Raw genomic sequence first — 56816 nt, 5'->3', positions numbered from 1 at the left:
GATCAGAAACAAAATCCTCGTAACGAACCCGAATTACCCTCTCCGGTTCAATTTGAGCAAGATCACTGTCGGCCTTCTCAACGCAACGTTGCCATTGAAGGGCGCAGACCTCATTCAGGGTATGCTTCTCAAGAATCTCATCCATGTTATCGAGTTTCGGCCCCCAGAATGCCAAGCGCTTCTCCCGGGAGAACACTCGATAAATGCGACTCCAGAAATAGCGCAATCCGTAGTACGGCAAATCCGTCAACGGCACAAACCGGACCTTTTCCATAAGGTAGGGAATGTCCAGCTTGGCCGTCCAACGTAATTTGGCTGAACCCGTAGCATCAATACCATCACGGTAAATATAGACGTAACGAGCCTCGGGCAGCACCTTGTTTATGAAAGGAACGCGTAAACAGCTGGCACAGGTTTTCTCCACCACGATCCGGGCATTCTGCGTACGCCGAATGTCCTCGAAGCGAGCCCTGATATAAGCCGCTGCAGCCGGTGTCGCCCTGTCTGCGGGGATCTCATCGGACGGATACCGGACATTACCGTGACGCCAGATATAATTGATTTCATCACAGGGCCAGGTGCCAATACCGTCAAAAGAAGTGAGCACATCACGCAGCATGTTGGTGCCCGATCTGGGTGCACCGATAATTACCAGATCCATATTTTGCATCATCAATTCTTGTCCACGGGTCTAACCAGCGAAGCCCAGCGGGCCAACACCACTTCCGGTGAAAATGCCTGCTCAGCAAGGCCGGCAGCATTTTCCTTCATCTTCTGTAGTTGCTTATCGTCATCAGCCAAACGGGCAATTGCCTGTGCCAGTTCATCTGCATCGCCGCCCTGCACCGCCAATCCGGCGCTATTCTCAACAATATCTGCAGCCAGGCGGCTTTCTGGCTCCACCGCCACCAACACCGGGCAACCTTGCTCCAGGTATGTCATGGTCTTGCTGGGATAGGCATACCGGTACAGCTCCGGGACCAGGCTGACAAACCCTGCGCCAGCCTTTTTCATGGCAGCTTTCGCAACAGATACAGAGAGGTGACCCACGAAAGAAACCCGGGCACCACTCTCGGCGGCCTGCTTTTCCAGAGCCGCTTTTTCCGTTCCTTCACCCATCATCAACAAGCGAATGTCTGATCGCTCGCAAAGTTGTGCCATGGCGTTCATGAGCACATCCAGGCCCTGGAAACGACCGATGTTACCGGCGAAAAGCAGCACAAAGGGCTCATTCGGCCATGGGAATGGCAGATCACCCACAGCTTCGGACTCGGAAGGCAAGCTGAAATTATTAATCACGGCAGTCTGCGGAACAGCGCCCGACTCAGAGCGCCGATCAAGGCTGTCAGCCATGTCCTGTGACAACACCACAACAGGATTGGCCTGCCGGCATGTCCAGGCATCCATTCGTGCGAGCAGATGATATACCGCTGGGTTGCGAAACTCTCCGGATATCCGGCCAATTTCAGGGTGAACATCCATGCAGTGATACACAAATCTTGCACCGGAAAGGCGCGCCGCAAGTGCCGTAAACCAGCCAGCCAGCACCGGCGGAGAGGTTGAGACCATAATGACGTCATAGCGCCGCAGAAGTACCGCACGAATGAAAATGCCCAGCCCAAGTCGCAGGGCATTAAGCATCCGTATCAACGGCCGACCCGCCTCTGAAGGCAGAGTCATACGGTAGACGGTAGCACCATCAACAACTTCCTTGGCCGGCTGCTTTTCATTATCAAGCCCGGCCTTGTAGGAAGGCTGGGATGACAGCACGTCGACATGATGCCCCTCACCCACCCAACGACGTACGATCGCGCGCAACATGGATGCATAAGGGGGCGTGTCAGGCCAGTAATAGCGATGTATCGCCAGAACTTTCAGGCCATCGGCCTCAGTTCCAGTCATACCGGCTGAACTCATCCATATTTTTCCAATGACTGGCCAGCTTGGCCGTCCCGGTGATCAGTCGTACTACGCGCTCTGAAACATTGCGTATCTTGTAGGCTTCAGGGGTTTCGCGCTCTGTTCCAGAGAAAATATCCCGTGATGCAGTAGCAATACGCACACCGTCAATCAGCACCTCTTTGTCCAGCCCGGTCAACGCAATAGCCCCCGTGTCCAGCGCTTCAGGGCGCTCAATGGAACGGCGCAGAGTTACCGCAGGGAAGTCGAGAATAGAGGATTCCTCGCTGATGGTGCCGCTATCAGAAATGGCACAAAAAGCTGTCATTTGCAGCTTGTTATAATCAAAGAACCCGAACGGCTTCAGGAAGCGAATTGCCTCACTGTCATCCGCCAGACCCAGTTTCTCCAGGCGATTACGGGTGCGGGGATGCGTGGATACCACCACCGGAAACCCGAACTCTTCGTGAAGAGCCTGCAAGGCTTCAACCACCTTCTTCAGGTTCTCACGGCTGTCCACATTTTCTTCCCGATGAACGCTGACAATAAAGAAGCGGCCTTCTTCCAGCCCCAATCGCTCGAGGATGTCTGATTGCTGGATACTTGGCAGGGAGTGCTCAAGCACCTCACGCATTGGGGAACCAGTAAGATAAATAAACCGGTGTGACAAGCCTTCACTGATCAAGTGCCGACGCGCATGTTCTGTGTAAACCAGGTTGAAATCAGCCAGGTGGTCAACCAGTTTACGGTTAATTTCTTCCGGCACATTGGCGTCAAAGCTGCGATTGCCTGCTTCCATATGGTAAGTGGGGATCTTCATACGCTTGGCCATAAGCGTGGCCGTAGCACTATTGGTATCACCCAGAACCAGCACTGCATCGGGCTTTTCCTTCAGCAGAACCTCTTCCGTCTTGATAAGGATCTCACCCAGGCTTCGCCCCAGTGAAGAGGTGTCAACATTCAGGAAATGATCAGGCTTGCGGACGCCGAGCTCCTCGAAGAAAACATCATTCAGCTCGTAATCGTAATTCTGACCGGTATGGACGATCTTGTGATCCACAACCTGATCCAGCGCCGCCATCACACGGGCAAGGCGAATAATTTCCGGGCGTGTACCCAGAATCGTCATTACTTTCATCAATCAGCTCTCCTGATCCTGAAGGACCGGCAGGAAATAGGTGTCTGGCGATTCAGGGTCGAAAATCTCATGGCTCCAGAACAAGGTCATCAGCTCACCGTCACCCACATTGGTAATGCTATGTGTGTGTAGTGTCGGCATATCGATATAAACTGGCTCATCACCTGAAACCCGGAATTCCTTTACTTCATCATCAAATAACCGGCGCAAGCGAATCACGGCTTCACCACGAATCACCAGAAAACGCTCAACTTTACCGAAGTGAAAATGGTTACCCCGGGTAATACCCGGCTTCGTGGTTGAAAGGAATGCCTGCCCGCCATTATCTGCTTTTACGGCCTCAAACAATGAGCCGCGGTTGTCCGTATGCAGCGTAAGCTCACAAGGATAGTGAGCCGGATACAAGAATGAGCGCAGGGTATTAAACAACTGCAGATCGAATGCATCGCGCAGGTCTGGCACCACGTGCCCTGTATAGCTGGCATGCATGGCTGAAAGCTTGCCCGCGACTTCCGCAGCAGAGATAACCCGCCCTTTCAGACGCATTTCACCGGTCTGCCCGCGCTCCACAGACTCGACAATGCGTGCGCAAATATCCTGAGCGTGGAGCAATTCCAGCATACCCCCAGCATTGATCGACAGAGGCTCGCCATCGACAATCTGTTGGCAGAAAGTAAAGACAGCAGAATTATAGAAGGGGCGCCCACCTTCACCGAAGACATGCGGCAATACCAGTTCCGAATAGCGAGCGCCATGTGCCTCTGCCCATTCCTGAAAAACCCGACCTGCTCCTGCCTTTCCGCGACCATAAGCGTTGTCGCGCTCTTTATGAATGGTATTGCTATAGAGCAGATGCGGTTTGCCACCGACCCTGACGAGCGAATCAACCAGTCGATTGGCCAGGTTGATATTACCCTGTTCCAGTTCGTCGTCATCTGCCCGGTTGATGCCTGCACAGTGAACCACCGCATCAGCACCAGCCAGGGCGGCATCAAGCACGGCATCATCATTGAATGCCTGCCGATCCAAAGCAACAACGGTGTCTTTCCAACCGTCCAGCACACTCAAGTGACACTGCAAATGCCAGCCCAACAAGCCGGCAGCACCGGTAATTACCGTTTTCATAAAAACTCCTTCTTTCTCATCCAGCCCATATCTCAGTAGGAGCTATGCTTTCATGGCGAACCTGATCTCAACCGTTTAACGCTTCCTGAACCTCCGGCAAGGTCAGCAGAAGGTCCTTCAGCTCTTCTTTGGTGAGCTGGTAAGTATTATGGGAGTGGTAATCTTCCGTGTTCGCCTCCTCCACATCACCCTCGGTGAAGAACTTGGCATAATTAAGGTCACGGTTGTCGTAGCTGACACGGTAATATTCACCCATGTCCTGGGAACGAAGCAGCTCTTCCGCGCTGGCCAGGGTTTCATACAGCTTTTCACCATGGCGCCAGCCGATAACCTGAATCTCAGTGCTCGCTTCGAAGATTTCCAACAGGGTTTCCGCCAGAAGCTGCACAGTACATGCAGGGGCTTTCTTGATGAAAATGTCACCCTGGCTGGCGTTTTCGAACGCAAAGGCAACCAGCTCAATAGCATCGTTCAAGGACAACATGAACCGGGTCATGGTCGGTTCGGTAAGGGTCAGCGGCTTGCCTTCCTTGATCTGCTTGATAAACAGGGGGATTACCGACCCACGGGAACACATCACGTTGCCATAGCGCACACAGGAAATGACCGTATCATCGTCACCAAGCTGGCGACTGGAAGCCTGGGCCACCTTTTCCATCATCGCCTTGGACATGCCCATGGCGTTAACAGGCATTACTGCCTTGTCGGTGCTCAGGCAGACGAGACTCTTTACGCCTGCATCGACAGCGCTATCAATCACGTTTTGGCTACCAATGATATTCGTTTTAACTGCTTCCATTGGGAAAAATTCACAGGACGGAACCTGTTTCAACGCCGCAGCGTGAAAAACCAAATCAACTCCCTTCATCGCTTTATCTACAGAAGCACGATCACGCACATCACCGATATAAAATTTTAGTTCAGGCCTCCCATAGCTAAGACGCATCTCTTCCTGTTTTGCTTCATCACGACTTAGTATACGAATTTCCTTATATCCCTCACGCAAAAGCTTTCCAACCATCGCCTTTCCGAAGGAGCCTGTCCCTCCGGTCACCAAAACCTTGCAATCCATCCACCATTCTCCTTAATTAAAATTTAATCGAATTAAAAAATCTATCAACCGCCCTATCAACCTGGAGCTCGCGCCTTAAATAACCCTTACCATTCATGCCCATTTTTTTTGATTTTTTTAAATCTCGAGAAATCATAGAAATATTATTATAAAAAACATCAAAATCTGAGCCCACAGAAAAAAAGCCAGCCTTTGCCTCCTGTGAAATGACCTCTCCATAATCCGTTGTGGATTCGACATGCGCCAAAATTGGCAATCCCACATCAAAATAGTCAAACGTTTTAGAAGGAAAGGTGGGAACACTAGTTTTTGAATCTGTCAAAACCAACCCGCAATCACAGCTACTTATTAACTTCTTGTAATCCTCCCTGGGCCTAGGCGGCACAACCAATACATTAGGAAAATCTTCAGCGTATTTTTTGAATTTTTCAAAGTTAACCCCCCAGCCGATTATCAAAAACTTAACACCTGAAGGGGCTTTCTTTGCAGCCTCAAAAATCAGCTCTACGCCTCTTCCTGCATTCAGCTGACCACCATAAACAAAAACATAATCCTCCCTCGCAAAACCTAGCTCCGACCGGATGGCCGCAACATCGCACATATAAGCATCACCACTCTTTCCCCATATTGGAAAAACAACCTTTTTTTTATTTTTAAATTCAGGCCATGCTTTATCAAAAAAAACTACATTGGCTGGACTCATTAACCCTATAACATCATGCTTAGAAAGCATTCGCGACTCTATCTTTCTAGCCAAATCATAGATCCATCCGCTTGGAATTAGGCCAATTTGATTATGGTGCAAAGGGAAAAAATCCCATAAAACATGAAAAGATTTAATTTTATATTTATCCACTAATCTATTAACAAGCCCCCGATCCGTTGACGAGGGCGAAAAAGAAACAACAACATCAAAAGATGAAACGTCACACTTTCTAACCAGTTCTTTATAGGCCTTACCGGAACCGCCAAACCATTTCATGGCTTTTCCCAGAAGACCCAGTCGATAATTTTTTTTAGCAACAACTAAAACATCCAAGCCGCGCCGCTGCTCAAAAAAGGCACTTTTATTTTTCGTTGACCAATCTACAAAACAAACAACAACATGCACACCTCTTTCAACAAGGGACTCAGCAAATTCATTAGTCAGCCAAGGAGAATCCCCTGAAATATCATACTTAGTACAAACCATTAAAACTTTTTTTACATCTTTCATCGCAACCTTCTCGCAAAACCAAAAACCAAATAAATGTAAGAGACAGAAAAAATTAAAGCACTGTCAGCCGTCAAAAAAACCTGGTTATTCGCAGGCAGATAAAAAAAATAAATTAGCGAGTAAAAACAGAACATGAAAACCCAGAAGTCATGTTTTATTCTATCTCTGCTGGCCAAGGAGTAAGCAAAGAAAAAAGCGTGGATTAAAACAATCAAGGGAACAATCCACAAACCACCCAAAGAAGCAATCCATGCCGGAAAAGACACCCATTGGCCTTTCGACGTCCACACACCAGATGAATTAATGTACTCTATCGCTGCTCCATTATTCTTGCACAGCCCTAGCAACCTGTGCGCGAACGACGAAACCATCGGAGAAACACATGGCTCTGGCTTCACCAAAAAAGGACCATCAAGGAGGACTGACAGTCCCTTAAGTCCTTGGGCGCTATATCCAAGGATAAGTGACCATGCCTTTTCGAAAGTTGCTGCATCACTAGCCAAACAATACACATAGAAACAAATATCTTCTGCACTGCGCTCCAATTTTCGAAAAGCAATAAATGCAAGAAAGGCAATACTCGCAACAGAAGCGCATAGAAGTTTCACCCCCCCCCTCAGACGACCATCGAGATAATAAAAAAGAGCAAAAAATACAAATATTTCGAATATTTCTTTATCCGCCCCTTTAACCAAAACAAAAGAGAAATACAAAAGCAAAAGAACAAAAATTTTTATTTTCCTTTGCTTTATGGCTTTAAATCTAAAGAGATAAAAAAGAGCAGACCAAAAAGGAATTGCAAAAAAAGCGACACCAAGAGACAGCAAAGGGTTTGAATCTCTTTCTAGAGAGTACCTGACCATTGCAACGTAGTTCTCTTTTGCTGGATTTGACATTAGGCTCAACCCATCAAAAAGCGAGACCCCTGTCATTTGCAATGATTTCAGATACAGAAACACTCCAGCACAAGCAACCCAGAACCAGCCCACATCTTTTTCATCATAAAGATTATCACTCCCCATTCCTTCATATATATCTTTTTTTACCAATGAAAAAGAAAGCCAACCAATCACAATTGATAAAATCACAATCGCCCAGTAAAAAAACAAGGCCACCCGGTTATCGACTTTCCAATCTACCCCCCCCCAAAAAAAACCAACCCAAGCGAATAGCAAATATCCAACAATCGCCACCTTGATTTTCATTTTAAATAATAACCATATTTTTCCATTGCATCTCGCAAAGAGCTATCGTTTGATGCGAGACGTCTATTTGAAGCTGAAAACCTTTTTTTCGCTATCACCTCAAACTCTTTATCTTCCAAAGGAAGCCTTTCATTATTCTTTATTCTAAATTTATCCAGCACTCCACCAAAATTCCTCCAAATAAGACTCAACACATTCCTTATCAAAGGAAATTTCACAACAAACAAAAAAATCCTATTCTTTAAAATCAAAATCTCAACAAACCTTTTTAGGCTTTTATCTGGCAAAATTGTCATTCCGGACGAAGTTTTTTTATTGTTAACTACAGGCATATCCCCAATAGATCCAATATCAAAACCTATGAAATCCATAAGTTTCTCACATTCGAGAGATGGATTCTTCTGGAAATCTTCATAAAGAAAAACATACAAATTTGACGCCACACCTTTTGATATAAAACCATCAACAATAAGACTATAATCATAAGTGGCGTAAAGCTCTTCCCATGAATCATTGATCTTCGGTGGCAGAGAAACCCCCCCCAGAATTTTATAGTTAGAATAGAGTTCCTTGTAAAGAGAATAGCAAGCTGTCGCTTGATTTCTAATTGACAATATTAATTCTACAGGCACACCTTCAAGTACTTTTGACAATCTATCTATTTTGTCCTTAACCGTTATCTTTCCATTTACAGAATAAGAGACCACAATGAAGCTCTCATCAGAAACAAGCAACCCATCCGGATATTCTCGAATTTTCTCTCTAAGGGCTTCGTTAATAGCTTTATAACGATATAAAAACTCCTCTAATGACCATTTATTTATTGAGGAGCAGAGCTCCGAAAAAAAATTATTATTATTTTCCCCGTATTTCCCAATATAAAGAAAATTGCCTTTGTCGGGTTCAATTCTTTCGAAAACATTGCGCTGCAGAGCAGTCGAACCGGTTTTGGGCGCCCCTAAATGAAGATACAATTTTGACATATTTAATTCACCGATAATTTAGCATCAATATTTGTATTGGTAATAACCATACTCATTTGATGCCCTGCGCTCCATGCAATTTAGTATTGCGCCTTTTATCTCTACGTTGTTCTGAGCAAACCGTGTCAGGGTGATGTCTATTTCCTTCACTGAATTCACCCCGAATCGTGTAACAATGAGACTGCTGCCGGCTAATTGCCCAACAATGGCGGCATCCGTAACGGCCAAAATCGGCGGGGTATCCACCAATACAATGTCGTACTGCCCGCTCAAGGACTTCATAAGCGACTTAAAACGGTTATGCATGAGTAGCTCGGACGGATTGGGTGGCACCTGGCCTCGAGGAATAAAGGCGAGGTTTTCCATTTTGGTCGTCTGTATGACGGTTTCCTGCTCTTTCTGGCCCGAGAGGTAGTCGGACAACCCCTCATCATTACGGTTATCAAAGAAGCGATGCATGTGCCCTTTCCGCATATCGGCATCAATCACCACTACCTTTTGGCCAGTTTGTGCCAATACCGCAGCCAAGTTCGCGGTGACAAAGGATTTTCCCACCCCTGGGCTCGGGCCAGATACCATAAGAACCTTATTACTGGCCTCCATCATGGCGAAGTGAAGACTGGTGCGCAGGCTGCGCAAGGCTTCGATTGCCAGATCGTTAGGGTCGGACAGAGCAAGTAGAGGTATAGGTTCTTTACTCTTCTTCTGGCGACGACGCTTTAATGCCTCCAGCCTGTCTACTTTCAACTGGTGCTGTGACAATGGGATAGAGGCATAAACCGAGATGCCTTGTTCTTCAAGTTGTTCAGGGCTCTCTATACCACGATTGAAAGCGGCTCTAACAAGGACATAGGCCACGGAACTCATGGCACCGAGCATAGCCGCAAGAATAGCAACCAAAGGCTTCTTGGGTTTCACTGGCTCAGTCTGCACTAGTGCCCTATCGATAATACGAACACTACCCACCGTCCCCGCTTTCATGATGCGTAATTCCTGCACCTTGTTTAGCAGCCCAACGTAGATTTCCTGGTTCACTTCCACATCGCGCATGAGTCGCAGCACTTCCTGTTGAGTTTCAGGCAGGGTCTTGATCTGTTTGTTGAGCTCTTCTTTTTCCTGCATCAGGGAGCCACGCTGCTGAATCAGGGTGCGGTACGCGGGGTGCTCCTGGGTGAAGCGGGCCGACACTTCGCTTTCTTTTATTTTCAGTTCATTGATTTTGGCCTCAATGGCCACCAGGCGCCCCAGGACAGACTCGGTTTCCAGGGACAGGTCTACAGATTCGCTTTTCAGGCGGTAGGCATTGAGCTTTTCTTCCGCACTGGTGAGCTTTTCCTTGATTTCCGGCAGTTGCTCATCAAGAAAATTCAGGCTGTTTTGCGCTTCGGCGGACATGCGCTTGATGTTCTGCAGCAAGTAATTTTCGCTGATGCTGTCAAGAACGGTGCGGATGCGGGTTTTATGAGGGCCGGTTATGGACATAGCAATAATGCCAGTAGATTTGCCCTGTTCGCTTACAGACAAGCGGCCCCTCAGTTGATTCACCGCTCCTGCTCTGGTCTGTTTTACCAGATTCAAAGGCTCGCCCCCGTATTCCCACTCACCCAGTTCCAACTGGATACGCCCATCTTCACTTTTGATTGAGTCACCAACAGGGGCGCTGCCGACTTTCTGGTCTTCCAGATAAAGGGTTGGCTGGCTATTTTCTTCCAGTAAGGTGAAGGCTTCGCCTTTGAGAGTATCCGGTACCCTGAAGTTTTTTATGGTGACAAAGGTTTCGCTATCGCGGTAACCGGCAAACAGGGGCTTGGGCACGAATTCAGGGGCCGGATCGGGGGCTCTCAGACCACCAATCAGTGGCAGGCGATCAGGCTGCACCCGGATATCCAGGTGCAACTGATCGATTACATCCCCAAGCACCATACGGGAACGAATGATCTGGATTTCGGCATCAGCGGAAGATTCTTCGGTGAACAGCTCATTCAGTTCAGAAAAGCCGGGTACCCCACCCTGCTTATCTTCCACTTGCAGCAAGGCATCGGCTTTATAGATGGGGGTTGCCAGCAGGCCATAGGCCACACCCAGGAACAGGGCAATAAGGGTGGTGCCGATAATCAGCAAACGGTGATCCACCAGCAGACCCCAGAGTTTCTGCAGATCGATTTCGTCGGCCATGCCAGAGGATTGCGGCTGGCGATTTGAGGTGCTTGCGTTTTCTGTCATGTGTTTTGTTGCCCTGTTCACCGTGGTGTCATCTCGCCTTAGCGAGGGTTGGGCGGAAATGCGAATGGCATTTCTGCCCTAAGGGTGTTTCTTTTTTCTGTGGGAGGCTTAGTCGCAGGTATTAAGGCCTGTTGAATCCGCAGGCTTTTCGCCATGCGAGCATGGGCTCCCACAGTGTTTCTTTACAGTTTTGCTGCCCAAGCCTTGGTGGCTTCTTTCATCATCGGGTAAATCCGCTCGAAGGCATCCCGGCCCCGTTTGTAGGGGTCGGGGATGTCATGGCCGCCATTCCAGTGGCTGAGCAGGAAGGTTTTGCCACTGGCTTCCGGGAAGGCCCGGCTGAGCCGTTCTTTCTGCCGGCTTTCCATGACCAGAATCAGGTCGCTGTCGCGGCAAAGCTCGCTGTCCAGTTTGCGGGCGGTATGGGGCCCGCATTCCAGACCGTTTTCTTCTGCCACCGCCCGGGCGGTGGGTTCCATCTCATTGCCGACCAGGCCCACCAGGCCGGCCGACGATACGGTTTTGCCTGGCTTCAATTCATGCAACATCGCCGCCACCGTGGGGCTGCGGCAGATGTTGCCGTCGCAGACAATGAGTACTCGTTCAAACATCAGTCGCTCAGCACCTCAGCCCGGTCTGCTGCCAGCACCCCAAAGTAAACCGTTTGTACGGTGGGCAGAATATTGCGAATCACACGGTTCCAGCGAGCCAACGGCGCCGCTGTCACGTAGACGATATCGCGGCTTTGCAGCTTGAAGCTGTCTGCCAGAATCAGGGCTGTGGCATCCTTGGCATTCAGCTGATAGAGGTCCACCAAATGATCGCTGCCTTCCGGCGCCCGGCGCACAACAAAGATTCCTGATGCATCTGCCGTATCCTGTTGGTAACCACCGGATGTGGACAATGCTTCTGCCAGACTCAGGCCGTTGCGGGTCATGGGTACCGGGCGCGCCTCTTTCACTTCGCCCATGACAAAGACCTTGTTGTCGTCGTTGCGGCCCACATGGACCACATCACCGGGGCGCAGCAGTACGTTATGGGCAGGGTTGCCTTCCTGGTAGACCGCACGCAATGACAGGCTGTATTCCTTATCACCCCGCGACAGGGACACATCGCTCCAGTCAGAGAATTCGGTGAGGCCACCTGAGGCGTTGACCGCATCCAGCAAGCGCAAGGGCACATTGGTGACCGGGTAAGCGCCGGGCTGTTTCACTTCACCGGAGACATAGACTTTCTGGCTACGAAAGGCGGCGATGGTCACATCTACTTGGGGGTCTTCGATGTATTCAGCGATACGTTCGGCGATAAGGTCACGGATTTCGGTGACACGCAGGCCGACCACTTTGATCTTGCCCACGTAGGGATAAAAGATGGTGCCATCGTTGTGCACCCAGTTACCGGATTCCGAGGGGCTGCGCATGGAGCCGGCGGGAATGGTGAGCTCCGGGTGGTCCCAGACTGTAATCTGCAGCACATCACCCAGGCCCACCTCGTAGTCGTAATCTGCCGGCTCTTCTAGCAGATTATCAGCGGGCTGAGGCGGCTCTTGCGTCTCGGCCTGGAGTATCCGGGTATTGATGGTATGGACTTTCACCACATCGGGCAGGGATTCGGCTTCTTCGTTGCCTTCATCTTCTTCCAGGAACCAGCCAGGGGTGGTGGAGATATGGGAACCGGGTACGATTGTGCAGCCGGACAGTGTCGCCAACAGAATGGCGATCAGCATCTTGCTTCGGTGTGTTGTCATTGTTGCCTGCATGCTTCTCTCTTACCCGTTTCTTTTACCAACTGATGGGCCGGGTCCACTGGAGACCGGCGGTAAAGCGCTCACGCTCTTCGAAGACCGTTTCCACCGGTTCATCGGTGGCGGACAGCAGCCAGTCCAGGCGCCCCCCCAGCATTGGCATGGGGTGCTGAATGCGCAGCTCGGCGAGGGAAATATCCTGCTCCTCGACAGACTGCAAGATGGCGGCACCGTCTTCGGCAATGACTGCACGTATTGTGCCGTCCTGATTCAGGGTGGCGCGGGACAGATTCAGCCCTACAGTGACGCCCTTACGGAAATATTGCTGTAGGCCGAGTGTGACGGCCCGGGCATCCCCTTCCCAGGTAGAGGTCATCGTACGCCCGTAATGGCGGAAGCCGGAGCGGTAAGTGCCATGCTCCAAAGCGACATTGAGACGACGATCACTGAGCCAACTACCCGCTACAGTTTCCGTGGCTTCCAGGAAAAAGCGCTGGGAGCCCTGCCCGAGGCCGGTGACCATATCCAGACCCGCCAGAGAGGAGAGCTTGGAGGGAAGCCCCCCCGCTTCGTCTTCGCCCATGAACTGCCCATAAACCCCCACTGGCACATTGCCGGGGTTCAAGGAGAGGCGGAAATCGAACCCGGCAATCTGGTTGCTGGGGTCTTCGCCTTCTTTCAAACCGGATGTCTGACCATTGTCACGGCCGATGACGGCATTCCAGAAGGCATCCAGGTCCTGTGGTCGCCCTTCCCCACCCCACTGGGCAAGCCGGGTCAGGCCGATTTGCAGGGAGTCGATAGGGTTGAACACGAAACGCCCACCCAGCAGAAGGGCGCGGGGTACAGCTCGATCATTTTCTAGTTGCCCAACGATCACCTGCAGGTCCCAAGGCCCAATCCAGCTTAGCCAGGGGCTTTCCGGTGCCAGCGGCATGTGCCGGGACATCCACAGGCCAGGTACCGGACGTGCGTTATTGGACAGGGCCAGGGAGCTCTGCCAGCCTGGGCCCCACCAGCGGTCGATGGCGCCGACGCCAAGCTGCCAGTTGCCGACGATGCCGGCCAGGTAAGTGTCGTCGAAGCGCAGGTGGGTATCGTCACGCTCGCCATCCACGTAGCCCACCGCCAGGTTGGCGGCCCAGTGCTCGCCCATGCTGTAAAGGGCGATCTGGCTGGTGGCTTCATCTTCTGCCTGGGAGGAGAAACTGGTATAGAGCGGCTCTTGGGTAGCGCCGCCGATGGTCAACTGTGCGCCGGTAGAGGCCTGGCGGGTCTGCTCCAGGGCTTGTTGCAGATAGGCAGAGTGCTGGTTTTTACAAACGCTGACCTGATCGGGGGATTGTCCCGCCAGCGCCAGCCGATAGCCTTTCATGAGGGCCGCCCAGCTGATTGGCCAGGTCAGGGTGATGCCCTTGAGGCACCCCTGGCTTTGCAAGGCTTCAATATGGTGACGCGCCGTAAGGTCGCCGGCCTGCACCCAAGGAGTAGACGCCTGAGAAGATGCGCTGAGGCCGATGCAAAAGGCTCCGAGCCACCGAATTATGGAGGGAGATAACCGCACTAGGACGTCCTATCCTTCTTGTGGTGCATAACAAGAGGCGCATTATGCGTGCTTAATCTTGTCAGCTATATGACAAGGGGCCGCATTTTACAGTTTGTTTACGGGAATGCGAACGGTTTACGACGCCAATTAACAGGAATTCAGTCGGACGACTTAACCGAGCCTGTGAATAGTAGCGTAGGGGAGTTAACGGCAGTGGGCCCCTTGTCTGACAAAGCGGAGGGCCTGTGTCTGAGCAAGCCGGCGAAGGCGTTTAGCACTGTAGGAGCTATGCTCGCATCCCGAAAGGCTTGGGGGCGGATTCGCCATGCGAGCATAGCTCCTACAGCGGCTTGAAAGAGGCCAGCGGGCGACACCATGACGGTTAATGTGACTTAGAGCGCGTCGAGGGCATCCCGGATCGGGGTTGAGCCGGCAATGACGTCGAATTCCTTGTTAGGCAACTCACGACGAGCGGTTTCCGAGAGCACTTTAGCGACATCTTCGCGGGAGATATCACCAAAACCCTTCAACTTTTCGGCAATGTCTACTTTCTCCAGGGGCGGCTCTTCGGTAAGCCGGCCGGGGCGGACGATGGTGTAGTTGAGTCCGCTGGCGCGCAGGTGGTCGTCAGCCTTGCCCTTGGCCACAAAGTAATGGCGCAGTTTTTCCGGGCCGGATGCCGGGTCGTCGGCACGCATGGAGCTGACCATGATAAAGCGCCCGACTCCCTGCTCTTTTGCCTGATCGATCAGGCTGATGGCACCGTTCTGGTCCACGTCGATGGTTTTCTCCGGGCCCGTGTTAGGACCGGAGCCGGCGGTGAAGATGACGGCATCCTGGCCTTCCAGGGCCTGACGGCAGTCCCCTTCCAGATCCGCTTCTACGACTTCGTGGGCGCCCAGTGTCTCCAGGTCGGCTTTCTGGCGCAGATCACGGACCATGGCGCGCACCTGAATGTTATCCGCCACCAGATGAGGGATCAGGCGACGACCGATTTTGCCGTTGGCGCCGGCAATCAGGACTTTCATGGGAGCTCCTTCCTTGTCATGGCTGGTGGTTCAGTGATGGTGGGTTGGCGGTGGATTTCAAGGGGGGCGCAGACCTGGTCAGATCTGGGGGAGAGGCGAGTTACGAGTTTCGAGGAGCGAAAACCGACTGCTTTTCGAAACTCGTGACTCATGACTCGCCCTTAACAGCCCGGCGACTGGGGGATTGCTTGCAAGGCGTAGCGCTTTCGGACTACGCCAACCGGCTATTAATCCCACTGCTGAGGCACTTCTTGCAGGTCGTCCAGGCTGTATCCCCGGTCGCGGGCGATGTTTTTCAGTTTGCTGTAGGTGGCGTCGCTGAGATGCGGTTGGCGGGCCATGATCCAGAGGTAATCGCGTTTTTCCCGGCCAATGATGGTGGTCTGGTAATCCTCGTCCACATACAGCACCCGGAAATCCGCCTTGAAGGGCCAGATAAACCGCATGCCCCAGATGGCCGGATCCACGTCGCTGACGAAACCGGTGGGGGTCATCCGCTTGAATTCACCGTCAAATCCGCCTTTGCGGAAGGTGAAGGTGGTGGCGATCTTGTTGGGGCCAATGCGCTTGTAGTTCTCCATCGCATTGTAGGCGCCCTTTTCCGGCAAGGTGGGGATGTTGGCGATCACGTACCAGTCGCCCATGAAACGGTCCAGATTCAGGTTATCTGCAATCTGGATGGGGTCTTGCGGGTGGGTTTGGCAGGCTTGCAGCATGATCAGACTCACAATGATAAGGATGCGGCGCATTGGGGATCTCCTTTATGCAGAGATTGCCGCAAGCCGGGACAAGGCGAGGTGAATGTGTTTTTGAGGGATCAGGTTGGTGGGGGGCCGAATGACCCAAGCCGTGAAGGGTATGTTGTAGGAGCTATGCTTGCATGGCGAACCGGGCCCAGGATGTTCGCCATGCAAGCATAGCTCCTACAAAGACAGCGGCTTTAGAGTATTGATGGGGGTGTATTTGACCCGTGCTCACCGCCCCTGGCCGCAATGTGTTTTGCCGCATCTGCAAAGCTCAGGCTTACGCTCTACCCCGCCTTCTTCCGGCTTTTGGCGGCTTTGGCGGGTTCTACTTTTACCGGGATGCCGTTGAGCTGGGCCATGGCAGTGACCGCTTCGACGCGGTTGCTGCCGATGATGTCGTTGACGCTCTGCCCGGCCACCCTGCGGGCGACCCCCAATTGCACGCCTTCGCGGTCATGCCCCCAACCATGGGGGACGCTGATCACGCCGGGCATGATGTCATCGCAGAGCCAGGCAGGCAGGGTGATGGTGCCAGCCGGGGTGCTGACCACCACGTCGTCACCGTCGGCCACGGCCAGCCGTTGGCCATCGTCCGGGTGGATCATGGCGTTGCAGCGGCCCTTCCCTTTTACCAGCCGCTGGCTGTTATGCATCCAGGAGTTGTTGCTGCGAATATGGCGGCGGCCAATCATCAGCATCTGCTCAGGCGCCACCGGCTTGGGCGCCGGCAACCCTTGCAGGGCACGGAAATACAGGGCCGGTACCAGATTGATGCGCTGATCCCGGGTAAACAGGCGCTCAGGAAGCATAGGCTCCAGTGGCCCAAGGTCCATGCCATGGGGTTGCGCCAGCAGCTTTTTCAGGGTCAGCCCCTTACGTTCACCTCTGAGCACCTTCCAGGCCACTTTGGGTAGCGAGTGCAATCCATCGCGGCGCAGGTCATCCAGCACCTTGCCGCCAGTGCCGTAGGGCCCCAGGCGCAGGCCCAGATCCACCAGCCCGCGATCACCCAGCTTGCGAACGAAACGGTCAGTGGCGGCAATTTGCAGGCGGGTTTTGCGGTCCCGGGCGCGTAGGCGATTCAGCCTGGTGGTGAGGCCGTTGAGGATTTCCCAATCGTGCAGGGTACCTTCAGGCTTGGGCACCAACGGCGGGGTGAATTTGACCACGTTGCGCACCGCCACCGCCTGGAAGATGGGGTCGAACTGGGCATGCTCCAGTTGCCCGGTGGGCGGCAGGATGATGTCCGCATGGCGAGTGGTTTCGTTGATGTAGAAGTCGATGCTGACCATGAAATCCAGATTGTTCAGGGCCTGGTCCAGCTTCTGGCCATCCGGACATGACAACACCGGGTTACCGGCATGGGAGACAAAGGCTTTTACCTGCCCCTTGCCCGGGGTAAGCATTTCGTCGGCCAGGGTAGTGACCGGGAACTCGCCACCGAATTCCGGGTAGCCATGAACCCGGCTGCGATACCGGTCGAAGCTGCCGGTGTCGCCGCTGAGAGCGCCAATGGCCACGATGTCGAAGGCGGGTTTGGTGAACATGACGCCGCCTTCCCGGTCCAGGTTGCCGGTGAGGATGTTGATCACATACACCAGCCAGGCACTGAGTGTGCTGTGGGCACTGGTGGTGACGCCAACGCGGGAATAGATGGCAGCGCGCGGCGCGGCGGCGATGTCGCGGGCCAGTTTGCGGATAGCATCGGCGGGCATGCCCACGGTCTCGGCCACTTTTTCCGGTTTCCAGTTGGCCACCAGGCGAGCCAGGTCCTTTTTGCCATCGAGGATGCCGTCCAGCTGGCCCGGGGCCACCAGCAGCTCCTCGAACAGCACCTGAGCAATGGCCAGCAGCAGGTAGACGTCGGTCCCCGGGCGCACGAAATGGTGTTCGTCAGCCACCTTGGCGGTTTCGGTGCGACGCGGGTCGATGACCACCACCTTGCCGCCCCGTTTCTGCAGGGCCTTCAGGCGCCCTTTCACATCCGGCACGGTCATGATGGAGCCGTTGGAGGCCAGCGGGTTGCCACCGATGATCAGGAAATAGTCGGTGCGATCCACATCGGGGATCGGGAACAGGGCCTGGTGGCCGAACAGTTGCCAGGTGGCCAGCATATGGGGAAGCTGGTCGGCGGACGTGGCGCTGTAGCGCTGGCGGCTGCGCAGGGCCTTGACGAAGGGCAACAGGGTCAACAGTGCGCCGTGGTTATGGGCGGTGGGATTGCCGAAGTACAGCGCCACCGAGTCCTTGCCGTGGACCTCCTGGATGTTATGCAGGCGCCGGGCAGTCTCGTCCAGGGCTTCATCCCAGCTGATCGGCACCCAGCCGTCGGCGGTGCGCTTCACCGGGTGGCGCAGGCGGTCCGGGTCGTGGTGCAGGTCCTGCAGGGCCACGGCCTTGGGGCAGATGTGGCCTTTGCTGAACGGGTCCTCCTTGTCGCCACGGATGGCCAGAATCTCGTCACCGCGGTGCTCGATCTCGATACCGCACATGGCTTCGCAGAGATTGCAGGTGTGGTAATGCGTCCGTTTCATCCGTGACCTCGTCCTGGCGCTATGGCTTGGAGTGTTCTTGATAGCAGAGGTGCAAGGAGGATGCCATGACTTGTCGGGAAAAAAGGGCTGATGCCATCGGGGAGTGGCTCAACAGGGCCTGTTTGGTTGTCGCCTTATGCACATGTCAGAACCACCTTCATCACGGACCATTAAGAACCCGCTGATTTCTTATAGCCAGGCCGCATTCCAATAGGGGTACTCCCCTACCCGTTCAACCAGGCCGGCCCGGAGCGGGTTGGCGATGATGTATCGCGCCGTGGGCAACAGGTCCTTGTCCGCACGCAGGGCATGATCATGAAAACCTCTCTGCCAGAGAGGAATACCGGCAAGCCTCGAGGCTCTGCTTTTGATCATTCTGACCGTCTGCGACAACGCATAGGTATCCCGTAGGGAGAACAGCCAGTGCACGAGATCCGGCATAACCACATAACACCAGGTATGGCTGGCCGCTATCTGATCCGAATAGTGAATTGCCCTGCAAAGATGACGGGCGATTTGATGATTCAGGAAAAAGGGAGATCTTGCTGCAGTAACACAGGTGACCAGATAGGTTTGTCCGATCTGGCTGCAACGGCCTTTACGCAGATTTTCACCCTGAAAGATTGTGGTCATACCGCCAGTTTTCATGGCGTAGCGGGAAAGCGGTATCGGTAATATCTTATTTGTCTGTAGGAATGAGGCTTTAGGCTGGGATGATCCGATAGGTTTGCGGAATGGGTCGCCGTTGTCGTGTTATTGAACGGTTGGGGGGTGGTTCGCCATGCAAGCATAGCTCCTACAAAAACCGCCTGAGCCTTAGACAAAAAAAGCCCGCCATAAGGCGGGCAGCTGTCACTTGCGTCGAGGAAAAGCTTGGCTGGGGGAGCGGGCTCCCGCCAGCCTTATTTTTATTTAGAACTTGTGTTCCATGCCAAGGCCGAAGATGGTTTCTTCTTCGTCAGCCAGGTCGAAGTCGAGCTGGGTGCCGTAGACGTAGACTTTGCTGGCTTTGGCCAGTTTGTAGTCTGCGCCCAGGCTTACCTGAGTCACTTCTTCGTCAGACTGGTCGCCGTCGGTCATGCCGTACTGGGCTTTCAGTTTTACACGGTCGATCTTCATTGCCGCGCTGACCACGATAGAAGAATCTTCACCGTCGCCTTCAGTCTCTTCAGCCAGCTGGTACAGAGCGCCCAGTTCGAAGTTACCCGGCTTCAGGCCAGCTGCCAGACGGGTAATGTCCAGGCTTTCAACACCGGTGCTGTCAGCGATCAGCTCGTCAGACATGTCGGTATCGCGGGAGATGGCGCCGTAGAACATGTCTTTCTCGGCAACCAGGGAGATGGAAGTGGTATCAGCGATATCGGTATCCGCTTCGCCATCTGCATCTACATCGTCACCTTCACCCGGGATGAACGCCACGTTCAGGGTGATCATGTCGGCCAGTTTGGGAGTGCTGTACTGGATGATGTTGGACACACGGTTTTCACCGGCCAGGACATTCTTGATATCGCCACCGATATCGTTGAACTGGTCGATTTTGCCCTGTGCTTTTTTGGTCGGGGTGTCGAACTTACCCGCTTTGATGGTACCGAAGGAGCCTTCCAGGCCACCGAAGATGTTACGCTGGGTGAAAGTCTGGCCACTCTTGTCGCCGTCATCCACGCTGATTTCGAACTCAGCCTGGTAGATGGCTTTCAGGTTGGCCACGTCCAGGTCGAAATCCCCTTTTACACCCAGACGGGATGCGTTGCTGTTCAGCTCCCAGGTGTCTTCGCTGGTGGTGCCGTCGTCAACGTCAGAGTTTTCCAGAGAAACGTTTACTTTACCGTAGACAGTCGGACCGTCAGCCAGAGCCAGGCCAGGAAATGCAACGGCAGCCCCCACAGCGATCGCAAGCAAATTCTTTTTCATTCCAACACTCCTTCAATCAGGCAATATTTGTATGCAAAGCAACAGCGTGAATGAGACCTCGTCGTTCGGAGGTATCGTTTACTGCTTGGTGGCGCAGTATGGGGAGTTAGAGTGACGGAAAAGTTGCTCTAATGTGAAGTTTTTGTTTCAGCGGGAACTTTTGGGTAGTGAACACGGCAGAGCGCTTCTATAAAGCCGCCGTAACAGTAGGAGTTCCCTTTCAGGGGACGAACCGCGCGTTGCGCGGAAATCGGTCGTAGGACGATCAGGAGCACCAATACTCGACAGTTTTATCAGCAAGCGCTTGGCAAAGGCTGTTACCTCTTTTCCTCGCCAAGGCTCGGATTCGCACCTCAAGCGGTGCTCCTACAGCGGCTCCGTAGACGACCTTTTCGCCTGCTGCCAGGCGGCTTCCAGGGCGGCGTCGTCCAGGGTATTGAGGGGTTCGGGCTGGTCCTGCTCCATTTGCCGGAAGCGGCGTTCGAATTTGGCGGTGGCCTTGCGCAGGGCCTGTTCCGGGTCCAGTTTCAGGTGGCGGGACAGGTTTACCAGGGTGAACAGCACATCGCCGAATTCATCCTCAATGTCAGCACGGTCGCCACTGGCCAGGGCCTCATCGAGTTCCGCCAGTTCATGGTCCACCTGGCGGCGTACCGGCGCCGTCTCCGGCCAGTCGAAGCCGACTTTGGCAGCTTTCTTCTGTACCTTGGCGGCCCGTTGCAGGGCTGGCAGGCCCGCGGGGACGCCATCCAGGGCGCTGTCGTGCTCCCTGCCCTTGGCAGCCCTCTCCTGCTGCTTGATGGCCTCCCAGTTGACCTTCACCGCCTGCTCGTCGGCAGCATCCGACTCACCGAACACATGGGGGTGGCGACGCACCATCTTGTCGCATAGCACCTGAACCACGTCGTTGAAGTCGAACAGCCCCTGCTCCCGGGCGATCTGGGAATGGAACACCACCTGCAACAACAGATCCCCCAGCTCCTCTTTGAGCTCCGGGTAATCCCGCTGGGCAATGGCCTCCGCCACCTCGAAGGCCTCCTCGATGGTATAGGGCGCAATGGAGTCGAAGTCCTGCTTCACATCCCAGGGGCACCCGGAGTCCGGGTCGCGGAGTTGGGCCATGATGGAGAGCAATCGGTCTATGGAGTGGTTTGGCATGCTTTCCCTTCTTCCTATCGGCCATGCTTACGAAATTGCGGCGTGGATTAGTTAACAGTGAATAGTGAACAGTTAACAGCGCGCGGGCTATCGCTGTTGTGTTTTCAAGCGACGAGGCCGCGCCCAAACAATGGGCGCGGCCTCGGTACTGCAAAAACAGGAAGCCCTGTCCCGCGAACTATTAACTATTCACTGTTAACTATTCACTATTTTTTATACCGCCGCACCTCAAGCACGCCCTTCAGCTGGTCCATCTTGGCCAGCACCTTGCCCAGGTTGCCAAGGGTGGCGATTTCCAGGGTGAGGAGCATGGTGGCGGTGTTGTCGTCCTGGTGGGACTGGGTGTGGACGGCGGTGACATTGACCTTTTCGTTGGCCAGTACCGCGATCACATCCTTAAGCAGGCCCTGGCGATCCCAGGCACGCAGAAAGACATCCACCGGGTAGGTAATGCGGTCGGCTTCGCCCCAGGTGACTTCGATAACCCGGTTGGGGTCATCGCCCTGCATGGCCAGCAGCTTCTCACAGTCGGCCCGGTGTACGGTGACGCCGCGCCCGTGGGTGATAAAGCCCATGACCGGGTCGCCGGGGACCGGCTGACAGCAGCCGGCCATGTGAGTGAGCAGGTTGCCCACGCCCTGGATGGTCACATCGCCGGTTTTCGAGGCTTTGGGCTTGGACAACACCAGGTCCAGTTCCCGCTGGCTGTCATCCGGCTGCAGGGCCTGCACCTGATTGACCACATGCCCGGGGCGCAGGTCGCCGGCGCCCAGGGCCGCCAGCACGTCTTCGCCGGTTTTCAGGTTCAGATGCGGTGCCAGGGCATCCAGGTCCACCTTGTCCAGTGCCAGGCGGGACATCTCTCTCTCGAGAATGGCCTTGCCCTGAATGATGTGTGCATCGCGATCCTGGCGCTTGAACCACTGGTGAATACGCGCCCGCGCCGAGGACGTGGCCACGTAGCCCAGCGACGGGGTCAGCCAGTCGCGGCTGGGGCCGCCCTCCTTGGCGGTGAGGATGGTGACCTGCTCGCCGGTGTTGAGGGTGTAGTTGAGCGGCACGATGTGGCCATTGATCTTGGCACCCCGGCAGCGGTGCCCCACTTCGGTGTGGATGTGATAGGCGAAGTCCACCGGGGTGGCGCCGGCTTCCAGATCCACCACGTGGCCCTCCGGGGTGAACACATAGACCCGGTCGCTGACCAGGCCATGGCGCAGCTCGTCCACCATGGTGTCCGGGCTGTCTTCGCCCAGCTCTTCGTGCCATTCGAGTACCTGGCGTAACCAGGCAATACGCTGCTCGTAGTCGCTGACGCCGCTCTTGCCCTTCTTGGCGCCTTCCTTGTAGCGCCAGTGAGCGCACACCCCCAGCTCCGCCTCTTCATGCATGGTGAAGGTACGGATCTGGACTTCCAGCATCTTGCGTTCCGGGCCCACCACGGCGGTGTGCAGGCTCTGGTACCCGTTGGCCTTGGGGCTGGCGATGTAGTCGTCGAATTCCTTGGGCACGTGCTGCCACAGGGAATGGACGATGCCCAGGGCGCCGTAGCAGTCACGCAGTTCCGGTACCAGCACCCGCACGGCGCGCACGTCGTAGACTTCGCCGAATTCCAGGTGCTTTTTCTGCATCTTCCGCCAGATGCTGTAGATATGCTTGGCCCGACCGTGGACTTCGGCGCCGTGGATGCCGTTTTTCTCCAGGTAGCCGCGCAGCTGCTCCAGCACATTATCGATGTACTGTTCCCGGGCCAGCCGTTTTTCATCCAACAGTTTGGCGATCTTCTTGTAGGCGCCGGGCTGCAGGTAGCGGAAGGACAGATCCTCCAGCTCCCACTTGAGCTGCCCGACCCCCAGCCGGTGGGCCAGCGGCGCGTAGATGTCGAAGATTTCCTGGGCCACTTTGCGCTGGCGCTCGGGCTCGGATTCCTTGACGGCACGGATGATAACGGTGCGCTCGGCCAGCTTTACCAGGGCCACGCGCACGTCGTCGACCATGGCCACCAGCATCTTGCGCATGTTGTCGAGCTGGCCGTCCTGCTGGCCGAGCACTGCCTTGCGGGTGGGGTTCAGGTTGGTACTGATGGCGGCCATGCGCAGCACGCCTTCGATCAGGCGAGCCACGTCCGGGCCGAATTCCTTTTCCACTTCCGGCAGAGACATCTGCCCTTCGCGCACGGAGCGGTAGAGGATGGCAGCAGGTAGTACGTCCGTATCAGCGCCCAGGTCCACCAGCACTTCGGCCATTTCCAGGCCGATATCCAGGCAGCCCTTGCCGTAGGGCCAGTGGCGACCGGCGGCTTCCCCGGCCATCTGGCACTGTTCCGCCCGCTCACAGGCCTGCTCCAGTGCCTCGCCGTTGCGTACCGGGGCCCGGGTATCAAGCTGCGCCAGCCAGTCACGCCAGTGACCGGTAGCGCCTTCTGTGGGACGACGTACCGTTACCATGTGCTTTCCTTCTGGTTTGGGTGGCGAAACCACCCTCATTGGCGCCTAACCAGCCTGGCGCCAACAGCTTACGTCACTTCTTTTCAAACACCGCGATGGATTCCACATGGGTGGTGTGGGGGAACATGTCCATCACGCCCGCCGCTTTCAGACGGTAACCCAGGGCGGTGAGTTCCCCGGCATCGCGAGCCAATGTGGCCGGATTACAGGACACATAGACGATCCGCTTTGCACCAAAGCGGGGCATCAGCTTCACCATTTCCAGCGCGCCGGTGCGCGGTGGGTCAATCAGGATACGATCATACTTGCGGTTGGCCCAGCTTTGCCCGGCCACATCCTGGCTCAGATCCCAGGCGTGGAATTCCAGGTTTTCCAGGCCATTGCGGCGGGCATTCTCGTAGCCACGCTCGACCATGGCCCTGCTGACTTCCACGCCCACTACCTTGCCGGCTCGCTTCGCTGCCGGAATGGTGAAGTTCCCCAGACCACAGAACAGGTCCAGCACGGTGTCGTCCGGGGAGATGTCCAGCAAGTCCAGTGCCAACGGCACCATCTTGCGATTGATCTCTGCATTCACCTGGGTGAAATCCGTGGGGTGGAAGGCCAGTTCCACGTCGGCGGAGGGGTGACGGTAGTGGAGCCGCTCCTCGTTCTCCGCCCCGGTGAGGGCCGGCCAGATACGATGCACGGTGCTTTCGTTGCCTGGCTGCAGGTAGAGGTGCCACCCCAGAGGCTGACAAAAATCCAGCAAGGCCTGCTGATCTTCATCGGGCAACGGGTCCAGATGACGGATGATCAACGCCACCTCGTCATCGCCGGCGGCCAGTTCGATCTGCGGAATGCGGCTGCGGCTCTTGAGGCCGTGCATCAGGGTGCGCAGGTCGGACAAGCGATGACCAACGGACGGAATCAACACTTCGCACTGCTGCAGCTGGGCGATGAAGCTGTTGCGCTTTTCCCGGAAGCCCACCAGGGTTTCGTCCTTGGCTTCCACGTATTTTACGCCCATACGGGCCTTGCTGCGGTAGCCGGTGACCGGGCCCGTGAGCGGCGCCAACCACTCTTTCGGTTCCAGCCCACCGAAGTGCTGCAGCTGCTCGCGCAGTACCGCTTCCTTGCGGGCGATCTGCACGTCCGGGTTCATGTGCTGCAGGCTGCAACCGCCACACAGATTACTGTGCTGGCAGGGAGGCTCAACCCGGTCCGGTGAGGCGGTGACGATTTCCACCGCCTTGCCTTCGTCGAACTTTCGACGCATGTAGGTGAACTTGAACATCACCTCTTCGCCAGGCAAGGCGTTGTCGATAAAGGTGGTCTTGCCATCACGGCGGGCAATGCCGCGGCCGTCGTGGCTGAGCGATTCAATGCTGGCGGGTTCCGGGGTTTCCGGTAACTGCTTGCGTTTTCGGGCCATTAATATCTCAGTGTTCAGGGATTGGGGCTTTGTGGGAAGTGATGCTTGCATCACGAAGAAGGCCGGTGCCGACGTCATTCATCATGCAAGCATGATTGATTCGCTGCACTCACCCTTCGGGCCGCCTTGCAGACGTTACTCCGCTGCGCTCCGTTCCCACAGGGTTTCAGATGGGGTTTCGCTGTTAACTGTTAACTGTTCACTCTTAACTGTTAATTCCCCTGCCAGGCTTCCAGGAAGCCCAGGAAGTGCGGATGGCCCTCGGCTTTCAGGTAATCCTTCAGCAGGGTCAGCTCCTGTTCGTAGCCGGTGGGGTCCAGTTCGCCGCGCATCAGCTGGAAGCACAGGTAGACCAGCCAGGTGTTGAGCACATCGGTTTCGCAGTAATCGCGAATGCCCTTGAGGTTGCCTTCCTGGAAGGCCTCGAACACCTTGCCGCCGCTCATGCCCATCTTGCCGGGGAAACCCAGCAAGGTGGCGATCTGGTCCAGCGGGGCGTTGGCCCGGGCGTTGAACAGGGCCAGCTGGTCCATCAGGTCCAGATGGCGCTGGTGGTAGCGGCTGAGGTAGTTGTTCCATTTGAAGCTGGTGTCTTCATTACCGGTTTCCCAGTAACGACGGGCCTGTACGCCATGCTTGAGCGCGCGGTAGTGCAGCACCGGCAGATCAAAGCCACCGCCGTTCCAGCTCACCAGGTTGGGGGTGAAGCGGTCGATGCCGTCGTAGAAGCGCTCGATCAGCTCTTTCTCGGTGCTGTCTTCGTCTCCCAGGGACCAGACTTTCACGCCCTGGGTGGAGCGCAACACCACGGAAATGGCGACGATACGATGCAGGTGCAGGCGCAGGAATTCGGTGCCATTTTCCTGGCGGCGCAGGTTCAACAAGGCACTGGCTGTGTCCTTGTCGTTCAAGCCGTCCAGGTCATAGATGCGTCGCCCACCGTCCAGGTCGGGGATGGTCTCGATATCGAATACCAGTACGTTCATTCAGCTCTCCAAAAAAGGAAGGGCCCGCCTCATGTTGCGGGCATCCAGCGTCAGGCTTGTTGCTGGAACACCCCCGTGGACAGGTAACGGTCGCCGCGGTCACAGATGATGGCCACGATGACGGCGTTTTCAAGCTCTTCACTCAGGCGCAGGGCCCCGGCCACGGCACCGCCGGAAGAGACGCCACAACTGATGCCCTCTTCCCGGGCCAGCCGGCGCATGGTGTGTTCGGCTAGGGCCTGGTCCATATCAATGACCCGATCTACCCGGGAGTCGTCGTAGATGGAAGGCAGGTATTGTTTCGGCCAGCGACGGATGCCGGGGATCGATGAGCCTTCGGTGGGCTGCAGGCCGACAATCTGGATCGCCGGATTCTGTTCTTTCAGGTACATGCTGCAGCCCATGATGGTACCGGTGGTACCCATGGAGCTGACAAAGTGGGTAACGCCACCGTCGGTATCGCGCCAGATTTCCGGGCCGGTGCTTTCGTAATGGGCCATGGGATTGTCCGGGTTGGCGAACTGGTCCAGCACCCTGCCCTCGCCCCGGGCCTGCATGGCCTGGGCCAGATCGCGGGCGCCTTCCATGCCCTCTTCCTTGCTCACGGAAATCAGCTCGGCGCCATAGGCTGCCATGGCATCTCGGCGTTCCTGGCTCTGGTTGGCGGGCATGATCAGTTTCATGCGGTAACCGCGCATGGCAGCGGCCATGGCCAGGGCAATACCGGTGTTACCGCTGGTGGCCTCGATGAGGGTATCGCCGGGTTGGATCTCGCCCCGCGCCTCCGCCTTCATGATCATGTTCAGGGCCGGGCGATCTTTCACCGAGCCTGCAGGATTATTGCCTTCCAGCTTCACCAGAATGGTATTGGTGGTGTCGCCCGGCATCCGCTGCAGGCGAACCAGGGGCGTATTGCCCACGGTCTGTTCGATGGTTTTATGGTTCATGGCGCGCATTGTACCTAAAGCGACAACACGCAACACGCTTCATGTACCCAACGGCATACTCGACATTGGCGGGGTCCGTGGCAGTTGCCCCTATCTCGGGCATAATGGGCGAAAACAACAGCAAGAACGGGGATTCATGGTCAACCAAAGCCTTCGCTCACGCCTGATGTTCATGGCCATTCTACCCGCCCTGATGGCGGCGCTGGTGGTGGGTGGTTATTCCCTGGTGAATCGGCTGGTGGATGTACGCGATACCAATGCCCAGCGCCAGCAGCTGGTCACCGACAGTTTTGCCGCCCGGTTGGAAAGCACCCCCATCACCGACACTGCTCGCCAGCAACAGCTTTTGCGCCAGTTGCTGGAAGCCGAAGACGTGCGTGCTGCCACTCTGAACTTCAGTGGTGACAACCCTACCCTGCATGCCGGGCCAAGACTGCGTCCGGCCACAAGCGTTACCAAGAAAGACAGTCGACAGCGGCTGGTGACTGATACCAGCTGGCAACTGACCCGGGATATCAACCCCGGGAAACCGGCCACACTGACCGTGGAATTTACCCGCCAGGGCGAATACGTCTCCACTCTGGAAGGGCTGATCACCGTGATTGTGGTGATGGTAGGCCTGATGCTGCTGGCCATGGTGCCGGCTCTGCGCTTTTCCCAACAGCTGACAAACCCGATCGGGGAAATGGTGGCTGCCGTGCGGCGCATTCGCGACGGTGACCTGAGCATGGCCATTCATACCCAGGCCAAGGGGGAACTGGCAGAGCTGGAAACCGCCCTGCGCCAGATGGTGTCGGCCCTGGCGGATGCCCAGACCGAGCTGCAGCAGAACGTGGACCAGGCTACCCAGGATCTGCGCGAAACCCTGGAAACCATCGAAATCCAGAATATCGAGCTGGACATGGCCCGCAAGGAAGCGCTCAAGGCCAGCCAGATCAAGTCGGAGTTCCTGGCCAACATGAGCCACGAAATCCGCACCCCGCTCAATGGCATCATCGGCTTTACCAAGCTGCTGGAAAAATCCGCCATGAGCGCACGCCAGCAGGATTACCTGGGCACCATTCACAAGAGCGCCGATTCGTTGCTGGCAATCATCAACGACATTCTGGATTTCTCCAAGATCGAGGCTGGCAAGCTGTCCCTGGAGCATACCCCGCTCAACCTGCACGATCTGATTGAGGATGTGCAGACCCTGCTGGCTCCCATGGCTCAGGACCGGGGCCTGGAACAGGCTGCCATCATCTACTCCGATGTGCCGGTGAACCTGCTCGGTGACCCCCTGCGCATCCGCCAGGTGCTCACCAACCTGCTCAGCAATGCCATCAAGTTCACCGAGCACGGCTCGGTGGTGGTGCGCGCCATGCTGGAGGAAGACCGTGGCGCAGAAGCGATCATCAAGCTGACGGTGACGGACACCGGCAACGGCCTGAGCCCGGAAGCGCAGAAAAATCTGTTCAGCGCCTTTACCCAGGCAGACCAGAGTGCCCGCCGCCAGGAAGGCGGCACGGGCCTGGGGCTGGCCATCAGCAAACGTCTGGTGGAAGGCATGGGCGGCGAGATCGGCATCGACAGTAGCGAGGGCCAGGGTTCTACCTTCTGGTTCACCCTGCGGGCGGAGCGGGACCCGAAACAACGCCCTTCTCCCCACCTGGAACACTTCCGGGGTCGTACCGTGACGTTGGTGGAAACCGACGAATATGGCCGACTCGGGCTGTACCACATGCTCAGCCACTGGCAGATGCGCATCAACGAATTCCACAGCCTGGACGACCTGATGACGGCCCTGGACCGGGGTGAGCTGGTCAGCAGTGATTTTCTCATCGTGGGGCTGCCCGCCCACCCGGAAAAACAGAGCATGCAGCCGGTGCTGGATAACCTGGCCGCCCTGGGCCAGCCCATGCTTGCCCTGAGCAATAACCCGGAAAGCGTGTGCCGTTGGCTGGAGCACTATCCCCATTGCCAGGTGCAGGGCAAACCGGCCACCCGCCAGCGCCTGTTCAACGCCCTGCTGGCCTTGAGCGGCGAACTGGATAGCAGTGAGCTGGATGCCGACACCGACAACCGGCTGGACTATCCGGTATCGGTAATGGTGGTGGACGATCACCCCGGCAACCTGAAACTGGCCAGGGTCTTTCTGGAGGAGCTGGGCGCTATCGTCACACCCTGCGACAGTGGCCAGCAGGCCCTGGATGCATTTCGCGACCAGGAGTTCGATCTGGTGTTCATGGATATTCAGATGCCGGGCATGGATGGCAAGACCACGACGGCAAGAATGCGAGAGCTGGAAGCCCCAGGTTGCCACACCCCCATCGTTGCCCTGACCGCTCACGCACTGGAAAGCGAACGCCGGGATCTGCTCGACAGCGGCCTGGATGATTACCTGAGTAAACCGATTACCGAAGGGCAGCTTCGCCACACTCTGGAACAGTGGGTCATGGAAAAGCCACACCAGCCCCTTCCCGATTCAGGCGAAGACAGTGAACCGGCCAACGACAAGGTATTCGATGGAGACCTGGCCCGCCGCCGTGCCGGTGGCCGGCAATCGCTGGCCGATGAAATGCTGAAAATGCTGCTGGACAGTCTGTCAGAAGACCGCCCGGCCATATCTTCCGCCTTCGACAGCGGCGACCAGGACACTCTGCTCGAACGCGTTCATAAACTCCACGGCGCCACCCGCTACTGCGGCACACCACGTCTGGAGACGGCAGCAAAAACCCTGGAAGAGGCCCTGAAAACCGGCGCCGGCCGGGAGTCCCTGGCACCAATGGTTTCGGCACTCTGTGACGAGATCTGCGCACTGGAACAGCTATGGCAGGATCAGGGGGAGGAAGTTACTAGCTTCTAGCTTCTAGCTTCTAGCTTCTAGCTTCTAGCTTCTAGCTTCTAGCTTCTAGCTTCTAGCTTCTAGCTTCTAGCTTCTAGCTTCTAGCTTCTAGCTTCTAGCTTCTAGCTTCTAGCTTCTAGCTTCTAGCTTCTAGCTTCTAGCTTCTAGCTTCTAGCTTCTAGCTTCTAGCTTCTAGCTTTGATCGTCCTGCGGACGATGCCGTGCTTCGCACGGTTCGCCATGCAAGCATGGGCTCCTACAGGGGGCTTCGTAGAAATGACGAGGTCTCGGGAACTTTCCAGTCTTTCCCTATCCAATCGAGCGTAGCTCGTAGCTCGTAGCTCGTAGCTCGTAGCTCGTAGCTCGTAGCTATTCCCTCAAACCCGCACTTCTGTCTGCACCTTTTTCGCGGCGCGGCCCATCATGTCGATGATCTTTTCCCGTTCGCGTTTTTTCAGTTCGATGCTTTTGACATGCAGACTGAAACCTTCGGCTTCGAAGTCCACGTCCACCGGCTTTTCCTGTTTCAGATCCGTGGCGGATCGGGCCAGGGTCTTGAGGATCGAATTCTTGTCGAAATTGCGAATGCGTTCTACGTCCAGATGGATGCCGAAGCCCTGGGTCTCCGCAGAGACATAACGATTTCTGGCGCCGGCATCCTTCTTGGCGCCCATAGCCTCAAATACGGGAATCGGTCGGTTGAAACCCTTGACCTGGATATCGCCAATGTTGCGACACTGGATGCGATCCTTTACCAAGTCCTGGGTAGCTTCGGAAATCAGCACACCGCCCGGACGACAGGCAGATTCCAGGCGGCTGGCCAGGTTCACATCGGTGCCGAGAATGGTGTAGTCCATCCGGGAATCGGTACCGAAGTTGCCCACCGTAATGTAGCCGGTGTTAATGCCGATGCGGATTTCCAGCTTGTGGTCGATGCCCTCACGCTTCCAGCGCTGACGCAGCAATTTCATCTGCTCCTGCATTTCGATGGCCATCATCACGCAGCGGAACGCATCCTCCTGGGCACCGGCGCTTTTCGGGTCACCGAAAAACACCATCACTGCATCACCGATAAACTTGTCGATGGTGCCACCATGGCGAAGGGCAATACGGGTCATCTCGCTGAGATAGGTGTTGAGCATGCTGGTCAGTGTTTCCAGCGGCAGCTCTTCGGATATGGCGCTGAAGCCCTTGATGTCGGAAAAGAATACCGTCAGCCGCTTGCGGCGGGTTTCCAGCTTGGCATCACGCTTGCCGGAAAAGATCGAGCCCCACACCTGCGGTGGCAGATATTTGGCCAGCTTGCGGGACATGTCCACCGCCTGTTTCTGCTGGCGACGTACGGCGTCCTGCGCCTGTTTCAGGTAGCGGGCCTGAAGGTGCGCAAAGGCTGAGGATGCGCCCACATAAATACCCAGCCCGAGTAGAGAAATGACTGTCAGCAGCACCGGGGACTGTTCCATCGGCAAGGCAGGAAAACCCAAAACCCAGCCCATCACCAGGGCACCAATAGCTGTCATCAGCAGGTTCAACAGCCAGGGTTTCAAACCGCCGCTGCTCACCGCATTGGCGTGAACAATGATCAGCAACACCAGCGATGGCACCAGGGCAAAATGCAACAGAGCGCACACCACCCCGATGATCATCGCATCGGCCTGCATCAGCAGTTGATGCACCGGCTTTTGCGGTCGATCCTGTTTCTCGGCCAGAAACAACATGCCCTGGGCTATCAGTGGATAGGCCAACAGGCCTGCCACCCCAAGCATGTACAGCTGCGGGTACAGTTCCAGCTTCAGACCCGCCATGAGAATCATGGCGGCCACAAGGAAAGCCAGCAAACGGATGTAGTTGGCCTGACGGCGCGCCCGCTCCATCGGACCGATCTGGGGTCGGCGGGCTTTCTTTTTGATTGAACTTGGCATGTGAACCGATTCACGTGATTTGCGTGAAGCTTATCCGTTTCGGGTCTAAGAAAAAAGACTGGCAGGATCAAAGGTAGCCTGGAGCCTACCCAATGTCTTCGCCCCCCAAGCTGGAGGTCATTTCCAGCGACAACGGTGCGGTGTAACGGTCGTGGGAACTTCTGAACAGGCTCCCACGGGTGACTGGGACTTATTTTCAAATCGGGCTACCATGGCGCCCCAGTACAAGGAGCCCTGAATGGACACCATCACCGCCCTGACCACCCGTGTTTCCAGCCCGCGTCTGGACCAGCCCGGTCCCAGCGACGAGCAGCTCGACCTGTTGCTGCGCGCCGCCATCCGCGCGCCGGACCATGGTTTGCTGCGTCCCTGGCGCTTTATCGTGCTGGACGGCGAACAACGGGAACGGCTCGGCGACATCATGGAAGCCCAGCTGCTGGAAGAGCAGCCCGAGGCCGACAAACGCAGCCGGGAGATCGCCCGCAACAAGGCCCTGCGCGCGCCCACCATTATCGTGGTGGTGGCGGAAGTCACCGAGAACCACAAGATTCCCGTGTGGGAACAGGTACTGGCCGTAGGGGCCGCTGTACAGAACATGATGGTGGCCGCCTATGAACTGAACCTGGGCGCCATGTGGCGTACCGGCGCTCTGGCCAACTCTGATCTGGCCAAACGCATGCTGGGCTTCGCCCCCAAGGATCAGGTGGTGGCCTATCTGTACCTGGGTACCCCAATGGGTAACCAGAAAAACCTGCCCGACGATTCCCCCGCCGACTTCATTCGTACCCTGCCATGATGGATCTGGATGCGTTGGCAGAACGGGTCCGCGACGCCATCCCCCTGACCCGGCATCTGGACTTCACCTTTACCGATTTCGACGGCCTCAGACTGGTCGTCACCGCACCCCTGGGGCCCAACCACAACGACAAGGGCACCTTCTTCGCCGGCAGCCAGTCGGCCCTGCTCACCCTAGCCGGCTGGGGCCTGACCACCCTGCTGGCCCAACAGAGCGGCCACCCCGCCGACGTGGTAGCCGTGGAAACGTCTCTGGAATACAAGTTGCCCCTGGACGGAGATCTGCACATTGCCGTTTCCATCAACGAGGAAGAACGGGACCGCTTTGCCCAACGCCTGAGCCGGCGCGGCAAGGCCACCCTGCGGGTGCACGCCCAGGGCAGCGGTGCGGACGGCAAGGTAGTCTGTCTTTATCAGGGCCTGTACCTGGCACGAACCTGAGTCTCTGCTGAACAAATGCTCAAACCCTGACCAACCAGCCGCCGAGCGCTTGCCTCAAGCCCCACCCTCCGGTACTCTACGCGCCCTCAAGAGTTGGCCAGAAGGCTCTTGAGCACAATCAGTTTAAGGTGGGGTGTCCGAGTGGCCGAAGGAGCACGCCTGGAAAGTGTGTATACGGAAACGTATCGAGGGTTCGAATCCCTCCCCCACCGCCAATTTCCCTAAGTAGTATCAACTGCTTACGCCTCTCTCCCCTGATTACTGTCGATCAAGTGTCGAAAAAGTCAGGGGATTCAGAACGACCGCTTCCTTTAAATGATCCGGCGCAAGATGCGCATAACGCATCGTCATGTTCACTGTGGTGTGTCCCAGTATCTTCTGCAGTACCAGAATGTTCCCGCCATTCATGACGAAGTGTGCCGCGAAGGTATGGCGCAATACATGCGTTGCCTGCCCTTTCGGTAATTTGATAGCAGCTGCATCCATCGCATTATGAAAACCCCGAATGCAGTCGCGGAAATAGCCATGGCTATCCAGGTGGGCAATTAACTGGCTTTCCAATTCAGGGGAAATCGGTACAGAGCGGACTTTCTTGCTCTTAGTGTTTATGAACTCCACCCCCCCATTGCGGATTCGCTCACGACTCAGACTCAGTGCCTCAGACCACCGGGCTCCTGTTGAAAGGCACACCCTAACGACGCACTCCAGATCCGAAGGCGAATTTGTCTCGCCTACCCTGCTGAGCAGCTCTTTTATCTGTCCCGTGGTCAAGTACGTGACCGGACTCTCCTGAAACTTTATCGGCTTAACATTGGCCAGCGGGTTTGGGTAAGTAATGTCATCAAACGCAATCAGGGTATTGAACACCGCTTTGAGATATCCCAACCGATTGTTCACGGTCTTGCCTTTCATGCCCTCCGCCATAAGATGACCACGCTTTATCAGATACTCTTTGGCGGTGAACTGATGCCCTAACGAGTCACCTACTTCTTTCACATGCAGCAGGAGAATCTCCTTTCGGCGGACTCCATCGGCCAACGTGTGTCCATGCAATGAGAACCATCGGTCTACAAGCTCAGAAAGGCGTCGTTTATCCTTGGCCTTGGGTTCCCATGCCCTGTTGATATGCTGGCTGCGTTTATGGGCTTCAAAGCGTTTGGCCTCTGCTTTGGTGCTGAATCGCTTCCTGTACCGGGTCCCCTTTACAGGCTCAATATCGGCAAACCAACGGCCGTCCGGTAGCTGCTTGATCATATGGCCTTCCCATAGCGGATATAGCGCTCTTCAAGCAGATCCTTAACGTGTTTTTTTACCTCCCATGTTTTCTTACCCCGGTCCCGGTAGTGATCAAGGATCAGTTGGAAGAATGGCAGGGCTTCAAGGGCTTTCCATGCCTGGCAGTGGGACATGCGGTGACGGGCTGCACAGCTGATGTAGTTACCCAGGAGCAATTCCACGTTCTTGCCTGAATAGCCGGAAGAGGTCTTGTAGTAGCGCTTATAGTCCACTTCAGGCGGATCTGTAGGCAGTGCCTGGCGGGCAATCAGGGTCCAGAAGGGGTCGAACCAGCCGGGGCGATAGAGATACCGGAAGGAGTCGCAGCCATAGCGCCAGAGGGCGTCCAGGTGGTCGAACAGGTCGGCATAGTCCTGGAATGCGAGCACTTCCCCCGTTTCCTTGTTGATCGATCCCTGGGCGAATTGCTCCACAACGGAGTGATGGAAACGGAATTCGATCCGGTATACCGGTTGGTCATCCTGATAGTTCTCTTTCTCGGACCAGACAGAGCGCCAGTAGTCGAGTTTGTCCCGTAGTTTGGCCTCTTGGGTCTTGTCGTACACGGCAAGCTGAATGCCTGCTGGTGAGCCGAACAGGAAGGATTCACCACGGCCATAAACGGCGCTGGAGGTATCAAATTCCACGGTGTCGATGCCGTGATAGCTGCGTACCCGTCGGGATCTACAGTGCAGCTTGGTCTCAAAGTCTCTCGGGGGTGTCCATCCCTGCACGTCCAGGGCGATATGAACGGCGCATTGTGCGGGTGCTGGCTCTATGAGGACCTGTTCCGCAAAGTGGTTCAATGTGGCCTGTAGTTGCTGTGGGGTCTGTGATCGTAGGCAATGGGGGGAGACTTCAATTTTCAGGTGGGGGCCGACTGCATCGATCTGGGCGTGAAAGCTTTTGATCAGCAGGATCAAGCCAAGGTCAGCGTTCTGCAGGCGGTATTGATACCCCGAATCCCGGCCAATCCGCCCCGCAGACCACCGTTCCCCGGCAAAGCTCACCATGCCTGGTTCATCAAACAGGGCCATTACGTCCGGCTGCAGTTGGCCTTTGTAGAGTTGGCGGACGGTATCGGTGCCGAAGTGGACTACTTCCACGTTATTGAGGTTAAAGGTTTTGCCAGAAGCCGGGTCAATGAACAGCTTTCCCCAAGGGGCTTCGTTCAGTTCGTTATCCAGTGCGATGCAGTGTTTTGGAGCGCTTGCCATAACGAGTACCTAATGTGGTTTATTGTGGGACCTAAAGGTCACTTGTAAGACGTGTTACAGGGACGTCTGGCGCTGGCCTGCGGCAGCCGGCGTGGTTCGTGCCTCACCACTGCCGCTCTGCCGCTGGCCGCGTTCAATACGTTCCTCTTTGGCCAGGTGATTAAAGATCCCGTGCTTGATGATCTGGCGGCACATTTGATCTGGCATATCCAAAATGGTGGTGCCCTGCTGGGTGTAGCAGGTGCAATCACTGAAATCGGCTTTCATGGACATGCAGCCTTGTACGACCGGAATCACGGTAGGTTGTCGGGATTTGGGGCTATACATAGGGGCGGTGTAAGGCAGCCCCCTGACCTCCGGTTTCAACAACTCCCCCCAATCCTCGGGCTTATAGCTCTGCCGGGCCGCTACCTGAACCTGCTGTCCGTTTGTTGCCGTGGCTTGGGCTGTTGCCGGTGTATCGGTGCCGTAGTTATTCAGGAAGTACCAGATCATGAAGCCCGCCCCGGCGGCGATCACAGGCAAAATAAATAGGATCTTGGGAGGCTTGAATTTGTGGGTGTGGACTTCCGCGGATTTATAGAGCCCGTAGACACGTTTCGCTAAAGGCCGCTTGGTCTGAACACACTTATCTAATTCGGACTTGGTGTTCGGGTTCACATAGCCGGAACCGGCGTGATACTCGATGACGAAAGGCGCACCGAAAGGGCGTGAAAAATGGAAATGCTCGTTACAGATAAGGCGGGCATTCACATCCAGCAAGGCCGGGTCCAGGCTAATGAAGATGATATCCAGCCCGCGGTGACGGTGCTTTTCGAGGGCTTTAATGCCAGGTGGAACTGTTTTCGCGCTGTGACGCTGTGCCCAGAGTTCCTGGGCCTCGTCGATGATGACTACGGCATTATCCGGCACATGCTCATGCCAGTTTGTGGCTTCTTCATCTGTCAGCTCATGCCAAGGTAGTTGTACTTCCTTGATGCCACGGTAATAGACCGGGCGGCGGTTCGAGCAGTACTCGGTGTAGTCAGGGATGCCAAACGAGAAAAAGCGCCGGTAGGGGCTCTTTTTGCGCTTCTCTTTCTCTTTCAGGAACTGATCGTTGTACAGGACAAAGTCGATCACGTGGGACGTTTTGGACGAGCCCGGCTTACCTGAGAATATCCAGAACATCAGCCTTCTCCTGATACATCCATAAAGCCAAGGCGCTTAAAGGCACCCAGTAGCGTGCGGATGGTGACCAGGCCGAGGTAGGCGCTGATAACCAGGCCAAGGAAAACATCGAAGCCCGCAAGAGTCAGGACCCTGAGGATGTCGCTGGTAACGCCACCCATGGCGGATTTGATGTGGCTGATGATCTGATCAAGGGTGATTTGTACCCCAGTAATAGAAATGGCACCCATGCCAAGGGAGCCAAGGACACGGGCGGTACCTGCCCCGAGGTACTGGGCAAGGAAGGCGCCAATTGCTTCTAACCACTTAGGCATAGGATTACCCCTTCTCGGACATGGCTTTCAGGGCGATAAGGCCAGCGGCTAGCCAGCCCAATGCAATGATCAGCGGGCGGATCTTCTCGGCCCACTGACAGATATAAGTAAACGGGAGGGTGATGGAGCCGAAGCCCAGATTGATTTGTTTATCGGGCGGGCAGGATCTGGCGCCTCCAAAGCCCGAGCCGGAATCATCCAGCCCATCGAGGAAGCCGGAGAAGCTCACTTCTTTGGTATCAACGGTGTTATCGGGGTTGTCGCCGTCGGCGAGAGAGTCGCTCTCACGGAAATCATCGGTCCCTATAAAATCTTCATGGCGCTGCTTTTCTTCACAGCGTAGGTTCCAACTATTGAGGAAGATGCCGCACTGGATGGCATCGAGGTGGGGCTCACACTCGGGCTCGGTAACTTGTTGCCCTGGTTCACAGACACCCTGACCGTATTCGCCACCAGAGCTTTCGCCATTGCCACCGTCAGAATCATCACCGCCGGTATCACCTCCATCACCACCGCCACCATCATCGCCTGGGTCGCCGCCATGGTTAGGGTCACCCGGTGACGGGTCGCTAGAATCAGGGTTGCCATCGCCATCAGAATCCCACTCGTCCTCGTTGGTTTCTCGGCAGTACTTCTTGCCATCCACAATGACGAAGTTAGGGCATTGGTAGTCGTTGGGCTGCTCGCAGTAGGCTTTACCGTCGGCGGTAGACCGGTAGCAGCCTTTATCATCGGTGTGATCTGAGAAAGGACGAGACGAAGAGCCGTCTTCATCTTCACAGTAATTCCCGGTGCTGGTGTACTTGCTCCAGCAAGAGGTGGAGCCATCATCCAGATAGGTACAGGCACCACGACCGGAGCGAGTAAAGACGCAGTTGGAATAGCAGGTCGAGCCCATCATGTATTTGACAGACAACCCCATTTCCGTGCCCTCAGGTATAGAACACTCGGGGACTTCATCGGAATAAACACAGATCCCAGAAAGAGGCCCCGTTGAATAGGACCGCTGATATGGAAGCCCGGATGCTGTGTGAACAGAGCGGCACCATCGGCCGACTGCGTAGTATTTATTATCGACCGTTACCGTTGAGCATGAGTGGGCAGTGGAATTGGAAGGCGGGTTGAAGTCACTACCACACCAGCCGTCCACAAAATCCTGTTGGGTGTCGTAGCGGGAATCGGAGCTTGATGCTTCACACCCGGAGGGAAGGGTGCAGTACGTTCCCGGGGTGTTTTGTACATCCTCGATCGTTCTCGCTACTGCGGTGTTGGCGCTCAAGAAAATAACAAGTAGAACGCCCCCAGCGAGACGATTAAGTAAAGCCATGGGCCAAAGTCCGTTTCCATTATTCACCTCGAATCCCCTTGAGAAAAAAGGGACCCGAAGGCCCCTTCTGTTGCGGGTGGGTTAGCGAACAACCCGGCGCAGGTAGGACACGCCAGCGATCACCGCCAGGACGCCCAGCACAGCCACCGCGATCACTTCCACGTTGCCGGACTGGCCTTCGATGGCAGTGGTAACGCCAGCGGTGTCGATGGCGGCATTGGCGGGGCCAGTGGCGGCCAGTGCCATTGCGGTTCCGCCAGCCAGGTACAGGTGACGGCCTTTGCTCTGGATAGCCTCCAGACGGGCTTTCATTGCGTTTTTCATGGTGTTTCTCCAGTTGGTGTTGGTAGTGCGTTTGGTTGAGTTGCTTGCATTGGTGTTGCTAGCGAACGAGGCCAAAGAGTTTCTTTGCGCCCCACACCGTGGCGTACAGCATGAGCACGGCGCCGAGGATCAAGTTCGCGTCCTCGTAAGTCAGCTCGGGAAGTCCAAACGGGCCGCCCTGGCTCACTATCTGGAGCGTGCCGGTACAGAGGGCGGCACCATCTGGGGCCTGTTGCCACTCTCCGTCCGTACACGCGATTAAGGTCATGGATCACCAGTGCCTTACTTGTTGTCGGGCTTGCTGGTGCTGGTAGCGGTCTTGCTTTCCGGGACCACGCCAACGATGTACGGCTGGGACTTGCCGCCGGCAGCCATCTTGAGGACGGCCAGCAGGCGGCGTTCGGTGGGGGTCTTGTGGTCGGCCAGTTGGTCGAACACCACCGGATCGGCGCTGAGCTTGGTGACTTCATAGCCCCGGAAGTTGTTGGCGTTGTCGCCTTCCGGCATCTGGCCGGTGTAGACGGAGCAGTATTTGTTGCCATCGACGTTAACGAGACGGCAGCCGAGCAGAGTTGTGGGGATTTCGAATTGCATGGTTAGTTACCTTTGTGGGTGGTTAGCAGGTCGTGTTGGGCGTTCAGGCCCGTTTGGGTGTGGGTACTGCGTTGGAAACTGAGTGGCTTCATCTGGAGCTTCTGTTCTGTCTGCTCGCAGAGGGTTTTGGCTTTGGCTTCGGTGTCGGCGAAGCCCACGAAGCACCACGCCTTGGCATACAGGTGGGCGGGCTTCTCGAAGGGCAGCCAGGTGCGTTCAGAAACGAACAGTCCGGGGCGCAGTTCGCGCACTCGGTACAGACCGCAGGTGCTGTAGCTGCGTTTGGCTATACGGCGAAAGATAAGCTTGGCGGTAGTAGCGTTCATTGCTGGCCACCTCCCGTGTGCTGGCTAGCGGTTTGGGGGGCTGCTGGGTGACAAGCAGGGCCAGTAGCAGCATGAGCAGCAGGCTGATTTTTTCTTGTTCCATGGGCGTTCCCGGTGGTCTTGTCCGTGGTGGTGCGGTCTGCGAACAGGTCACCCTGTAGCTCCACCAGCAGTTGCTGACGGGCTTGGGGGTGTGGGTTGTTCATGGCACGGGGCGAGGGTGTGGCGGCTCGCAGGGTGTCACCCGCGCCGAAACGGTGGAGGAACCGTTGGGACGCGGTGGGTGTGGGCGTTGCGGGGGCAACGGGACGCCGGGGGCGAGGTTCCGCCCGGGAGACGTCGGGTTTCTTAGCGGCGCTTTCCTGCGGGCTGTTATGCCCTTTGGGCATGGGGGCGCTCATGGCTACAGCTCCCCTTCCTTGAGGTGATCGATGAGAGCGGCCACATTCACCATGCGGTGTTTGCCGAATTTCACGGTGGGCAGGTAGCCACGTTCGATCCAGCCTTGAACGACACCGGGCTCAGCACGGCACCAGTCAGCAAATTCACGCCAGGGCATGACGGGGGGCCAGTCCGGGTGAGAGGTGATTGATTCTTGTAGTTCCGCTACCATCGGCTTTGTTCCACTATGTTTGTTAAATTGGTTTGTGGATCTATTTCAGTGAAATAATTGAACTCGATGGCCAGACCATACGAGTGAAATTGTTTCAGTTCAACTATTTCACTCGGATTTTTTAGACGAATATGGAATCAATCCAGCAGCGTGCTAGATCTCTTATAGATAAGGCAGGTATGGATCGCTTGGTTAAAGAGAGCGAAATCGGCTATAGCAGATGGCAAAGTGTTCGCTATAAGAACATCAGGATGAGCTCGGAAGAGCTAGAAGTTCTCCAGGGGATGTTTCCTGAATTTCAGTTGTGGCTGATCAGTGGAAACATTGCTCCAGAGGTTGGGCAGGTAAGCCCTGAGTACGAAATTGCCGATGCAAAATTGCAAGGACGCAGCGGGGAATAAAATTAACCAAGATCGCCGCAGAGCGATGGTTTAGGTGCTAAAAGGTAGTGCAGTGAAATACACCAAATATTTTATGACGTTTTTTTATGTGGTTTCACTTGTTGGAATTGCAATACAAAGCATTCCATCGCTCCAGCATATTTTTAGTGAGGAAGTTTTCGAAGTAAAAAAACTGAGTTCAGAAACAGTCGGCTTCCACCTTCCTCCTAACACAGAGTCAGATGATTTTATAATGCTGGAGTACGATGGCAAATCGTACCATGGCCTTTTCATTGAAAAATTTTCTTTGACGAATAAATCAGGAAAAAATATAAGAAGCTCCGATTTTGAATCTGGAATCAAGTTGCTCATAAAAAATAATAAAGAAACGAATGCGGTTGCGATAGAGACCATTGATGCTAAAGGCGACAGAAAAAAGTTATATTTAGGCGATAGTGCTAACGAAATAATTATATTTGATCCGCATTTAATTAATGATAAAGAAACGCTGTACGTCAACATTGTAAGTTCTGAATCTCCTGCTATGCCTGAGTTTGAAGGGAGAATAGCAGGGATTGATGATTTCGTTTTCATATCCAAAATGGATTTCAGGCATTCGTTTAAGTCATTTATTTTCGTCGCCTCATTGATAATCATGACTTTTTCATCTTTTTTTATGGGGATATCTTCGGCAAAGACAATAAGAAAATTTTCAATGAGGTTTTCATACATTATTCTTGTTGGTGGAATGCTGGGGGTGCTGGGAGGTATCGCAATGTACGGGGGGACGTTCTACGATTTGTTCGGAGTGAAGAATAAAGATTATTATTATTTGGGAGCACTGCTGTGCTACCTCCCGTATTTGATATTTAAAATATATACCTCATTTAGAGGTGAGCATGCTTTTTTTTATTGGCTTTTCAATGGAAAAAATCTAGATGAAGAGGAATCCATAGAAGCAAGAAAATAAACCCGCGCAGCATATATGCTTTAATAGCCTTGTTTATTTGATCAGTTTTGAAAAGGTTGAAGAATATGAGTTCATGTCAACATCTGAGCTTTTGTTCTGTCCAGGGTCAGAAAATATATATTTTGCAATTTCTAATCTGAATTCATTTTTTGCATTAGAGTCATCTCCAATAGCTGCTTCAAAACCTTTATACTGCTGAAGGACCTTTTGCCTATGATTATAAAGGATGCCCAGATTTCTTTCGCTCTGAAACCTTGAATAAGTCACTTTCATGAAGGTTGCACCAGCAGAGATAAGAAGAATTTTTTTGAAGACAACCATTAACAACTCATTGCCACTATAATTGCTCACGTTGCTTGTGTAGATTGTCGTGACAATAAGAAGCATCACAAAACATGATGCAAAAAAAGCCCAAAACCAGTTCTCCTCATGCCTTTTATGGGTGCAGTAGAGCTCGCTAAAACTCAATGCGCTGTCCGCTAGCTGCCGATCAATAATCTCCTTTCTTGAATGATCAAGAAGTTTTTGCACTTCGATGTACTTGCTTCTTATGTCGTTAAGATAACTTTTTGCTTGAGCGGCATCGTCCAATACAATATTTTCATCACCGGCAGTGATGATATTTCGTTGCGCCCTGGCTTTCTCAGTCAAATATTTAGACCTCTTTAATATGGCACCAAGGTGATCTATTTTTTCTTTAAAGAAAGTCTTTAGATTCTCCTCATCAAGAAGGTAGGTCACAGTAAGCCCTGATAGCACAGTAGCCAGCTCTTCTACTAGATCGGTAAATGAGGTTCGATATCTTTCTTTGAGATTTCTAGAAGTTACAAGGCTAACGCTTTCGGTTATTCGACGGTACCTAATTAAAGTGTTGCATATTTCATTTTTTATTGAGTTTATTGAAATTGAAATGTCGCTATCGTCGATTTCTATATCTGTTTTTTTAATCTCTCGGAGCCTCTCAAAGGCTTCACTTTCCAAGCTATTCATCTCTTCTCCAGAGGTGCTGCTAGTAAAATAATTAATTGGGGCTGCTGATTTATCGTTACCGTGTTGATGTAGATCTAATAATTACTTAATAAGCACAAAGTAAAGATTTCCAGCGGGTAGTGTATGCAGGCGAAAGATTGCTTCTTCTCATTCCCCATTCTGGCTTATGTGATGCCATACCTTGAGCTGCAAGCCAGACCTTCCCGATCCCGAGTTGATTGATCCTGTCACAGGTTGCCATAACTTTTTCTCTTTGTGGACTCACAGGGGGATCAAACAGGCTTGGCTGGTGAAAGGTAGGGTCACAGATATCACCAAGCATTACGCCAGCTTTGGCGTAGCGGTAGTTATCGCGCCAGATTTCATCCAGCAGTTTGCGTGCTATGGCGACCAGATCGCGAGCGTCTGCCGTGGGGGCGGTGAATCTGCCGGTGGCTATGTTGGAGTATTTGGGTTCGCCTGGTGTGAAGGGGCTGGTGCGGATAAAGATGCTCAGTTGCTTGGTGCCCATGTGCTGGGCGCGTAGCTTTTCGGCGGCTCGCCATGCGTGGGTGGTGATGGCGTGTTGCATGGTGGTTTTGTCGGTGACGCGCTCACCGAAGGACCGGGAACAGACAATTTGCTTCTTCGGGGGTGGGGCCAGTTCCAGGGGGATACAGGGCTCACCGTTGAGTTCTCTCACGGTCCGGGCCAGTACTACGTTGAATTCCCGGTGTATGGCTTTTTGGCTGGTGTCGGCCAGATCCAGCGCCGTATGGATGCCCAGGGCGTTCAGGCGTTTGGTAAGGCGCCCTCCTACTCCCCAGACTTCGTTTACCGGTAGCAGGCTCATTAGCTTGCGTTGGCGTTTGCGTTCCGTGAGGGCAACGACGCCACCGGTGGCTGGCCAGTGCTTGGCGCCATGGTTGGCCAGCTTGGCAAGGGTTTTGGTTGGGGCGATGCCGACACAGACCATTAGGCCCTGGTGGCGGCTAATGGTGTGGCGTATCTGAAAGCCTAAGGGGGCTAGCTGGTGTTCGGGAATGCCATCTAGCCCTAGAAAGGCTTCATCGATGGAGTAGACCTCTACCTCTGGGGCGAGCTGTTCCAGGGTATCCATGACGCGGGCGGACATATCGGCGTAAAGCGCGTAGTTCGATGAGAACACCACGATGCCATAGCGGCGGATCTCCCTTTTGATCTCGAAGGCGGGCACTCCCATTTTGATGCCCAGGCGCTTGGCTTCGGCAGAGCGGGCAACGACACAGCCGTCATTGTTGGAGAGGACCACCACGGGCCGGCCACGCAGATCCGGGCGAAACAGGGTCTCGCAGGAGGCGTAGAAGTTGTTGCAGTCCACGAGGGCGAACATGGGGCTATTTCCGGTAGGTCTTGTGGATGGCGTAGGTGACGACGCCGAAGACGTCCAGCTGGGTTTCGTCGCTCAGTGGGATAGCCTGGTAATCCTTGTTGTGGGGCTTGAGGCAGGGCTGGGGGTGCAGACAGAGCTCTTTGACGGTGAAGTCACCCTCCAGGGCAGCAATGACGATATCACCGTGACCGGCTTCAATAGCGCGATCGACAACGAGGATATCCCCCGGGTAGATGCCGGAATCAATCATGGAATCCCCGGTGGCCCTGGCGAAGAAGGTGGCATTGGGATGCTCGATACACAGGGTATTGAGGTCCAGGCGCTGTTCTATGTGGTCCTGTGCCGGCGAGGGAAACCCGGCGCTGATGGTGGAGACGAACAGGGGCAGCTCAAGCAGGGGGTACTCTCCCGCTTTGCCGAGATATTCCGCTTTCATGGGGGTAACTCCGATATTAGCACTGTCTATATGGACAGTATAACCGGAAGCGTGAGGGGGCCATCAATATGATGTTATTTGAACCGGACGGGCGGCCAAAAAAGCGAGGCCAGGGGATGGCCTCGCAAGGTTTGGACGCAGTCAGGTGCTACATATAGGCACGGGTGCGCATATGCAGCGATGTGAAATGTATCACATAGACAGCTATTTTGAACCACATTCAAGGGAGGTTATGTTTCTTTGATGACTTTTGTAGGAGAGTTGGCTTTCACTGAATCTATGCCTTTCTCACTGACAGTAGAATTAGGGTACATCTCACTTCTTCCAATGATCTTATTGTTAGGGGCGGTAAGAACGAACCAGTGACCCGCGGCTGATTCTTTTCTCACATAGCGCTCATCTTTGGGACCATTAGTTTGGACTGACTCAATGCCGTTTAGGGCACCGGACTTTTCCGCATACCCTTCCGATTGAAGAATGATCTCATGGTTTCCGGCTTTGAGATTGAAGTACCACTCGTTGTTTTTCGGGCTCTTGAAAAGGGTGTAGTAGCCAGACATGGTGTCTCCTTGTGGTTTTATTACCCAACCTTGGGTAGGACTTACTGCAAACGCGCCTCACACAACGTACTGCAGCAACCATATTCATAGCATAAGCCTTAGACCCATAACAGCATGTGTCGGAAAAGAGTCGAAAACACAGCCTGAAATAGCGGGTTATAGCGGCTTTGGAGTGAATGGTAGCCCAGTGATTGCGGGGCTTTGGGGCGAATAGCGACACAATGAGGCCCTGCTAAATAGGGTTCGAATCCCTCCCCCACCGCCAAAAAACAAAAACCCCGCCAATTCAATGATTTGCGGGGTTTTTTATTGGGCGTTTTGTAGCAAACTTTTGTAGCATTTATTCAAAAATCAGGGCCACAAGCCCAAAGAACAAGCCCAGAATCAAGTTTGCCACAACAAAATGCCCCCAGATCGCAAAGGCACGATTCAAAAACTTGGGATCAACAACTCGTGTCGCAGCCCCTCCTCTTTTCTCAATCGCATCTAGACGATCTATAAGCCCTTTCACAACAACCCCAAGCTCCGCAACAGCAGCATCCCTATCAAGCTTTTTCCAAACCCCATTAACTTCTTTGTATCCCCTAAACAATAGCTCAAGACGTATCTCCGAGAGGAAATCAGAAGAATATTTCCCCCTCTCATCATTGATACTTTCTAGTAGTTCTTCATCCAAACTTTTCTCAATATCCATAGTCTAATATCCCTAACATAGACATTTGGCAAATGATTTGAATTATGGGACAGTGACTATAGCGTAATTTCAACCCGAGACAGACCGTGAAAACGACTATTGTAATTTTCTCATCGTCGCTAATTCTCCTTTCTGGGTGCGCAAGTAAACAAGATCCTTGCGCTGGGACAACAGGCCTCGACCGCTCAGCCTGCGGTGCTCTAGGTTTTCAGCCCAGTGACTGGGCCACCAAGAAACTATTCTACACCCCTTCCTCACCAACAAATGACTCTTACCACGACAGCAGCGAATACTGGAATAACCGAGTCAAACTGAACCAGATGAGATCTGACCAAGAAAAATACAATCGTCACCAAAAAGAAATGGAGCAAGACCTACAGCAACAAAGAAGAGAAGCAGAGAAACTCCAGCGTAATTATGAAAGAGAAATACAAGACATGAAAATCAGACAAGAATACGACACCGACCCTCGCTATCCTTCCTACTATTAACCGAGCAGCCCCAGCAAAATTCTATATATACCCTCTCTGTTCTCTCTTTCTAAACCCTGAAAGACGTTGGTTAGGTTAAAGACCATAACCCCAGATAATGCTTCCCCTCGGTTCCCTCGTGGGCGCGTTTTACTACTTTGCAGAGCAAAGTCCCCCTAATGACATCCACCCTATTTTTCTTAATTTGGGTGTGCCCGGAGCACTTTTGAGTGTTTGCTCTCTCAGGGTGCCAACCCCGGCTTTGCGTCGCTTAGCAAGTCTTTAACTATCTGGTGAAGATAGTCTCTGCACTGTTACTTGCGTCCTTGTCCAGTTATTAGCGTTAGTCAGCAGCACCACCTGATTGACTCGCTCTAATGTGTAAGCCAAGATCTCCACCTCGGCAGGGACAGCCCCCAGTATACGCGGGTACGCAGACAACCCTTGTACCGCTAAGAATAAAACTTATAGACAATCTCCCAATACATCTTGAATCCAAAAAATTGACGGATATAGTGAAAAAATTATTTTTTAAAAAGTTTGTTTGTGGAAAGGCTTGAAATACAAAAAATGAATGTTAATATTTTTTGTATGGTGTCAGTCCTTCCACAGACCTTCTTCTCACCATACCAAGAGTCGCCAAGAGCGGCTCTTTTTTATTCCTATAAAAAATGTTTTCATATTTTTTTATTTTGTCAAATTATTTTTTCTCAAATTCCGATTATCAAAGAATTATGGCCTAAGCTTTCTTCGGCGGCTTTGCCTTTCTTCTTCGTTTGGCACTTCCAAACCTGCTTTTTCAAGCTCTAATTCAGTTTTTTCAATTCTTTTGATAGTTGAGTTAACTCTTTTGTCGTTTTCTTCTTCCACGTATTTCAATAGCCTTTTGCATTGATCCACATAATTATCAATTTTTGATAACAACCATTCACTATCCTCAGATAATTTTTCTTCTTTTTCTTCTATCTCTCGCTTTTTAAGCATCATCTCAAACTTTAACCCATTAAATCCGGCTTTGTTATATTTGTCCTTCCATAGTTGAGCAATCTTGATTTCTTTCCTTGCCTTCTTTCTTGCTTCAATAATTGTTTTTTCTTCTTTTTCTGCCTGTTTCTTTCTGGCAAGCCATAGCGGGTCATCACGTCCTTCGCTTAATGCTTGGTAATTTTTATTGTCAACATCCAAGATTTCAAGCATGTAATCATTAAACGCTTGTTTTGAGGCGTATATGGATTTTTTTTGCGTCAACCCCTTGTGATACTTCCCATCAACAATGTTGCCGACAATGACGTGAATATGGTTGTTTTTGCTTTTCGTCGGTTCTTCATGGAAGACAACCCCGGTAACGTCCCAGAGCTTTTGCGGGTCAATCTCGTTTTCTTCCGCTATCGCTTTTACTGCCCTAGCTGCTATTCCTGCCCATTGTTTCTTTGTGGGCTGTGGAATATCTTTCGGCAGTGCGAAAACGTAGCTTTGCGCGTAATTTCTCACCCCTCCACCACTTAGCCCAGCCCTGCGCCTCTCTGCCTGCCTTATCGAATGCTCGGCAAGCATATTGCGCGTGGCTTGTCTTGGGTCTTTCAGCGGGTGGATGTTTGTCGCTGCATGGGAGGGCTCGTTTGCGCTCAGGAGATAGCGTGTGTATCGAATCAGACCTTCGTCTTTCTTCTTCACCGCTTTCACCTTCACCGTCCAATTTTTCATAATAATTTTTATTTAAAAATTATCATAAAAAATCGTACTTGCAACCTCGCTCGATGGTTCCGCTTTAGGGGGGCGCTCGCTCCACTTCGATTTCAAGATAGGGGCTTTACTTCGTAAACCATCGCTTGCGCTCCCTACTTGCTCAGGAGCTACGCCCCCGAGACCCCCAAAGTCCAAAGACAAATCAAAGGATTTTCAGGGTCGATATTGCTTTGAGTTTTTGCTTGGCATTTGGCCCAGCCGAATAAACGTCAAACGTAATCGTGCCGGTTTCATGGCCAACTATAGAGGCGATAGTTAAGCCGGGTATGTCGTTGTTTTGCAGGAAGGTGATAAAGGATTTTCTCAGGCTATGGAAAACATGATCCGGGCCATATCCAAGATCTCTTTTCAGCCTGCCAAATTGTTTGCTGAGCGAATCAGATCGCTTTCCATACTTGTTTCTACAGGACGCAGAAATAAGAAATTCTCCATTGGCGTCTTTCGCTAGACGCTTCACCAGTGGTTTTAACTCCTTATGAACAGGAACAATTCTCTCTGCATTCTCATTTTTTCCATTACTGATATAAAAACAATCCACTCCATCTTCTGACACAACATCAGTAACTTTCAACTGGCAAAGCTCTTCAATCCTTGCCCCCGTGTAAGCTCCAAGCATGATAAGATCCGCAAGGTTTTGGCGCTTATTCCTCCCCTTGGCTGACTCATAAAGTTTCTGAATATCAGCAACAGTAAAGGCTTTTCGCTCTTTCTTGCGAACACCCCTGATTTCTTCAAAATCGTGTTTTTCAAATGGATTAGCTTGGTTTTGGTACTGCTGTTTAAAAGTCTTGTCTTTCTTGATTGCCCATTTCCAGAAACTATTTCCAGCAAATAGCTGATTTTTCTTTGTCTTGGTGGCGCAATCGAGCGTATCTAAATACGCTTCAATACTCTCGTGGTTTAGCTCTCGCTGGTTTTCCTCAAGCCAAGCCTTTAGCTTTTTGAGTCTACTTAATTGCGTATCTATGGTTTTAGCCACGACACCACGGCGGCGCTGGTAATCTTCAAAGTCATTCAACCGGGTAATCGTGATTGGTGATTTAGAGCGGTAATGGCTGGGGTCTTTCAGAATCTGGCCAACCTCCTGTTGATTCACAGGGTTGATGGCTGTCACCACCTGCCCTTGCAGCAACTCTGTTAGCTCTTTCTGAAAACCTACCCAATCAGCAATATCACCGCCTTGATATTTTTGCACCAGAGGCAATACAGCTTCATAGTCCAAATCGAAGGCATCCAGCTCCTTAACCAGCTCAAAACTCGCCTCATTCGCTTCCTTCGTCTTTCCAAGGGCCGAGAGCCTTACTGAGTCGTTTAAATAGGCTTGAATAGCCTGAGAGGCCAAATATGCCCTCTCTCGTTGCTTTTCTTCCCTCTCAGGGGTCAAACCCCTAGCCTCTGCTATTTCGTTCCTCCAAGCCTGCAAAAACGGCAATTTAAGACGTTGCGCCTCTTGCTTCGATCCAGTCTTGAGGCTTGCAGTGTATTCCCTCCGGTTTAACACCGGGCGAACGTCAGCAGGGACGGAAAGGCGGACGTACCAGTTACCGCCTCTCAAAATCAGATTACTTGCCATAACTGCTCAAAAATTAGCCATATTCTCAGAAATTGTAGCAGTGGCGAGACCTTTTTTGTAGCAAAGATTTGTAGCAAAATCATTTTTAAGACATTGAAAATAAAAGAAAACAATGACTTAACCCCTAAATATGGAAAGTCCCTCCCCCACCGCCAAATTTAAAAAAGCCCCGCAATGCGGGGCTTTTTTGTGGGCGCCATGAGGGAGTTAACCCTCACATCGCTATGGCGATATTTCCCCGCAAAATCGCTAACGACGAATATGCCTTCCGTAGGAGCCATGCTTGCATGGCGAAGGGGGGGGGTGGAAGGTTCGCCATGCAAGCATAGCTCCTACGAAACACTCCTCTCGATCACCCTTGTTCCTGCTACCTGCTCCTCGCTAAAGTAATCCGATTGCAACTAGGGGGCACACCATGACCAACACCACCGGCTGGCTGGGCCGACTGGAAATTCTGGGCAACAAACTGCCCCACCCCACCATGCTGTTTGTCTGGCTGTGCCTGTTGCTGCTTCCCCTGACCGCAGTACTGGGAGCGCTGGAGCTTTCTACCCTGCATCCACTCAGCGACGAGACGGTGACGGTGCGCTCGCTGGTGGACGGGGACGGCATCCGCTATCTGTTCACCTCGCTGGTGGGCAACTTCACCGGGTTTGCGCCACTGGGCATTGTGCTGGTGGCCATGCTGGGCCTGGGTGTGGCGGAGCAGTCAGGGCTGTTGTCGGTGAGTCTGGCCAGTCTGGTACGCCGGGCCTCCGGGCGCACCCTGGTGATCACGGTAGCCTTTGCCGGCGTCCTCTCCAGCCTTACCGTGGATGCCGGCTATGTGGTGCTGATCCCGTTGGCCGGACTGGTGTTTCAGCTCGCCGGCCGTTCCCCCATCGCCGGCATTGCCACCGCCTTTGCGGCGGTATCCGGCGGCTTCAGCGCCAACCTGCTGGTGGGCCCGGTGGATGCCACCCTGGCCGGCCTGTCCACGGAAGCGGCCCGTATTGTGGACCCGAGCCGCACCGTGGATGCCACCGGGAATTACTGGTTCATTATTGTCTCTACCTTTTTGGTCACCGCGCTGGTGACTCTGGTGACTCAACGCATCACCGAGCCCAGATTGGCCAACCGGCCGGCTTACCAGTCCACCTCCCCCGAGGTACCGACCAGCCATGCCCGCGCCATGACATGGACGCTGGTCACACTGCTGTTCATGCTGGCGGCTATCGCCTTGCTGGTGGTTCCGGACGGTGCGCCCCTGCGTCACCAGGACACCGGCGGCGTGTTGGGCTCGCCGTTTATTCATGGACTGGTGGTGATCGTGGCGCTGATCGCCGGAATCTGTGGCGCGGTGTACGGGCGGGTCAGCGGCCAGTTCCGCAATGCCGGTGATATCATCACCGCCATGGAAACCACCATGGCCTCCATGGCCGGTTACCTGGTGCTGATGTTCTTCGCCGCCCAGTTCGTGGCCTGGTTCAACTACAGCCAGCTGGGCTTGCTGCTGGCCATCGAGGGCGCCGCCTGGCTGGGCAGCCTGACACTGCCCGACGTGGTGCTGTTACTGCTGTTCCTGCTGCTCACCACCCTGATCAATCTGTTGATCGGCAGTGCCTCGGCCAAATGGTCCATCCTGGCACCCATCTTCGTTCCCATGCTGATGCTGCTGGGCATCTCTCCGGAAGCCACCCAGGCGGCCTACCGGGTGGGCGATTCCAGCACCAACATCATCACCCCGCTGATGCCCTATTTCGTACTGGTACTGGGCTTCGCCCGCCGCTACCAGCCAGACACCGGCATCGGCACCCTGATCGCCCTGATGCTGCCCTATAGCCTGACGTTGTTGTTGGGGTGGTCGGTATTGCTGGGGGTGTGGATCGGGTTTGGCTGGCCGTTGGGGCCGGGGTAAATCAGTTGAAAGTTAAAAGTTCAAAGTTGAAACGCCCCGAAACGCTTCTACATTGAAAATCAAAGAGGCCGCGCCCATACCATGGACGCGGCCTCCAGAAGTTCGTGCAGCCTGAAACACAGGACCTCGTTTGAACTTTCAACTTTTAACTTTCAACTGCTATTTAATCAACCGAATGGTCAGCGGATAACGATAGCGCTCACCGCCATTGGCTTTCACCGCAGCGATGATGGTCATCACCAACCAGAAGATGCCGATGATCGGTAGCAGAAGACCGCCAATGACCACGAACATCAACAGGAAGGCGATAAAGCCGGCAATGGAGATGGTGATGTTGAAGTTCAATGCTTCCTTGCCCTGATCATCCACAAAGCTGCTTTGATCTTTCTTTACCAGCCACATGATCAGTGGCCCCAATATATTGCCGAATGGCACCACCAGGCCCGCCAGTGCCAGCAAGTGGCAGGCAAGGCCCAGGCTGCGTTCTTCCTGTTTGGGTTCACCCTGGGTCTGTTCCAGATCGGACATTGTTCGCTCCTTGATAACGATGTTGGCTTGGTGATGTTGTTACTGACGGATGGTGCGTCGGTTCGGTAACGGCTGCTCACTGTTCGAGCGGAACGGGTTGATATCGATGCCACCACGACGGGTGAAGCGCCCGTACACGGTCAGGTGGCGGGGTGAACACTGGCGCATCAGATCCACGAAAATCTGCTCGATGATCTGTTCATGGAAGCCCTGATGATTACGCAGGGACACCACGTAACGCAAAAAACTGGCCGGGCTGATGGCGCGGCCGGTGTAGCGCACCACTACCGTGGCCCAGTCCGGCTGGTTGGTCACCGGGCAGTGGCTACGCAACAGGTGGGAATAGAGCTGGCCGGTCTGTTCGGCACCCTGATCACACAGCAGCAGGTCGGGCCGGTATTCATAGTGCTCGAAACCGATATCGATGTTGTCCACGCACTGGCCGCGATCTTCCCAAACCGGAAAGCCGGCGGATTCTTCCAGGGAATACAGCAACACTTCCATGTTGCCACCCACCGTTTGCGCCACATCCTTTTCAATCGCCGCGCGCACCTGATCCCGGCTTTCAAAACGGGTGTTGGCAAAGGAATTCAGATACAGCTTCAGCGATTTGGATTCCACGATGTTGGGGGTGGAGCAGGGAATGCGCAGCTCACACAGGGCCACTATCGGCTTGCCCTTTTCATTGAGCCAGGACAGCTCGTAGGCATTCCAGATATCGGTGCCGTGGAATGGCAGGCTGGTATCTTCATCACCCAGCTCTTCCAGCTCCAGGGATTCCCGGGCATCCCAGCGCGGCACAGGACACAGCAGCGAGGGCGTATATTCATCCACGTAATCGCTGGATCGTCCCAGCGGTGTTTCCTTCAAGTAGCTCATGGCAACCTCTTGGTACTTCCGTCCTTGGCTTGAACCTTAATCATAATCCGAATGCTCAATGGCGAATACCCGTACCACGCTGCAATAACCACAGCGCCAACAGATAGAACGCCACCACAAATGCCAGGATCGCTCCCAGCGAGGCATAGACATTCACATCACTGACACCCAGCACGCCGTATCGGAAGGCGTTAACCATATAAACGATGGGATTGGCCAGGCTCACCATTCGCCAGAATTCCGGCAACAGGTCGATGGAATAGAACACCCCGCCCAGGTAGGTCAGCGGCGTCAGAATGAAGGTAGGTACAATGGAAATGTCATCAAACTTGTTGGCAAAGATGGCATTGATAAATCCTCCCAGGGCAAACAGGGCCGCAGTCAGTATCACCACGGTGATGGTGATCAGCAGATGCTGCATGGACAGCTGGGTGAAAAACAGACTGAGCAGACTGACGATCAACCCCACCAGCATGCCGCGCACCATACCGCCAACAATAAAGCCGTTGAGAATCACATGCGCCGGCATGGGCGACACCAGCATCTCTTCAATGGAGTGCTGGAACTTGGTGGAAAAGAACGAGCTGACCACATTGCCGTAGCTGTTCTGTATCACGCTCATCATGATCAGGCCGGGCACAATGTACTGCATGTAGTTAAAGCCACCCATCTCACCGATACGACTACCGATAAGATTACCGAAGATCACGAAGTACAGGGTCATGGTGATCGCCGGTGGCAGCAGTGTCTGCGGCCAGATGCGGGTAAAACGACGAATTTCCTTGGTAACGATGGTGAGAAAGGCCACCCACTGTTCGCGTGCACTCATGATGCCTGCTCCCCGGGCAGATTCTGCTCTACCAATCGCACAAACAACTCCTCCAGCCGGTTGGCCTTGTTACGCATACTCATCACTTCAAAGTGCTGTTCCGCCAGCGCCACAAACAATGTATTCAGGCTTTGTGATTTCGGCACGGCCACTTCCAGCGTACGGGAATCTTTCAACCACACCTCGAACCCTTCCAGTACCGGCACCTCGGTGACCGGCCGCGCCAGATCCAGAATGAAGGTTTCCACCTGCAATTTTTCCAGCAGGGATTTCATGTCGGTATTTTCCACAATGATGCCGTGATCAATGATGGCAATGTGGCGACACAGGGATTCCGCTTCTTCCAGATAGTGCGTGGTGAGAATGATCGTCTTGCCCTCGCCGTTGATACGGGTGAGAAAATCCCACATGGAACGGCGCAGTTCGATATCCACCCCGGCGGTGGGCTCATCGAGAATCAACAGCTCAGGCTCATGCACCAGCGCCCGGGCAATCATCAGCCGACGCTTCATGCCACCGGACAGAGTCCGCGACTGCTTGTCGCGCTTTTCCCACAGGCCCAGCTGGCGCAGGTATTTTTCCGCCCGCTCCCGTGCCAGGGGCACAGGGATGCCATAGAAACCCGCCTGAGTGACGACAATGTCGAACACCTTTTCAAACTGGTTGAAGTTGAATTCCTGGGGCACCACACCAATTTTCATCTTGGCCAGGGCACGCTGGGTATCCAGGGAATGGCCAAAGATGCTCACCTCCCCCGCGGTCTTGTTCACCAGGGAACTGATCACACCAATGGTGGTGGACTTGCCTGCCCCGTTGGGGCCCAGCAGGGCAAAGAAATCGCCCTTCTCCACTTGCAGATCAATGCCCTTGAGCGCATGCACGCCATTGGCATAGGTCTTGGTCAGATTACGAATCGTCAGAGCAGACAAGGATCACCTCGCCAAAATAGTCGAATGGATGATGAAGAGAGGGATCAGTGATCCAGAACCCGGTGGCCATGTTCACCGCGCCAGACCCAGTGCATCTGCCCGCCGCTGAACCACACCCACAGCCCTTCCATCATCCAGGGCCAGTCTTCTTCGCTGATACGTCGACGGCCATGCAGCTCGGCCACCAGCACCGCCAGGATAGTGTCATGGGTGACGTGAACATTGAGATGGCCACTGGCTGGTTCACGGGCCTTGAGGTAAGCCGCCAGCTTGGAGCGGCCTTCCGCCGGTGACAGCATTCCCTCAAACGGCTCTTGAAGGTGCCGATTGAGAAACCGGAAGGCACCCATTTTCAGGAAGGTAGGCCCCACCTGATTCAGGTCTTCCACATAGCACCCGGGCTCCACCAGGGTGGTATCTGTGGTCACCTCGGGGATATCCGCTATCAGTCCGGCCTTGCGGGCCCCTTCCGCCATGGCGATGGCGGTATTCACGCAACGCCCCACCGGGCTGGAATAAAACGCCTCCACCGGCCGCGCCAGTTGCGTACCCCACTCACGGGCCATCTCGATCCCTTCCGGGGTCAGCGGCAGCCGATAATCGGCAAAGCCGTTCTTGGCCAGCTCACGCACGGAATGACGCGTCAGCAGATGGACAGGCTTGTCCTTCGGCAACAGGTTAAGGGCTTCCAGCAATCGGGGGTGTAGGCGGGCCATAGTCTCTTCGCTTTCAGTCAACCTCTAGTGTACGAACGGTCAGGGTGAAAGCAAATAAACAGGCCGGAAACGACGAAGGGACCCGAAAGGGTCCCTTCTGATTTGGAGCGGGAAACGAGATTCGAACTCGCGACCCCGACCTTGGCAAGGTCGTGCTCTACCAACTGAGCTATTCCCGCTTAACTTTTTGCCAGCTAACTACCAGCGAATTAGTGGCGTCCCCTAGGGGAGTCGAACCCCTGTTACCGCCGTGAAAGGGCGGTGTCCTGGGCCACTAGACGAAGGGGACCCGGGCTTGACGTGGTACGTCAAAGCGGCGCGTAGAATAGGTATCTGATCGGCCAGCGTCAAGGAAAAATTTTGGCTTGGTCCGTCATTGACCCGAAAAACCTGTGCTGCTCTGATATTAGCGCGCTATAGCGGCGAAACTTTCGCCATGCTGTTGAAAAAACAACCATTTACCGGGAGAGACGCATGACCATCAAACTGTACGGAGCCGCCCTGTCGCCCTTCGTTCGCAAGACCCGTGTGGTCCTGGCACTGAAAGGTGTGGACTATGAGGCCGTACATATCGACCCCAACAACCCGCCGGAAGGCTACGAGAAAATCAGCCCCATGAAGCGCATTCCGGCCCTGGAAGTGGACGGCCAGTACCTGGCGGATTCCGCCGCCATCTGCGCCTACCTGGAAAAGGTCTACCCGGAACCGGCCCTCTACCCCACCGATCCCCTCGAACTGGGCCGGGCCATCTGGTTCCAGCGTTACGTGGATTATGACCTGGCCATGCGCTGTACCTTCGCGGTGTTCCGCAACCGAGTGGTCATGCGCCTGATCGGCAAGGAATGCGATGAAGAGAAGGTACAGCACGCCCTGACAAACACCATTCCGCCCCTGTTCGCCTACCTGGACAAGGAACTGGAAGGCCGGGAATTCCTGGTCGGCGACAGCATGAGCGTGGCCGACATCAGCCTGGCCAGCCAGCTGGTCAACTTCAAACATGGCGGCGAAAGCATCGACCCGAGCAAATACCCCAACCTGGCCGCCCACACCGAGCGCATGCACGCCCTGGAACCCTTTGCCAAGAGCATTGAGAAGGAGTCCGGGTTTATTCAGAAAGTGATGGGGTGAATGAGGCAGTGAATAGTTAACAGTGAACAGTTAATAGCGACGCGCTCAAGCCTGTCGCCATTAACAATCAATGAGGCCGCGCCCATACCATGGACGCGGCCTCTCACATTCCAGGTCACACCCACCCAGCCACGCGCGCTGTTAACTGTTCACTATTCACTGTTAACTGCCTCCGTCTCCACCTCTACCAACGCCGCCCGCCCATTCGGTGCCACCTTCACCACCGCCACAGCGCCATCGCGTAATTCCCGCTCCAGTTGCAGTGCCTGTTCCTTTGGG

54 protein-coding genes and 3 tRNA genes (2 of these 57 only partly in view) are annotated in these 56816 nt (G+C 54.3%); 9 read left to right on the top strand and 48 right to left on the bottom strand.

Annotated features, from left to right (window positions below):
• The 22 genes from ACMG4N_RS09090 to cysM form a co-directional block, all read right to left on the bottom strand.
• Positions 1-661, bottom strand: partial view of a sulfotransferase family protein gene (locus ACMG4N_RS09090; protein ID WP_414431344.1) — the 5' portion only. The gene continues 188 nt to the left of window position 1, outside the view; 661 of the gene's 849 nt are visible here — the first part of the coding sequence; the start codon lies at positions 659-661; its stop codon lies off the left edge, out of view.
• Positions 662-672: 11 nt separating this feature from the next.
• Positions 673-1917, bottom strand: coding sequence for a glycosyltransferase family 4 protein (locus tag ACMG4N_RS09085; RefSeq protein ID WP_414431343.1), 1245 nt, complete (start codon positions 1915-1917; stop codon positions 673-675).
• Positions 1889-3037: a non-hydrolyzing UDP-N-acetylglucosamine 2-epimerase gene (gene wecB / locus ACMG4N_RS09080; RefSeq protein ID WP_414431341.1), complete on the bottom strand. Its 1149-nt coding sequence runs from the start codon at positions 3035-3037 to the stop codon at positions 1889-1891. The genes ACMG4N_RS09085 and wecB overlap by 29 nt, the downstream gene beginning before the upstream one ends.
• A gap of 3 nt (positions 3038-3040) precedes the next feature.
• On the bottom strand, positions 3041-4162 hold the full coding sequence (locus ACMG4N_RS09075; protein ID WP_414431339.1) for an NAD-dependent epimerase/dehydratase family protein: 1122 nt from the start codon (positions 4160-4162) through the stop codon (positions 3041-3043).
• A 67-nt stretch (positions 4163-4229) separates the two neighbouring features.
• Positions 4230-5234, bottom strand: coding sequence for an SDR family NAD(P)-dependent oxidoreductase (locus ACMG4N_RS09070; protein WP_414431337.1), 1005 nt, complete (start codon positions 5232-5234; stop codon positions 4230-4232).
• A 16-nt stretch (positions 5235-5250) separates the two neighbouring features.
• Positions 5251-6450 carry a glycosyltransferase family 4 protein gene (locus ACMG4N_RS09065; RefSeq protein WP_414431336.1) on the bottom strand — a complete coding sequence of 400 codons (1200 nt, stop codon included), beginning with the start codon at positions 6448-6450 and terminating at the stop codon, positions 5251-5253.
• Positions 6447-7655 carry a hypothetical protein gene (locus ACMG4N_RS09060; protein WP_414431334.1) on the bottom strand — a complete coding sequence of 403 codons (1209 nt, stop codon included), beginning with the start codon at positions 7653-7655 and terminating at the stop codon, positions 6447-6449. The genes ACMG4N_RS09065 and ACMG4N_RS09060 overlap by 4 nt, the downstream gene beginning before the upstream one ends.
• On the bottom strand, positions 7652-8638 hold the full coding sequence (locus ACMG4N_RS09055) for a sulfotransferase domain-containing protein (protein WP_414431332.1): 987 nt from the start codon (positions 8636-8638) through the stop codon (positions 7652-7654). The genes ACMG4N_RS09060 and ACMG4N_RS09055 overlap by 4 nt, the downstream gene beginning before the upstream one ends.
• Positions 8639-8662: 24 nt before the next feature.
• Positions 8663-10861 (bottom strand): polysaccharide biosynthesis tyrosine autokinase, encoded by a 2199-nt coding sequence (locus tag ACMG4N_RS09050; protein WP_414431330.1) that lies wholly within the window; start codon positions 10859-10861, stop codon positions 8663-8665.
• Between the two features lie 182 nt (positions 10862-11043).
• Positions 11044-11472 carry a low molecular weight protein-tyrosine-phosphatase gene (locus ACMG4N_RS09045; protein ID WP_414431328.1) on the bottom strand — a complete coding sequence of 143 codons (429 nt, stop codon included), beginning with the start codon at positions 11470-11472 and terminating at the stop codon, positions 11044-11046.
• Positions 11472-12608, bottom strand: a complete 1137-nt coding sequence (locus ACMG4N_RS09040; protein WP_414431327.1) for a polysaccharide export protein — start codon at positions 12606-12608, stop codon at positions 11472-11474. The genes ACMG4N_RS09045 and ACMG4N_RS09040 overlap by 1 nt, the downstream gene beginning before the upstream one ends.
• Positions 12609-12642: 34 nt before the next feature.
• Positions 12643-13980: a capsule assembly Wzi family protein gene (locus tag ACMG4N_RS09035; RefSeq protein ID WP_414431326.1), complete on the bottom strand. Its 1338-nt coding sequence runs from the start codon at positions 13978-13980 to the stop codon at positions 12643-12645.
• 563 nt (positions 13981-14543) lie between these two features.
• Positions 14544-15179: an SDR family oxidoreductase gene (locus ACMG4N_RS09030; protein WP_414431324.1), complete on the bottom strand. Its 636-nt coding sequence runs from the start codon at positions 15177-15179 to the stop codon at positions 14544-14546.
• 227 nt (positions 15180-15406) lie between these two features.
• A complete protein-coding gene (locus ACMG4N_RS09025) occupies positions 15407-15928 on the bottom strand; it encodes a lipocalin family protein (protein ID WP_414431323.1) in 522 nt (173 codons plus the stop codon).
• Between the two features lie 281 nt (positions 15929-16209).
• Entirely contained in the window at positions 16210-18459 is a 2250-nt protein-coding gene (locus ACMG4N_RS09020; protein WP_414431321.1) for a molybdopterin-dependent oxidoreductase, read from the bottom strand.
• 189 nt (positions 18460-18648) lie between these two features.
• Positions 18649-19092 (bottom strand): REP-associated tyrosine transposase, encoded by a 444-nt coding sequence (locus ACMG4N_RS09015; RefSeq protein ID WP_297762679.1) that lies wholly within the window; start codon positions 19090-19092, stop codon positions 18649-18651.
• A gap of 279 nt (positions 19093-19371) precedes the next feature.
• Positions 19372-20370: a porin gene (locus tag ACMG4N_RS09010; RefSeq protein WP_297762681.1), complete on the bottom strand. Its 999-nt coding sequence runs from the start codon at positions 20368-20370 to the stop codon at positions 19372-19374.
• 366 nt (positions 20371-20736) lie between these two features.
• Positions 20737-21528: a nucleoside triphosphate pyrophosphohydrolase gene (gene mazG / locus ACMG4N_RS09005; RefSeq protein ID WP_414431319.1), complete on the bottom strand. Its 792-nt coding sequence runs from the start codon at positions 21526-21528 to the stop codon at positions 20737-20739.
• 206 nt (positions 21529-21734) lie between these two features.
• Positions 21735-23972: a GTP diphosphokinase gene (gene relA, locus ACMG4N_RS09000; protein ID WP_414431317.1), complete on the bottom strand. Its 2238-nt coding sequence runs from the start codon at positions 23970-23972 to the stop codon at positions 21735-21737.
• 73 nt (positions 23973-24045) lie between these two features.
• Entirely contained in the window at positions 24046-25386 is a 1341-nt protein-coding gene (gene rlmD, locus ACMG4N_RS08995) for a 23S rRNA (uracil(1939)-C(5))-methyltransferase RlmD (protein WP_297762687.1), read from the bottom strand.
• A gap of 212 nt (positions 25387-25598) precedes the next feature.
• Entirely contained in the window at positions 25599-26372 is a 774-nt protein-coding gene (locus ACMG4N_RS08990; RefSeq protein ID WP_414431316.1) for a 3'-5' exonuclease, read from the bottom strand.
• Positions 26373-26422: 50 nt separating this feature from the next.
• On the bottom strand, positions 26423-27319 hold the full coding sequence (gene cysM / locus ACMG4N_RS08985; RefSeq protein ID WP_297762691.1) for a cysteine synthase CysM: 897 nt from the start codon (positions 27317-27319) through the stop codon (positions 26423-26425).
• A gap of 136 nt (positions 27320-27455) precedes the next feature.
• Between cysM and ACMG4N_RS08980 the strand changes: the two genes are divergently transcribed.
• Entirely contained in the window at positions 27456-30164 is a 2709-nt protein-coding gene (locus ACMG4N_RS08980; RefSeq protein ID WP_297762693.1) for an ATP-binding protein, read from the top strand.
• A gap of 356 nt (positions 30165-30520) precedes the next feature.
• Here ACMG4N_RS08980 and ACMG4N_RS08975 read toward each other — a convergent pair whose 3' ends face one another.
• Positions 30521-32065 carry an adenylate/guanylate cyclase domain-containing protein gene (locus tag ACMG4N_RS08975; RefSeq protein WP_297766715.1) on the bottom strand — a complete coding sequence of 515 codons (1545 nt, stop codon included), beginning with the start codon at positions 32063-32065 and terminating at the stop codon, positions 30521-30523.
• A 238-nt stretch (positions 32066-32303) separates the two neighbouring features.
• Between ACMG4N_RS08975 and ACMG4N_RS08970 the strand changes: the two genes are divergently transcribed.
• The 3 genes from ACMG4N_RS08970 (at position 32304) to ACMG4N_RS08960 (ending at position 33516) form a co-directional block, all read left to right on the top strand.
• On the top strand, positions 32304-32861 hold the full coding sequence (locus ACMG4N_RS08970) for a nitroreductase (protein ID WP_297766714.1): 558 nt from the start codon (positions 32304-32306) through the stop codon (positions 32859-32861).
• Positions 32858-33301 (top strand): YiiD C-terminal domain-containing protein, encoded by a 444-nt coding sequence (locus ACMG4N_RS08965; protein WP_297766713.1) that lies wholly within the window; start codon positions 32858-32860, stop codon positions 33299-33301. The genes ACMG4N_RS08970 and ACMG4N_RS08965 overlap by 4 nt, the downstream gene beginning before the upstream one ends.
• Positions 33302-33428: 127 nt before the next feature.
• Positions 33429-33516: transfer RNA gene (locus ACMG4N_RS08960), tRNA-Ser, on the top strand.
• A gap of 43 nt (positions 33517-33559) precedes the next feature.
• On the opposite strand, the gene ACMG4N_RS08955 is transcribed toward ACMG4N_RS08960, so the two are convergent.
• From ACMG4N_RS08955 to ACMG4N_RS08910, 10 genes are all read right to left on the bottom strand, one after another.
• A complete protein-coding gene (locus tag ACMG4N_RS08955) occupies positions 33560-34555 on the bottom strand; it encodes a tyrosine-type recombinase/integrase (RefSeq protein WP_414431313.1) in 996 nt (331 codons plus the stop codon).
• The gene (locus ACMG4N_RS08950) at positions 34552-35793 is read right to left on the bottom strand and encodes a hypothetical protein (RefSeq protein ID WP_414431311.1); all 1242 of its coding nucleotides are present in this window, start codon (positions 35791-35793) and stop codon (positions 34552-34554) included. Before ACMG4N_RS08950 ends, ACMG4N_RS08955 begins: the two co-directional genes overlap by 4 nt.
• A 54-nt stretch (positions 35794-35847) precedes the next feature.
• On the bottom strand, positions 35848-36963 hold the full coding sequence (locus ACMG4N_RS08945; protein ID WP_414431310.1) for a zonular occludens toxin domain-containing protein: 1116 nt from the start codon (positions 36961-36963) through the stop codon (positions 35848-35850).
• A complete protein-coding gene (locus ACMG4N_RS08940; protein ID WP_414431308.1) occupies positions 36963-37277 on the bottom strand; it encodes a DUF2523 family protein in 315 nt (104 codons plus the stop codon). The genes ACMG4N_RS08945 and ACMG4N_RS08940 overlap by 1 nt, the downstream gene beginning before the upstream one ends.
• Before the next feature lie 4 nt (positions 37278-37281).
• A complete protein-coding gene (locus tag ACMG4N_RS08935) occupies positions 37282-38193 on the bottom strand; it encodes a virulence factor TspB C-terminal domain-related protein (RefSeq protein WP_414431306.1) in 912 nt (303 codons plus the stop codon).
• Between the two features lie 492 nt (positions 38194-38685).
• Entirely contained in the window at positions 38686-38928 is a 243-nt protein-coding gene (locus ACMG4N_RS08930) for a major capsid protein (protein WP_414431304.1), read from the bottom strand.
• 282 nt (positions 38929-39210) lie between these two features.
• Positions 39211-39522, bottom strand: a complete 312-nt coding sequence (locus tag ACMG4N_RS08925; protein WP_414431303.1) for a hypothetical protein — start codon at positions 39520-39522, stop codon at positions 39211-39213.
• Between the two features lie 2 nt (positions 39523-39524).
• On the bottom strand, positions 39525-39848 hold the full coding sequence (locus tag ACMG4N_RS08920) for a hypothetical protein (protein ID WP_414431302.1): 324 nt from the start codon (positions 39846-39848) through the stop codon (positions 39525-39527).
• Positions 39845-40249 (bottom strand): hypothetical protein, encoded by a 405-nt coding sequence (locus ACMG4N_RS08915; protein WP_414431300.1) that lies wholly within the window; start codon positions 40247-40249, stop codon positions 39845-39847. The genes ACMG4N_RS08920 and ACMG4N_RS08915 overlap by 4 nt, the downstream gene beginning before the upstream one ends.
• 2 nt (positions 40250-40251) lie before the next feature.
• Positions 40252-40461, bottom strand: coding sequence for a hypothetical protein (locus ACMG4N_RS08910; RefSeq protein ID WP_297766694.1), 210 nt, complete (start codon positions 40459-40461; stop codon positions 40252-40254).
• A gap of 179 nt (positions 40462-40640) precedes the next feature.
• Here ACMG4N_RS08910 and ACMG4N_RS08905 point away from each other — a divergent pair, with 179 nt between their 5' ends.
• A complete protein-coding gene (locus ACMG4N_RS08905; RefSeq protein WP_414431299.1) occupies positions 40641-40862 on the top strand; it encodes a hypothetical protein in 222 nt (73 codons plus the stop codon).
• Positions 40863-40914: 52 nt separating this feature from the next.
• Positions 40915-41811: a hypothetical protein gene (locus tag ACMG4N_RS08900; RefSeq protein ID WP_414431297.1), complete on the top strand. Its 897-nt coding sequence runs from the start codon at positions 40915-40917 to the stop codon at positions 41809-41811.
• A 33-nt stretch (positions 41812-41844) separates the two neighbouring features.
• Here ACMG4N_RS08900 and ACMG4N_RS08895 read toward each other — a convergent pair whose 3' ends face one another.
• From ACMG4N_RS08895 to ACMG4N_RS08875, 5 genes are all read right to left on the bottom strand, one after another.
• Entirely contained in the window at positions 41845-42801 is a 957-nt protein-coding gene (locus ACMG4N_RS08895) for a hypothetical protein (protein WP_414431296.1), read from the bottom strand.
• Positions 42802-42886: 85 nt separating this feature from the next.
• Positions 42887-44152 (bottom strand): translesion error-prone DNA polymerase V subunit UmuC, encoded by a 1266-nt coding sequence (gene umuC / locus ACMG4N_RS08890; protein ID WP_414431294.1) that lies wholly within the window; start codon positions 44150-44152, stop codon positions 42887-42889.
• A 4-nt stretch (positions 44153-44156) separates the two neighbouring features.
• Positions 44157-44588 (bottom strand): translesion error-prone DNA polymerase V autoproteolytic subunit, encoded by a 432-nt coding sequence (umuD, locus tag ACMG4N_RS08885; RefSeq protein WP_414431293.1) that lies wholly within the window; start codon positions 44586-44588, stop codon positions 44157-44159.
• Positions 44589-44818: 230 nt separating this feature from the next.
• Positions 44819-45148: a YegP family protein gene (locus ACMG4N_RS08880; protein ID WP_414431292.1), complete on the bottom strand. Its 330-nt coding sequence runs from the start codon at positions 45146-45148 to the stop codon at positions 44819-44821.
• Positions 45149-45488: 340 nt separating this feature from the next.
• Positions 45489-45842 carry a hypothetical protein gene (locus ACMG4N_RS08875; protein WP_414431291.1) on the bottom strand — a complete coding sequence of 118 codons (354 nt, stop codon included), beginning with the start codon at positions 45840-45842 and terminating at the stop codon, positions 45489-45491.
• Positions 45843-45928: 86 nt separating this feature from the next.
• Here ACMG4N_RS08875 and ACMG4N_RS08870 point away from each other — a divergent pair, with 86 nt between their 5' ends.
• Entirely contained in the window at positions 45929-46333 is a 405-nt protein-coding gene (locus ACMG4N_RS08870) for a hypothetical protein (RefSeq protein ID WP_414431290.1), read from the top strand.
• Between the two features lie 711 nt (positions 46334-47044).
• On the opposite strand, the gene ACMG4N_RS08865 is transcribed toward ACMG4N_RS08870, so the two are convergent.
• Together ACMG4N_RS08865 and ACMG4N_RS08860 are read right to left on the bottom strand one after the other, a co-directional pair.
• Positions 47045-47986, bottom strand: coding sequence for a hypothetical protein (locus ACMG4N_RS08865; RefSeq protein ID WP_414431289.1), 942 nt, complete (start codon positions 47984-47986; stop codon positions 47045-47047).
• Positions 47987-48200: 214 nt separating this feature from the next.
• Positions 48201-49631: a tyrosine-type recombinase/integrase gene (locus ACMG4N_RS08860; protein ID WP_414431288.1), complete on the bottom strand. Its 1431-nt coding sequence runs from the start codon at positions 49629-49631 to the stop codon at positions 48201-48203.
• A 415-nt stretch (positions 49632-50046) separates the two neighbouring features.
• On the opposite strand from ACMG4N_RS08860, the gene ACMG4N_RS08855 reads away from it, so the two are divergent.
• Entirely contained in the window at positions 50047-51528 is a 1482-nt protein-coding gene (locus ACMG4N_RS08855; RefSeq protein WP_297766683.1) for an AbgT family transporter, read from the top strand.
• Between the two features lie 159 nt (positions 51529-51687).
• Here the strand turns inward: ACMG4N_RS08855 and ACMG4N_RS08850 are convergent, their stop codons facing one another.
• From ACMG4N_RS08850 to ACMG4N_RS08820, 7 genes are all read right to left on the bottom strand, one after another.
• Entirely contained in the window at positions 51688-52056 is a 369-nt protein-coding gene (locus tag ACMG4N_RS08850) for a DUF4870 domain-containing protein (protein WP_297766681.1), read from the bottom strand.
• A 39-nt stretch (positions 52057-52095) separates the two neighbouring features.
• Entirely contained in the window at positions 52096-52935 is an 840-nt protein-coding gene (gene queF, locus ACMG4N_RS08845; protein ID WP_297766679.1) for an NADPH-dependent 7-cyano-7-deazaguanine reductase QueF, read from the bottom strand.
• A 55-nt stretch (positions 52936-52990) separates the two neighbouring features.
• Entirely contained in the window at positions 52991-53764 is a 774-nt protein-coding gene (locus tag ACMG4N_RS08840) for an ABC transporter permease (RefSeq protein ID WP_297766677.1), read from the bottom strand.
• On the bottom strand, positions 53761-54693 hold the full coding sequence (locus ACMG4N_RS08835; protein WP_414431287.1) for an ABC transporter ATP-binding protein: 933 nt from the start codon (positions 54691-54693) through the stop codon (positions 53761-53763). Before ACMG4N_RS08835 ends, ACMG4N_RS08840 begins: the two co-directional genes overlap by 4 nt.
• A gap of 44 nt (positions 54694-54737) precedes the next feature.
• Entirely contained in the window at positions 54738-55409 is a 672-nt protein-coding gene (locus ACMG4N_RS08830) for a histidine phosphatase family protein (RefSeq protein ID WP_297766674.1), read from the bottom strand.
• Positions 55410-55512: 103 nt separating this feature from the next.
• Positions 55513-55588: transfer RNA gene (locus ACMG4N_RS08825), tRNA-Gly, on the bottom strand.
• A 34-nt stretch (positions 55589-55622) separates the two neighbouring features.
• Positions 55623-55698 (bottom strand) — tRNA-Glu (locus ACMG4N_RS08820).
• 185 nt (positions 55699-55883) lie between these two features.
• Here ACMG4N_RS08820 and ACMG4N_RS08815 point away from each other — a divergent pair.
• On the top strand, positions 55884-56537 hold the full coding sequence (locus tag ACMG4N_RS08815) for a glutathione S-transferase family protein (protein ID WP_297766672.1): 654 nt from the start codon (positions 55884-55886) through the stop codon (positions 56535-56537).
• A 152-nt stretch (positions 56538-56689) separates the two neighbouring features.
• On the opposite strand, the gene ACMG4N_RS08810 is transcribed toward ACMG4N_RS08815, so the two are convergent.
• Positions 56690-56816 carry the final stretch of a GDYXXLXY domain-containing protein gene (locus ACMG4N_RS08810; protein WP_297766670.1) on the bottom strand. The gene runs 380 nt beyond the window's last position, so the window shows 127 of its 507 coding nt (coding positions 381-507); its start codon lies beyond the right edge, outside the window; it ends in the stop codon at positions 56690-56692.

The organism is Alcanivorax sp. IL2 (assembly GCF_047495475.1).
Classification (GTDB): Bacteria; Pseudomonadota; Gammaproteobacteria; order Pseudomonadales; family Alcanivoracaceae; genus Alcanivorax.
This window is presented reverse-complemented; position numbering and strand designations above follow the sequence as displayed.

Coding starts and splice junctions, on each gene's coding strand:
- ACMG4N_RS08965 (WP_297766713.1), top strand. CDS start 32,858: ATGATGGATCTGGATGCGTTGGCAGAACGGGTCCGCGACGCCATCCCC.
- ACMG4N_RS09025 (WP_414431323.1), bottom strand. CDS start 15,928: ATGCGCCGCATCCTTATCATTGTGAGTCTGATCATGCTGCAAGCCTGC.
- ACMG4N_RS09045 (WP_414431328.1), bottom strand. CDS start 11,472: ATGTTTGAACGAGTACTCATTGTCTGCGACGGCAACATCTGCCGCAGC.
- ACMG4N_RS08990 (WP_414431316.1), bottom strand. CDS start 26,372: ATGAACGTACTGGTATTCGATATCGAGACCATCCCCGACCTGGACGGT.
- ACMG4N_RS08855 (WP_297766683.1), top strand. CDS start 50,047: ATGACCAACACCACCGGCTGGCTGGGCCGACTGGAAATTCTGGGCAAC.
- queF (WP_297766679.1), bottom strand. CDS start 52,935: ATGAGCTACTTGAAGGAAACACCGCTGGGACGATCCAGCGATTACGTG.
- ACMG4N_RS09015 (WP_297762679.1), bottom strand. CDS start 19,092: ATGACCACAATCTTTCAGGGTGAAAATCTGCGTAAAGGCCGTTGCAGC.
- umuD (WP_414431293.1), bottom strand. CDS start 44,588: ATGAAAGCGGAATATCTCGGCAAAGCGGGAGAGTACCCCCTGCTTGAG.
- mazG (WP_414431319.1), bottom strand. CDS start 21,528: ATGCCAAACCACTCCATAGACCGATTGCTCTCCATCATGGCCCAACTC.
- relA (WP_414431317.1), bottom strand. CDS start 23,972: ATGGTAACGGTACGTCGTCCCACAGAAGGCGCTACCGGTCACTGGCGT.
- ACMG4N_RS08915 (WP_414431300.1), bottom strand. CDS start 40,249: ATGAGCGCCCCCATGCCCAAAGGGCATAACAGCCCGCAGGAAAGCGCC.
- ACMG4N_RS08970 (WP_297766714.1), top strand. CDS start 32,304: ATGGACACCATCACCGCCCTGACCACCCGTGTTTCCAGCCCGCGTCTG.
- ACMG4N_RS09030 (WP_414431324.1), bottom strand. CDS start 15,179: ATGAAAGTCCTGATTGCCGGCGCCAACGGCAAAATCGGTCGTCGCCTG.
- ACMG4N_RS08930 (WP_414431304.1), bottom strand. CDS start 38,928: ATGAAAAACGCAATGAAAGCCCGTCTGGAGGCTATCCAGAGCAAAGGC.
- ACMG4N_RS09060 (WP_414431334.1), bottom strand. CDS start 7,655: ATGAAAATCAAGGTGGCGATTGTTGGATATTTGCTATTCGCTTGGGTT.
- ACMG4N_RS08950 (WP_414431311.1), bottom strand. CDS start 35,793: ATGGCAAGCGCTCCAAAACACTGCATCGCACTGGATAACGAACTGAAC.
- ACMG4N_RS08975 (WP_297766715.1), bottom strand. CDS start 32,065: ATGCCAAGTTCAATCAAAAAGAAAGCCCGCCGACCCCAGATCGGTCCG.
- ACMG4N_RS08955 (WP_414431313.1), bottom strand. CDS start 34,555: ATGATCAAGCAGCTACCGGACGGCCGTTGGTTTGCCGATATTGAGCCT.
- ACMG4N_RS08920 (WP_414431302.1), bottom strand. CDS start 39,848: ATGAACGCTACTACCGCCAAGCTTATCTTTCGCCGTATAGCCAAACGC.
- ACMG4N_RS08850 (WP_297766681.1), bottom strand. CDS start 52,056: ATGTCCGATCTGGAACAGACCCAGGGTGAACCCAAACAGGAAGAACGC.
- rlmD (WP_297762687.1), bottom strand. CDS start 25,386: ATGGCCCGAAAACGCAAGCAGTTACCGGAAACCCCGGAACCCGCCAGC.
- ACMG4N_RS08815 (WP_297766672.1), top strand. CDS start 55,884: ATGACCATCAAACTGTACGGAGCCGCCCTGTCGCCCTTCGTTCGCAAG.
- wecB (WP_414431341.1), bottom strand. CDS start 3,037: ATGAAAGTAATGACGATTCTGGGTACACGCCCGGAAATTATTCGCCTT.
- ACMG4N_RS08945 (WP_414431310.1), bottom strand. CDS start 36,963: ATGTTCTGGATATTCTCAGGTAAGCCGGGCTCGTCCAAAACGTCCCAC.
- ACMG4N_RS08925 (WP_414431303.1), bottom strand. CDS start 39,522: ATGCAATTCGAAATCCCCACAACTCTGCTCGGCTGCCGTCTCGTTAAC.
- ACMG4N_RS08875 (WP_414431291.1), bottom strand. CDS start 45,842: ATGGATATTGAGAAAAGTTTGGATGAAGAACTACTAGAAAGTATCAAT.
- ACMG4N_RS09035 (WP_414431326.1), bottom strand. CDS start 13,980: ATGAAAGGCTATCGGCTGGCGCTGGCGGGACAATCCCCCGATCAGGTC.
- ACMG4N_RS09065 (WP_414431336.1), bottom strand. CDS start 6,450: ATGAAAGATGTAAAAAAAGTTTTAATGGTTTGTACTAAGTATGATATT.
- ACMG4N_RS09085 (WP_414431343.1), bottom strand. CDS start 1,917: ATGAGTTCAGCCGGTATGACTGGAACTGAGGCCGATGGCCTGAAAGTT.
- ACMG4N_RS08910 (WP_297766694.1), bottom strand. CDS start 40,461: ATGGTAGCGGAACTACAAGAATCAATCACCTCTCACCCGGACTGGCCC.
- ACMG4N_RS09040 (WP_414431327.1), bottom strand. CDS start 12,608: ATGACAACACACCGAAGCAAGATGCTGATCGCCATTCTGTTGGCGACA.
- umuC (WP_414431294.1), bottom strand. CDS start 44,152: ATGTTCGCCCTCGTGGACTGCAACAACTTCTACGCCTCCTGCGAGACC.
- ACMG4N_RS08880 (WP_414431292.1), bottom strand. CDS start 45,148: ATGTCTGGCTACTACACCCTTTTCAAGAGCCCGAAAAACAACGAGTGG.
- ACMG4N_RS09070 (WP_414431337.1), bottom strand. CDS start 5,234: ATGGATTGCAAGGTTTTGGTGACCGGAGGGACAGGCTCCTTCGGAAAG.
- ACMG4N_RS09020 (WP_414431321.1), bottom strand. CDS start 18,459: ATGAAACGGACGCATTACCACACCTGCAATCTCTGCGAAGCCATGTGC.
- ACMG4N_RS08830 (WP_297766674.1), bottom strand. CDS start 55,409: ATGGCCCGCCTACACCCCCGATTGCTGGAAGCCCTTAACCTGTTGCCG.
- ACMG4N_RS08860 (WP_414431288.1), bottom strand. CDS start 49,631: ATGGCAAGTAATCTGATTTTGAGAGGCGGTAACTGGTACGTCCGCCTT.
- ACMG4N_RS08980 (WP_297762693.1), top strand. CDS start 27,456: ATGGTCAACCAAAGCCTTCGCTCACGCCTGATGTTCATGGCCATTCTA.
- ACMG4N_RS09010 (WP_297762681.1), bottom strand. CDS start 20,370: ATGAAAAAGAATTTGCTTGCGATCGCTGTGGGGGCTGCCGTTGCATTT.
- cysM (WP_297762691.1), bottom strand. CDS start 27,319: ATGAACCATAAAACCATCGAACAGACCGTGGGCAATACGCCCCTGGTT.
- ACMG4N_RS08840 (WP_297766677.1), bottom strand. CDS start 53,764: ATGAGTGCACGCGAACAGTGGGTGGCCTTTCTCACCATCGTTACCAAG.
- ACMG4N_RS08905 (WP_414431299.1), top strand. CDS start 40,641: ATGGATCGCTTGGTTAAAGAGAGCGAAATCGGCTATAGCAGATGGCAA.
- ACMG4N_RS08895 (WP_414431296.1), bottom strand. CDS start 42,801: ATGAATAGCTTGGAAAGTGAAGCCTTTGAGAGGCTCCGAGAGATTAAA.
- ACMG4N_RS09055 (WP_414431332.1), bottom strand. CDS start 8,638: ATGTCAAAATTGTATCTTCATTTAGGGGCGCCCAAAACCGGTTCGACT.
- ACMG4N_RS09050 (WP_414431330.1), bottom strand. CDS start 10,861: ATGACAGAAAACGCAAGCACCTCAAATCGCCAGCCGCAATCCTCTGGC.
- ACMG4N_RS08940 (WP_414431308.1), bottom strand. CDS start 37,277: ATGCCTAAGTGGTTAGAAGCAATTGGCGCCTTCCTTGCCCAGTACCTC.
- ACMG4N_RS09075 (WP_414431339.1), bottom strand. CDS start 4,162: ATGAAAACGGTAATTACCGGTGCTGCCGGCTTGTTGGGCTGGCATTTG.